This window comes from Bacillus cereus group sp. MYBK79-1 (genome assembly GCF_051915365.1).
Taxonomy (GTDB): Bacteria; Bacillota; Bacilli; order Bacillales; family Bacillaceae_G; genus Bacillus_A.
Genome location: NZ_JBQAEO010000009.1, coordinates 115,343 through 173,013, shown reverse-complemented (window position 1 = coordinate 173,013; position 57,671 = coordinate 115,343). Strand labels below are relative to the sequence as shown.

The window sequence follows — 57,671 nt, the reverse complement described above, 5'->3', positions numbered from 1 at the left end:
CATTAAAAGTACATTTAACATATAAGAAAAACCAATCCTATTCATCCTCTTTCCCCTCCTTATTTAAAACAAACACATCTTCCATCTTTAACTCGAATACATCGCAAATCGTAAGCGCTAATAGCAAGGAAGGAACATAATCCCCTTTTTCAATAGCGGCGATTGTTTGTCTCGTCACTCCAACCTTTTCTGCTAATACACTTTGCGAAAAATTAAAGCGAGCTCTTAATTCCTTCACTCTGTTTAAAATGGTCAAATTTACCACCTCTTAATTATATCGTATGCTATCCTTAACAAAATGTAAACTCAACTTAACATTGTTTTCATAAAAAAATCCAACTTTACGTATTGTAAAGTTGGATTACATGTTAGTTTAAAATTGTAACCTTAACATTTTTTCTGCCCCAATTACTAGACGAAGCTTTATCCGGCATTAAAACATCGATTTTGTGACCTTTAATTGCGCCACCAGTATCTGCTGCAATTGCAATTCCATAGCCTTCAACATTTACAGTAGATCCTAATGGAATAACAGATGGATCCACTGCGATTAATTTCATTCCTGGATTTGCAGTTAAATTATAAGGTTTATTACCTGGTCCCCATTTAGAATATACTTGTTGACCTGGTCCATAACCATTTTCAGCTGGATCTGCTGTATAAGCTGTTGCATGTACATAAAATTCTTTACCACCAGCAGTTGGTTTAGATGGTTGTACAGGTTCTACCTTTGAATTATTAGCAACAGGTTCAGCTGGTTTATTAGCTTTTTCTTGCTTTTGTTTTTCTGCAATTTCTGCCTGTGCCTTAGCTAATGCTTCTTTCTCAGCCTTTACAGCTGCTTCTGCTTTTGCACGCTCTTCTGCTGCAATTCTTGCTGCCTCTTGCTCACGAGCGATTGTTTCTTCAACTGCCTTCATATTTGACTCAATTTTAGCTTTTTCTTCTGCTGCTAAATTAAGTTGGCTCGCAATCGCATTATATTTAGCTTGAACTGTTTGTAAGTTATCTTGACGTTTTTTCAAGTTATCTTGCAACTCAGCTTGTGCTTTTGCTAATTTTTGTTTGTCTACTACTAAAGACGCTTCTTTCTCGTCAATTGTTTTCTTATCTTCTTCAATTTGACGAAGATCTTGTTCTTGTAGACGTAAAATTTCTTTATCAGCTTCTAGAATAGTAGAAACTGCGTTCATACGTTGTAAGAAATCAGCAAAGTTTTTTGACTCTACTACAACTTCTACTACTAAACTTGTATTTGAACTGTTTTGAACAGAAACCATACGTTTTCTCATAATATCCTTACGAGCAAGGACTTTATCCTCTAAAACGACAATTTCGCTCTTTTTTTGCTCAATCTGCTTATGTGTTTCATCGATTTTACGTTGAATAGCAGCTTGATCCTCTTTATTTTTTGCAATTGTATTATTTAAATTATGTAGTTCGCTTTCGATACCTTGAATTTCTTTATTAACAGCTTGCTTCTCTTGCTCTTTCTTTTGCATTTCTGCATCGTTTTGCTGCAATTGCTGTTGCATGTTGTTAAGTTTCTCGTCGTTTGACTCTGCTTTTACAGCGACTGTACTAGAAAGACCGATAATTCCTGCTAATACTAGACTACTGATTCGCTTAAAATAGTTCATAATCCGACTCCCTTCTTATACAGTTATACATGATTTATTTTACAGTTTGTTTACAATACCATTAAATACAGTTTATTTTTCATGACGAAAAAAAGGGAATTATGAATAAAATGTAATAGATTCTTAAATATTTAACAATTCCTATATTTAAAAATTATAAAAGATGCTAAAATCCAAATATAGAGAAAATATAACTTCCAAAGGCGGTTGAAATAAATATATGTTTACTCAAAAAAAATCACTCCAATATAAAATCGACCAATTAGAAAGTCGGATACAAGAACTAGAAGAAGAATTAAAACAAAAAGATCTCGAACAACAAGAGACTATTTCTTCTATCCACGCTCGTGTACAAAGCGTTGTTCAAGAACATAAACTTGTAAATAGCCAACACAATACGCTCCAAGGTTTAGTTCAACAATTAAGCTCATGTTTCGAAAATGTTTCAACTCGTACAACACATTCCAATGAGTTGAATAATGAGATGTTACAAAAAGAACAAAACTTAATTCAGTCAATTGAAGAAATTATTGACTGCTCTAATGAAGGAAAAGAATCTGTTCATCGTTTACTTATTGTAATTAATAAATTAGGTGAACAATCTCAGCGCACGTCTAATAGTATGAATCATTTAAGTGAACGCTCAAAAGAAATCGAGCAAATTGTAGAAGTCATTCAAAACATTGCAGCACAAACAAATTTACTTGCTTTAAATGCAAGTATTGAAGCTGCCCGTGCTGGAGAACACGGTAAAGGATTCGCTGTCGTTGCCAATGAAGTAAGAAAACTAGCTGAAAGTACAGCCGAAAGTACAAAAAATATCGGAAACTTAACGAAAAAAATTCAAGAAGAAATTGAAAAAGCATACGATAACACAAAAGACAATTTACATTTAGTCGATGAAGGTGTAGAGATGAGTGCCGATACGAACGCTAGAATTGAAAATATTTTAATTATGATTCAAACGTTACAAAATGGTGCTACAAACGTTATTAAAGCTATCGAAAACCAAAAATCTTGTAATGATGACATATTACGAGAATTCGCTAATACACAACAAATGTTCCAAAAGTTAAATAATACTATTATGGATCATATTCATGATGCTGAGAAAGTCGATGTCCAATTAACAGAAAGTCTTCAAGGAACAGTAGTTTCTCATTAATCACAAAAATCCCTTATACCGTTATAAGGGATTTTTATTATATTCCGAATATTTATTTCTTCTCAATATTCATCCGTATCTTTGTTATAATGGACAAGTTGTTTCTTTCGACTAATAAACAAGGAGGTTATTATGGAACAATTTTACTACATTTTAAAATATTTAATTCTTGGTCTGTTCCAAGGACTAACAGAACCTATTCCGATTTCTTCAAGCGGTCACCTCGTTTTAGCACAACATTTGCTAGGACTAAAAATAGAAGGGTTTAGCTTCGAACTACTTGTTAATTCAGCTTCATTATTAGCTGTATTACTTATTTATAGAAATGATTTAATTCGTCTAACGAAGAATGGTCTATCTTATATCTTTACAAGAGCAGAAGACGCAAAATCAGATTTCTTCTTCATCATTTACCTTGTTATTGCAACCATTCCAGCAGGTGTTATTGGTGTTTTATTTAAAGATTACATCGACCAGTACTTAAAAGGTGTGAAAATGGTTGGGATTTCCCTTCTTATTACCGCTGTTGGCCTTTGGATTATTAGAAACTTGCGTGGACGTAAAAATGATGGCGATCTTTCTATGAAAGATGCAATCATCGTTGGATTAGCACAAGCTTGTGCACTAATTCCTGGAATAAGCCGATCAGGTGCAACAATCGTAGCAGCGATGTTACTTGGTATGAAGCAAGAAACAGCTCTTCGTTTCTCATTTTTACTATACATTCCTGTTAGCTTAGGTGGTTTATTACTAAGTATTACAGACATTGCAAAAGATCCAAATCTAGACACACTATTCATACCATATATCGTTGCATTTATCGCAACATTTATCATGACGTATATTTCATTAAAATGGTTTATGAACATTATGGCGAAAGGAAATTTAAAATATTTCTCTTTCTATTGCATTATCGTAGGTGTACTAACTCTTATTTTCTTATAAAGTGAAACCTACAAAGCGAAAAGCGAGTCATTCTATTAAACTAGGAAGACTCGCTTTTTTTATACCTTTATAATGATAAAGCCCCTCTTACTTTTTTGTACATTAAGAGGGGCTCTTTTATGCGTATACTTTCTTTTCTTGACAATACAAACGAATAACATGTTTATTTTGTTGAAATACATCATGCGTTAGGCGGATAATAATAAAATTTCGTTTTGTTTGATCATTATGAACAAAAATCTGTTCTCCCTCTTGAAAACGCCATGCACTTTCAAAAGTTGTAATATGATCCCCACTTACAGAAAAAAGCTCATATCGCATATCTTGTACCCTCTCTCAACTTACAGTAATCATAATATCCTTATATTAAACTTATTATAACTTAATCCTGTATAAATTTGTAATTTTTTCTATTTCGAAATATTTTAATTTTGTTTTACGGTTCTTTTAACGTTATAATGATAAACGAATTTTCATTGAAAGGAGCTTCATTTTGACTGCATATTTATTTCCAATAAAAACAGCATTTATTTTATTTCCTATTTTAGCAATGTTTCTATTAATCCCTTTTTTAATATTTAATTACCGCAAATACGGGTATTTGAATAAATGGCGTTCATTTATTTTATATTCACTATTACTCTATGTATTAAATGCCTACTTTCTTGTTATCTTACCTTTGCCACAAACATATGATACATGTAGCCTACAACCGGCTAATACACAACATATGCAACTGTCACCATTTTATTTCATACAAGAGATTAGTAATCATACCTCGGCAATTTTAACGAAGCCATCTACCTACTTCTATTTATTAAAGGAGTCTGCGTTTTTACAAGTCGCTTTTAACGTTCTACTAACGGTTCCTTTTGGTATGTACTTGCGTTATTATTTCCGACGCAGCTTCTTACAAACAGTGTGCATTTCTTTTTGCCTTTCACTGTTCTTTGAATTAACACAAGTAACTGGATTATATGGTATTTATAATTGTGCCTATCGCTTATTTGATATTGACGATTTGTTTTTAAACACACTAGGCGGCGTAATTGGTTTTATCATTGCACCAATATTTACGTACTTCCTTCCGAAAACAAGCGAATTAGATATTCATATTGATTTAGAAACGAAACCAGTTGGATTTATTCGTCGTCTCATCGCTATGCAAATTGATTGGATTTTCCTATCTATCGTTGTACCTTTCATTAAAAACAAAGGAAATTCACTATTTATTGCTAACATCCAACCTTATACAAATGTATACGAACTCCTTTTCATTACCTGTTCAGTCTTCATTTACTTTATTATCATTCCATACTTTACAAATGGAAAGACAATTGGTAAAGCATTACTTCGCATTTACGTGAAAGGAAAATCAGATCGTATTACATTGAAGGAGCTATTTATCCGTTACGGTATATTCTATTTCATTTTAGGCGGAATCAATTATATTCTTTCGAGTAGCTCTATCTTAAATCTTAAAGAGCCTTTAGTATTAGTAGTTATATTATTATTCCAACTCGTAATTAACGGTCTATTTATTATTCATGTTTTATTACATGTATTTAGTCATGATAAGTTACTATTTTACGAGCACATTAGTCAAACAAGAAATGCGATCATACTAAAAAAAGCTGACAAGTAATACTTTGTCAGCTTTTTTTCATAATCGTAAATAATTTTTCTGTGTAAGGGTTTGAAAACATTTCTACTTCATCTAATAATTTCCTCACCTTTAGAAACGAATGCAATTCTGGATATATATTTTGTAATTTTTCGTACGTTAATGTATGCATTTTCCCCCAATGCGGCCGTCCCTCATACTTTAGAAAAATTTTCTCCACCTCACCAAAATAAGCAGCATACTTCATACCTTTATACATATGAACAGCAATGTACGCTGAATCCCTTCCGTACGCTGGACTGAGCCATATATCATCCCTTTTCACATACCGGCATTCAATTGGGAAGTGCACTTTATACTTTTTCTTTTCAATAAGGTTTGAAATTTCTTCTACAACGGCCCGCATATACTTTGAAGGAACACTATACTCCATTTCATAAAATGGAACCGCACGCGACGTAGCAAATACTTCATAACTCGAACCAATTATTTTTGTATTCGGTACAGCTTTAGCCGATAATCGACTTACTCCTTTACTTATAGAAGGAAACCATTTACATCCTTTAGATAACAAAGAAAACATCTTATTTTCAAGCAACTCTACCTTTAGTTTATGCCATTTCAAATCACTTTTTTTACCTGTTGTTTCATTTGTAAATTTCACTTGTACTTCATCTGAATAAGGAAAAACGAAAAATTCAAAATGACGATTCTTCTTATATTCTTCTAGCTTGTTCATTACAGTAGATAATGACTGTTTTTCACTTTCATACACAAGTGAATATGCCCTGATAACTTTCAATTTTATCTTTACAATGATACCTAGCATCCCAAGCGATAACTGAAAGGCTCTCCAATATTCCACATTCTCAGTTTCCGAACAAACTATACTCTCACCTGTAGATAAAACTGCGGTAATCTCTATAACTTGTGTTGATAAACTCCCAAAGGTAATACCCGTCCCATGAGTCCCTGTACTAATCGCTCCTGCGATAGATTGTGAATCAATATCCCCTAAATTTTCTTGTGCATAACCTTTTTCTTCAAGTAACCTCCCTAAATCATGTAGCTTTGTTCCTGCCCATACTTCAGCAACCATCTTCTCTGTATCAATATTCATAATACCTTTCAATTCATCTAAAGAAACTAAAATTTCTTCCGTTTGCACAAGTGGTGTAAACGAGTGCCCTGAACCGACAACACGAATTTTCTTTCCTTCTTTTCGTGCAAGTTCTACAACTTCTACTACATCTTGTATACTTTCTGGATACATCGTATAATCCGGTGTTCCTTCTACATTCCCTGTCCAATTTCTCCATTTTTGTCCCTTTATAGAAAGCATTGGCCATCCCCCCGATATGTTGCATACTCCCCAACAATCTCTCCTTCTTTCACACGATATAAAAAAGGAAAACGCTCACATAATTCTCCAGCTTTACTATGGCGAAACAAGATAGGATCTCCTATCTCTACTCGTTCCTCACCGTTATAAAAAATCGGTGTTTGTACCTCGCCAGCACCTTCTAGAGCTAATAATTCCGCACCATTTGGCCTCCAAATCTCAGGTTCTTTATCTTTACCAATTGCGCCTGAGGCAATATATCCACCACCTAAACAAGTGTAAATAAACGGGGCTGGTTTACGCACAACTGGTAAAGCAAATCCGACAGCTGGATGAAATTGCACCTCTTTATAATAATCAAATAGCTTCGGGGCATAAAAAGCAGAGCCTATTGTAATCTCTGAAACTGAGTTATCTTGCTCAGTTGTTTTTATACTTCCTGTGCCTCCCCCATTTACAAATCTTAGTTTAGTACCTAGGTTTTGTATTTCTTTTACGATATGTCCTCTTCTTTCTTTAACTTCCAACACCGATTTCTTCTTTAAATACGAAATCGCTTTACTTTTCACTCGTTGATTCGGTATGTGGTCTCCTACCCCAGCAATTTGGGCTTCATATCCCATGACACCATCTAGTATTAAACATGATGATTCTTTCACTCTTTTTACTATTTTCAAAGCACCTTGCACATCTTTTATCGGTGATCTTTTGACTCCAAAATGAAATTTTAAAAAACGACTACTCATATCAATATCCAAACAAATACGAAAACACCCTTTAGACTTCTCAGCAATTTTTTCTAAATAAACAATATGGTCTTCACAATCCACCATACAAGTTATAATGAGCCCTTGCTTTGTTAGCAAACTTATTTCATGTAACGCTCTTTCATCATAAGCAGGATATCCAAGCAATAAATCATTGAATCCTTGTTCAATTAAAAATAAAACTTCCCTAGGTGAAAAACACATAATACCTTGAAAACGATCATTTGCAGATAAAATCTTTTGCATAACCGAAACAGAACGTAACGATTTACTGGCTATACGAATCTTCTTATTTCCACTTAATTCTATAATCGATTGAATGTTTCTATCTAAAGCTACTTCATCCAAAAATGCACACGGTAATGGAACTTCTTTAAAAATTCCTCGATCCACATTTTTTCTCTCCTCTTCTCTATATGTCTTATACATATTGGAAAGAAAGTTGGAATCTCCTCTACAAAATAAAAAAGTTTCTTCCTATTTAAGAAGAAACTTTTTTAGGACTACTTCATAGAAATAGTTGCCTCTACTGGATAATGATCAGAATAATCATCATACGTATATTTTTTGAGCCATGATGTAACAGTCCACTGTGAAGATTTCGGTTGTAATACTTTATTCTCTATAAATGATGGATTCGCATGATCTTTACTTGCAATAATATAATCTAAATACTCGGCAGGGCTATCAGGGAAATTATATTTCGCAATACTGTTTGTCGTCGCATCCCAAGTTGCTGTATGTCCCGTATAAGATGGAACTGACGCATGCAATGTTTTAAACATGGATGCGTACTCTGAGTCACTATTGTTCTCTGCATTTATTTTATTCACGTTCATATCGCCACCAAATAAGACGTACTCGTCATTTGGTATATTCTTATTTTTTATAAAATCTTGAATTTCTTTTAGCTGATTTGTACGTACAGATGCAGGTGAAGTTTTTCCGCACATACTATCTTCAGCCTGCAAATGTGTCCCAATCACATGAACGAAACGATCATTTTTCTTAATTTTCGTGTATACAAATCCTTTATTTGATAAATTATCTGGCCCGCATCCTTTTGCAAATACATATTGAATCTTTTCAACGATTGGCCATTTGCTTACGATTGCAACGCCCCCATCTTCAGGAGTTGAAGATGAATAGCTACCTAACGTTTTATCCCATTCATTTCCGTTACTACGACCTAATACTGCTGTTTGATTTGGATATTCTGTCTTCAAATTTCCTAACAAGCGATTTGAAGCACTATTATCAAACACTTCATTCAATATAACAACATCTTGATTCTTTATATAATCTGCCGATCCAATTAGATCAGCACGCTCACTTTGTCCCCAGTTCGGATATAAGTTTGTTGATAGCATGTACACGTTATGTGTCATCACTTTTAATGTATCGTTTTTATTTGTAGACACTTCCGCTTGAGCCGAGGATCCACAATATAAAGCCGCTAGACCTATTCCAACGCTAAGTATACTTTTTAGCAATTTACTTTTCACGATTCATACCTCCATGTATTGTATAGTGATAAAAAAGGCCAAATACTCTATTGTGAGATTTGACCTTTTTTAAATACTTAACGATCTCCGTACGTATCAAACCAAAGCTGAATGTATCCAGCAGTTACACGTTGTGCATCCATTAATCGCTTACCTGTCATTGGTGTAACTTCAGCGCGCCATTTATCTGCATATTCTTGTGATACAGCCGCTTTTACGAACCAATCTTTCGTATTATCATTTACAATTCCAGAGTAATCTTGTTTCGCTGCTACTGCCGCCCCATGAATCCACTCTTCTGGATTTGTACCTTTCCAGTTCCAATATCCATTTCCATCCGTTACCTTATAATTATCTTTAATTGTATCTACAAAGTTTTCATATTTAGAATGGAATCCTTGTGGGTACGAAAGATTTGTAAAGTTTGCCGCATGCATCGGTTGGTTTACATCTCCTAAATAATGAAGGGATAATCCTAAATAGAAGAATGCTTGTTTCATATCTTTGTTTTTGTATGACTCACCAGCTAATTTAAAATATTTAGCTCCAGTTTCTTTTGCCTGCTTTGCAAATGGAATATATGTTTTTCCATTGTCTGGATCATAGAAATGTGAAGCAAATGTGCTATTATCATAATAAGGATTTTCATAGTCAGCAGCATAAATACCGTTCTCTAACTCCGTACGCCATTCATTTAATTGTGCAACTCGATCTTGTTTTACAAGTGTTGTATTGCGAGACATAATATCAATAGCACGGTTTACAATCCATAAATGAGAGTTTACGCCTTCTTTATGTTTATCTTCAGCAGACCAGCGATGAACTATTTTTATTTTACTTCCCCCATCATTTTCATGAGCAAATGCAACACTTTGTAACGGAGCTACTAATGTAATAGCTGCTGCTAAAGCAAGTACTTTCTTTTTCATCTGAAATCCTCCATTTTATAATTGAATTATTGTAAACTTTTTTGTTAGGATCCTATGATGTCGTCCGGTTAACCTATGACTAGAATATCCCACCTTTCATGAAAATTCTATCACTAAATTAAAATATGCAAATGTTCATATCATTATAACTTTATACATAGTGAATATAATGAATGAATGCTCTTATATTGTAATAAAGTATTGTTAATCTACTGCAAATGATTGTCTAAACTAATGTAAAAAAAGAGTAAAGCATCCACATGCTTTACTCTTTTTTTCGATTCGATAATATACTTGGCAGTTGTACATTAACTGCCAACTTATGAATAAATCCAAACACTAATCCAATCCCAATAAATATGTATAAGATTGTAAATATCTTTCCAAAATCAGTTTGTGGACTAAAATCCCCATCACCGACAGTCGTCAACGTGACCACACTAAAATATAAAGCGTCAAGAGGACGTAATCCTTCAACTGTACTATAAAAAATCGTACCAGATGTTAATGTTAAAAATGTTAATACGAATAACACTTGAAATTCTTTATCTTTCCACGCTCGCAAACAAGCTTTTAGCATCCGTTTCAATGTCAACATAAATGAAAGCATTAGACTTCCCCTTCCAAACAAAATACCTTTAGTTAAAGGAAAGTCTATCACCTTTCTGTATAGAAAAAAAGTAGCCCTCTTCTATTTCTAGAAAAGAGCTACTTTTTACTATTCTCTATTATTTAGGTGAAACAAGAATTTTCACTTGTGTTTTATCTTTTACAAGTGCTTCAAATCCTTCTTCAACAACTTGATCCACTGTGATTTTTTTCGTAATTAATTTCTCTGCTTGAATTTGGCCAGAGCTAATTAATTTAATAACAGCTGGGAAGATATGACGGTATCCAAGAATACCGATAACTTCTTTTTCTTTTAGTACAAGGTTGTTTGGCGTAATTGTTGCGTCTTTTTCCCATACACTCACAATTACAGTTTGACCTTCAAAGCTTGTACTTTCAATCGCTTGACGAAGTACTACTTCAACACCTGTTACTTCAAAGCTCACATTTACACCTAAACCATTTGTTAAGCTACGAATTTCTGCTAATACATCTTGAGTAGCTGGATTTAATACGTAATCCGCACCTGCTAATTTTGCTAACTCTTGACGTTCTTTAGAAAGTTCAACTGCAATAACAGGAGTTGCTCCTGCTGCTTTAGCCGCTTGAATAACAAGAAGTCCAATTGGACCACAACCAAATACTGCTACAGCTTCCCCTTCTTTTAATTTACTTTGACGTACTGCATGAACGGCTACTGCTGCTGGTTCTACAAGTGCACCTTGTTCATACGTCATTTCATCAGGAATATGGTGAACCATATCTTCTGGTACTACTGTATATTCAGAGAAACCGCCGCCTTCTCCGCCAAGACCGTGGAAAACAAGTTGTTCACAAACATTGTAATGTCCATGTTTACAAGCTTCACATTTACCACAAGAATAAATTGGTTCTACAACGACGCGATCTCCCACCTTATGAGAAGTAACGCCTTCACCGATTTCAACTACCTCACCACTAAACTCATGACCTAAAATAACCGGTGCTTTTACGTGTGTTAATGGGTGCTCTTCTGTTGGAATAAAAATAGGTCCTGCTAAATATTCATGCAAATCTGTTCCGCAGATACCACACCATTTCACTTTAATCTTAACTGCTCCTGGTCTTACAGTTGGTTCTGGTACTTCTTCTACTCGTACATCACGTTGATTATGCCAAAGTAGTGCTTTCATTTTATACATCCCTCTCTACGTATATACTTAACCTGGTGAAGTTTACAAATCTATTATAATACTTCCATCCATATATTTCAAAAAAACAATCTCTTTCCCACTAAATTTTAACAAATAATGTTCAATATTTTGTCACTTTGTACTTTTTTCCACATCTGTTAATTCAATTTCATTGCGGTTGAAATTAGCATTATGCCATAATAGCATAGGAGAGGTGAATATCGCTTGAAATATTTTATTTACTTTATTGTTATCGTAGCGTTTCTAGATACATTTTCACAATTACCTATTATGAGTACGTTCGCTCAAAGTCTTGGAGGATCTCCTCTTATCATTGGGCTAGTTGTCGGTATGTACTCATTCGCTAATATGATCGGTAATATAATTGCTGGCGCTGCCGTCGATAAATTTGGTGCAAAAAAAATACTTTATATAAGCATGGGACTTACGAGTTTCATAGTCTTGTTATACACCGTTGTTCAAAGTGGTGAACAACTATTAGTTGTGCGCTTTATGCACGGCTTTAGTGACGGATTTTTAATTCCTGCTGCCTTTACGTTTTTATCAAAACAAACAAATTCAGCAAGACAAGGTAAGGCAATGGCTCTATCTGGTGCTGCTGTTGGAACAGCGGCAATTGTAGGACCTGCTTTCAGTGGGGTTATGAAAGCTACTGCTGGTATAGAGTGGGTGTTCATTACCATTTCTATTTTAATGGTCCTTGGTACAATCGTATCTCTATTCTTCTTACCAAATAACGTATCAAGAACAGATACTTCAAGAACACAAATGATGAACAAAGAAGATATGATTGAACTATTGAAATCAGAACCGTTATTACAAGCATATATTGGTGCGTTCACACTAATGTTTTCACAAGGAATTGTCACTTATATGCTACCAGTGAAAGTTGAGGCATTAGCACTTAAAGCATCTACAACAGGTATGATGTTAAGTGTATTCGGAATTACCGCTATCCTCTTCTTCTTACTGCCAACAAACCGTATTTACGATCGATTTAATCGTTCAAAGCTCATGTTAATTGGGATTGTAGTAATGGCATTAGCTTTATCTTTACTTGGATTATTCGCAACAAAAGGCATGCTCTTTATCGTTATGATGATTTATGGCATTGGATTCGCTATCCTTTTCCCATCGATAAATGCATTACTTGTTGAAAATACGACAGATGATAAACGTGGAAAAGCATTTGGGTTGTTTTATGCTTTCTTCTCATTAGGAGTTGTTGCTGGATCCTTTACAGTTGGTGCAATCGGGGCATCCCCTAGCGTCAGCTTCGTTATCGGAACTGCATTCTTATTAACATTCGCTGGAATGATTTATGTAAGAAGCAAAATAAAAAGTAAAGCAAAAAGCAAAGTAAAAAAGACAATGATGGGTTAATTCCATCATTGTCTTTTTTAATGATAAGCTCCTATTCAACTTTTAACTTTCAATAAGCCGTATTTAATAAACAATATGGCATTATATTTTTCATAGAGATAATACAATGGATAACAAAATAAGAAGAAAATCAGTACAGTTGGGACATCGTCTATAATAGAAAAATATTTTACTAGTAATTCCTTAATACTCTCTCCAATTATAATAAACAGTGGAATGATACAAACTGCCGCTAATATTAAGCATGGTGTGATCCTCATTTCTTTTAGCTTCACCTTACAGTGTGGACACCTGAATGAAAAAGGATGCGGGAGATCCATAATATGTTGTGCAGTAATATTCCCTTCACACTGTGGACATTCAATTATTTCTTTCATTTCATTCACCCCTTTCTATCCATAAAAAAGAGCCCTATCGAATAGAGCTCTTTTTTTGCCAAATATATTACTTTTGTGTGTAGCTAAGTAACAATGTAAATAAATTGAATGGTAAAGGCAATACTACATTTCTTCCTTTACAAAAAAAGTGTATAAATACCGACGATACTTCGACAATTTCCTCGGAAATATTTCCTTCTCCAACATAATTTGATACACTACATATGAACAGACACTTGTATTACATAAACTAAAATAATAACTTACTGTACAAATAAAAAGCACACTCTTCATAGGAAGAATGTGCTTTTATATTATTAACGTTTAATCCAAACAGCACCTGCCGATTTATCATCTGCCTGTCCAACAACCTGGAATTTAAGTCCAAGGTTTGGAACTTTTCTACCTGCGTCTGCAATTTGTTTGTTACTATATACTTTTGAATCATCAAAAGTTGTAACACCTTGTAATCCAGAATAGTTAAACTGTCCACGTGTTAATGAATTTACACTCCATGCTGGTGTTTGATCAAATGAAAATGCAGCATCTGCAATTTGCATACCTGTATTGCCGTACGCTGGTTTCCCATTTAAATTACCAACAAGTGCTTCTGGATGCGAGTCTACAACACCAAGGAATCCTTCACCTGGATGTACCCCAACCCAGTTATCTTTAAAGCTATCATCTGCATACCAAACGACAAGACCTGTATTATACACTGGACCTTTTCCTGCTTTTAATCCATTATCTGACCCCGCATAGTTTCTCCACTCTAAGTAGTAATAAAGAGCTTTCTTCTCTGTTCCATCAGAAACAACAAAACCATTTACATTCATTTTAGACTGTCCTTCTGCATCATCAGAAAATACAATTTGTCCATCAACAGTTACATTTACATTATCCATCGCGAAACCTTTATATGTTACAGCTGGATCTGTAATATAATCGAATTGCAGTTTCACTTTCTTCCCTTTAAATTGACTTAAATCATATGATTTATCAATCCATTTTCCATCTGTTGTATCTTTATCTCCTTGGACTACTTTTTCTCCAAGTCTATCAATTAATGTTTTCGTTCCATCTTCTGTTACTGCATGTACTTCAACGAAATCGCACTCTGCTTCTAACTCATAATTTGCTTTATAATCGAACTTTGCATTTGTTCCTTTTATTAAATCAAAGAACGGTGTTTCTAATGTTGTATGCATATCATCGCCTCTTGTACTATAATATGCATGCTTTCCAAACTCCGGTTTAATTGTTTCTACACTTTTACCTGGTAAGTTAACACGTACAACGCCTGGACGATTAGATTTCGTAACACTTTGATCAATATATGTAGGAATGCCTACACCACGCTTAATTTTATCGTAATCTACTTCTAAAATTTTTGCCCAGTTGCCGCCCATATTCTTTTGTAAGAAGTCTTTATTTTGTGGCGAAAAACTAGTTGGCTCTGTTCCTGCAATTTTCCCTGTCCAACTACCTCCGCTCATTAATGACCAAGCTTCGACAGGTGAACCAGTTCCAGTATATTTCGTGTCATATTCATCTGGTAAGCCAAGGTCATGTCCAAATTCATGCGCAAATACACCTACTGCTCCATCTTCTGGTTCAATTGTGTAATCATGCGCTGCTACTTTTCCACCAAAGTAATCTACATTTGATTTTGTACCTTCAATCGCTACCGGATCTACCGCTAATTTTGAACGGTGTGACCAGATTGCATCATCACCTAATTTACCGCCACCTGCCTCTTGACCAACACCAGCATGGATTACCATTAAATGATCAATTACACCGTCAGGCTCATTTGGATTTCCATCACCATTTGTATCATATCTATCGAATTGATCAAATTGAGATAAATCTAACCCTTTCTCAGCAGCTGCATGTAAAGCTTCTTTCACTAAATCACGTGCACCTTTTGGACCTTTGTTATCATGACCACTACTACCATCAGCACCGTAGTCAGATGCTTTTCCTGGAACAGTTAGCCATTCTGTTACATATCCATCAGTCGTATAACTACCGCCAGACTGCTCTTCATAATATTGTTTAAATGTTTTTACTTTCGAACCATCAAATAATGTATAAGGCTCATTACCAAACAACATCTTTTGATAATGCTCTCTACTAAAGTCATTCGAATACATATACCCTGGCGTTTGATCGATATTATTATGTTTATAATCACTAAATTCAACGAGTAATACTAATACTTTATCAGCTCGAACAGATCCCTTATACGGCGCTTGCTTTGCTTTAGAAGTTGGGACTTGTCCATTCAATTGCTTTTTATTTGGTTCTGGCTTTTGCTCAGGGCTAACATTTTTTTCAGGTTTCTTTACCTTTTCCTTTTCTTCCATTTTTTTCTCTTTTACTTTTTTCACAAAATCAGATGCCTCTTTAGCAGTATCCGCTGGAAGAATTTCTTTATTTGCCTGATCGCCTTGTTTCTTTTCAATATACTTTTCTACAGCTTTTTTCGTTTCTTCTTTAGATGATGCTGGATTAATTGTTCCTCTTTCTTTCAACGCTTCCGCTAAACGATCTTCTTGAATTAAATTGTAATCAATTGGTGTTGTAGATACATTTTCTTTCTCTTTTGCTGGCGTTTCTGCGTATGCCAGCGGCGTACTCATTACAGATGTACATCCGATAATTGCCGCAATTGCTAATGATGACAACACTTTAAATGGTGCTTTTCTTCTCATTCTATCTCTCTCCTTTTATAAAACTTAAAATTCAGATAAATAAGTGCATTTTTGTCGCAACCTCTGTTTACTATCCTCCCTATATAAAAAGGCATAATTCTATAAACATTAAAACTTTCTGTTATAGAATCATGCCCTCCAGTTTTCTGGTCAGACCCTCTATCTTTTTATCCCGCTTTAACGGGCAGTAAGACTCCCACCTCAAAATTCGGTGAATGCGAGAAAGTTAGGTGGGAGATAACTGCCCGTTAAAGTCCGATTGGTGAAGGCTAATAATTAGTGGGGGGATGAACAAAACCCCCCACTAATTAAAGTTTCACTTTATATCAAAATATGAAAAATAAAGAGTGATTTGTATATATTAAATAGTTTATATAACAAATTTAAAAGACAATATGCAAAATTGCATGAAAATTCTTTTAAATAAAAAAGAATCCTAGTCAATTAAACTAGGATTCTTGATTTTCTATTATTTCTCTTGTGTTTTTTCCCAATCAGCTAAGAATTTCTCAATTCCTTGATCTGTTAATGGGTGCTTCACTAATGAAGCAATTACGTTTGCTGGGATTGTTGCGATATGTGAACCGTTTAATGCAGCCTCTGTTACGTGAACGCTGTGACGTACAGATGCTGCAATGATTTCTGTTTCAATGCCGTGAATTGCAAAGATTTCTGCGATTTGGCGAATTAAGTCCATACCGTTATGACCGATATCGTCTAAACGACCTAAGAATGGTGAAACGTATGTTGCACCAGCACGAGCTGCAAGTAATGCTTGAACTGCTGAGAATACTAATGTAACGTTTGTGCGAATTCCTAAGTCAGAGAATGCTTTTACTGCTTTTAAACCTTCTGTTGTCATTGGAACTTTTACAACAACGTTTGGAGCAATTTTCGCTAACTCTTTTCCTTCTTCGATCATTTTGTCAGCTTCTAAGCTAATTACTTCTGCACTTACAGGTCCTTCTACAACGTTGCAAATTTCACGAATACGCTCGTGGAAATCTACGCCTTCTTTTGCTACAAGTGATGGATTTGTCGTTACTCCAGCTAATACTCCTAATGCATTTGCCTCTTTAATTTCGTTAATGTTTGCTGTATCAATAAAGAATTTCATTTGTTATTCTTCCTTCCTAATTTTCATTTTATATTTATTTGTTTTTCTTAATAAGCTCTAATTCAATCGGAATAGATTTGTCCACTTTTTTACCTTGTGTTATCTCTTTTGCTGTTTGCATCGCCTTCTCCCCGATTAATTCCGGTTTTTGAGCAACTGTTGCAGCCATACGCCCATCTTTAACCGCTTTTACAGCATCTTCTGTTGCATCAAACCCAACAACGACTACATCCGTTTTTCCAGCAGACTTCAATGCTTCAAGTGCGCCTAATGCCATCTCGTCGTTATGCGCAAACACGGCTTTAATATCACCATTTGCTTGTAAAATGTTTTCCATAACAGATAATCCTTTTGCTCTGTCAAAATCAGCTGCTTGTTTGGCAACTACTTTTAAAAATTTATCCGCTACGTTATGGAATCCTTTCCCGCGCTCACGAGCAGCAGAAGAGCCAGGGAGTCCTTCTAATTCAGCAACGTTTGCTCCCTCTCCGACTAATTCACGAATGTAATCACTAGCCATTTGACCACCTTCAATGTTATTAGAGGCAATGTGAGAAACAACTTTACCTGAATTTGCAACGCGGTCTACTGTAATAACAGGGACATTCGCTGCATTTGCCGCACTTACTGCTGAGGCAACAGCATCTGAATCGGTTGGATTAATAACAACTACATCGACACCTTTTTGGATTAAATCTTCAACATCGTTCGTTTGCTTTGCTGCATCATTTTGCGCATCAACAGCAATCAATTCAATGCCGCTTTCTTTCGCTGTCTTTTCTGCCCCTTTTTTCAAAGTCACAAAAAATGGATTGTTTAAAGTTGAAACAGAGAATCCAACTTTAATAGTTTTATTTCGACCTTTATCGCCAGAATCCTTTGCCCATTCTGGTGGTTCCATTGAACAACCAGCAGTAATGACCATAATACATGCAACGAGTATAAGTAACCATTTCTTCATGAACTGTCCCTCCATTACGCTTCTTTTCGACGATCAATTAATACAGCTAGTAAGATTACAAGTCCTTTTACAACTTGTTGGAAGAAAGAAGATACGCCTAATAAATTTAAACCATTATTTAGTACACCGATAATAAGTACACCGATGAATGTACCAACAATCCATCCTCTTCCCCCAGAAAGACTTGTTCCACCTAATACAACTGCTGCAATTGCATCTAATTCGTAAGAAGTACCTGCAGTTGGCTGTGCAGAATCTAGTCGTGATGTTAAGACAATACCTGCAAGCGCTGCCAAAATTCCGGAAAGACCGTAAATCATTACTTTAATTCTCGTAACATTAATACCTGATAGTGCTGCTGCTTCTTCATTTCCACCAATTGCAAATGTACGGCGACCAAATGTCGTTTTCTTCAAAATGAAGTACAGTACTGCGAAAGCGATCATCATTGTAACAGCTGGTACCGGAATACCGAGAAAATAACCGCGGCCAAACATTTGGAACATTAAATGATCACCAAGACCAGTGATCGGACGTCCGTCCATATAAACAAGCGTCAACCCACGAAAAATAGTCATTGTTGCTAAAGTTGCAATAAATGGAGCTACTTTTCCCTTCGCTATGATGATACCGTTTACAATTCCCATTACAAGACCAGCTAATAATCCAACTGCCATTGCAAGGAACGGGTCCATGCCACTTGCCATCATTCCAGCAACAAGTGCACTTGCTAATGCTAAAATAGAACCTACCGATAAGTCAATACCCCCTGTTAAAATTACAAAGGTCATTCCGAATGCAATAAGCGCATTAATCGATACTTGACGCAGTATATTAAATAAATTTGGAATTTCAATAAATGCTGGATTTAAAGCTGTAATTACGACGATAATTAATACTAAACCGATTAAAGAACCGAGTTGTTGTAATACATTCCCCTTCTTAGCCATCCTTACTCTCCCCCTGTAGCTAGTGCCATAATAGACTCTTGTGACGCCTCATCTTTCTCTAAAATACCGCCAACTTTTCCTTCATGAATAACAAGAATGCGATCACTCATTCCTAAAACTTCTGGAAGCTCCGATGATACCATAATAACGGCATCCCCTTGCTCGGTAAGCTTATTCATAATAGAGTAAATTTCTTTTTTCGCTCCAACATCTACACCCCTTGTTGGCTCATCTAAAATGAGTAGCTGCGGGTGGATACCTAGCCATTTTGCAATAACAACCTTTTGCTGATTCCCACCAGAAAGAGATTTCACTGCTTGCTCTCCACTAGCTGCTTTCACATTAAGCAGCTTCATCATATCCGCTGTAAACTGTTGTTCTAGTTCGTTACTTAAGACACTTCCCTTTGAAAGACTTTCTAAATTCGGTAAAGCTAAATTTTCTCGAATTGAGAAATCTAACACTAATCCTTCAGATTTTCTATCCTCTGTAATGAAAGCTATTCTTTGTCTAATCGCATCTATCGGACTATCAATCTTTACTTCTTGTCCATTTATGAAAATTTGGCCAGAATCTAACGGTTCGTATCCAAATATCGCTTTCATAATATCTGTACGGCCAGCTCCCATCAGGCCAGCAACACCAAGGATTTCACCTTTTCTCACTTGAAACGATACATTTTCAAACTTCCCTTTTTTCGTTCCATTACGCATTTCAAAAATAACATCGCCAATTTGACTATTTCGTTCTGGGTAACGTTCACCAATGCTGCGCCCCACCATCATACTCACTACTTCATCAAACGATGTTTCCGGAATTAATCTCTTTCCGACGTATTCCCCATCACGTAAAATCGTAATCGCATCACATATTGAAAAAATCTCTTCCATTCGGTGTGAAATATAAACGAACGAAACGCCTTCTTTACGTAATTTATTAATGACAGTAAACAACGTTTCAATTTCACGATCTGTTAATGCAGCTGTAGGTTCATCCATAATAATAACGCTCGCATTTGTCATTAACGCTTTCGCAATTTCGATAATTTGCTGTTGTCCAACCGATAACTCTCCTGCCAACATAGCACCTTTTACATGTAACCCTAACTCTGCTAGTTGCTGCTGCGCAATCGCGTTCATTTGACGCGTACGCAAAATACCTGTCTTCCCATACATTAACTCTTTACCAAGAAACATATTTTCAGCTACTGTTAAGTTCGATAATATGTTCAATTCTTGATGTATAAATGCAATACCGTACTCTTCTGCTTCTTTCGCATTTTTAAAAGTTCGTTCTTGTCCATCAATCGTGATTGTTCCACTATCTCTTTTATATACACCTGTTAAAATCTTCATGAGCGTTGATTTCCCCGCTCCATTTTCCCCCATCAATGCATGGACTTCCCCTGTTTTAATCATAAATTGTGCACTCTTCAAAACAGGATTACCATTGAACGCCTTTGAAATATTTTTCATTTCAATACGCATTCTCATCACTTCCCTTTATTAAAAAATCACGCCTGCATGTAAAATTACATTGGCATAAGGAGTAGCCTCTCCTGTACGAATAATCGCCTTCGCTTTCTTCGTGTGCTCTTTAAATTGTTCATGCGATACATATTCAAATGCTGACTCTATTAATTTCAGCTCAATCTCTTTATTTACTTCCGCATTATTATTAATGACTTCTTCTGCTAACGTCACTTTTTCAATTGCCATATCATTAGCTACCACTTGCAATACGTCTAAAAAGCTAGGTTTTCCAATCTCAACGGCTAAATCAATTCGCTTTACTCCGTCAGGAATTGGTAACCCGCAGTCTGCAATTACAATCGTATCTGTATGCCCCAGTGAAGCAAGGACAGATGCAATCTCACTGTTTAATACACCGTGCTTTTTCATCCGACAATCACCTGCACTTCACGTACTTTATCTCTCGTTGGCATACCACCTTGCGCCCCAAGCTTCGTTACAGAAAGACCACCAGCAATATTTGCAAAACGAATTGCTTTTTGAAGTGTTTCTCCTTCAGAAAGTGCAACTGCTAATGCACCATTGAATGTATCACCAGCTCCAGTCGTATCTACTACATCAACAGCAATGCTAGGAACATGTACAATCTCCGTACCATTATGGAAACGAACACCGTTAGAACCTTCTGTCATCAATAGTTTATTTGGATATTTAGCCAGTAACTCTTCAATTGGTGATGTGAAATCATCTAATACGATGCGGCACTCATGTTCATTTGGCGTAATATAAGTTGCCTTTTCTAATATATCTTCTGATAACACTTGTGCTGGCGCTGGATTTAACATAACTGGGATTTTGTGTTCCTCACAAATAGCCAATACATATTTTACTGTTTCAAGTGGAATCTCTAGTTGAAGAACAACCATATCTGCTTTTATAAGAAGATCTTTTGAACGATCTACAATCGACTCATTTACAAGTGCATTCGCCCCTTGCACGACAACAATACTGTTATCCTCTTCTGCTAAAACGATATGAGCAATTCCTGTTGCCGCATCTGTAACCGGTACCACATAGTCGATAAAAACACGTTCGTTCTCTAAATTTTTCCTCACTACAGTTCCATAATTATCGTTTCCTACCGCTCCAACCATTGCTACATTTGCGCCTAATCTAGCTGCAGCAACCGCTTGGTTCGCTCCTTTTCCTCCTGGAATTGTATGAAATGCTTCACCAATTACTGTTTCTCCCGCTTTCGGACGTTTTTTTGAAACGGCCACTAAGTCCATTGAAATACTACCTACTACTGCAATATTTGGCATCTGTTTCATCTCCTTACTTCGTTGTATTTCGTTCTATAATTTCAATCGGTAAACGATAGTGTTTCTCTTCTAATACGTTTCCTTCCATCTGCTCTAATAACAGCTCTGTTGCAATTTTCCCCATCTCATAAATTGGCTGTGCAACAGTTGTAATAGATGGATACATCATTTCTGTTAAAGAAATTCCATCGAATCCGATAATTTGTAAATCATCTGGAATAGAAATCCCCTTTTGAAGTGCAGCCTTTACAATACCTATTGCAATTAAATCATTTCCAGCAACAATTCCATCAATATGTGGGTATTCTTCTAATAATTCTACCGCTACACGCTCACTATTAGCTGGATCAAATGTACTCTCTGCAATCATATAAGAAAGATTACTTTGCGTAATAACGTCTACAAAACCTTCAAAGCGTTCATTAGCCGTGCTTACGTCACGCGGTCCGCGAATATGCGCAATATATTTACAGCCTTTATCTATTAATAACTTTGTCGCTGCCTGACTCCCTGCATAGTTATCTGCATATACAGTAGGAATACGCTCATTAAACATACGGTCAATTGCAACAACTGGAACAGACAACTTCATGTAATTAACACTATTTTGTGGATTTGTTGCTACAATAAATCCATCTACATTATTTTGCCTAAGTACATCAATATATTGCTTTTCTTTCTCTAAACTCTCATCAGAGTTACAAAGGACAACTGTGTATCCTTGCTTATGCGCTACATCTTCTACGGCACGTGCAACTTCTGGAAAGAATGGATTCACGATATTTGGAACAACTAAGCCAATTAAACGAGATTTTTTATTATACAGTGAACGCGCTACTGTACTAGGTTTATAATCTAGCATCTCAATTGCTCGCTCTACTTTCTTTAATGTATCTTCATGAACATATCCATTTTTATTTAACACTCTGGAAACGGTCGCAACAGATACTCCCGCTAATTTTGCAACGTCTTTAATCGTACTCATTCTCTTTCCTCTCCATTTCATGTAACCGTTTACAGAAAATAATATAACGTATTTCTAGAAATACGTCAATCATTTCTCACGAAAAAGCTTTTCAGGTTATACTCAAAAAAAGCATCGCCATAAGGCGATGCTTTTTCATTACGAATATGATACAGTTTGTTCTTTTTCCTGTGCAGCAGGCTCTTCAGCGTCTTTTTTACGATCTGATAGTTTAATCTTCTGTAAGAAAATCGTAAAGATAGCACCCACTACAATGAATACTAATCCTGTTAGGAATACAGTATGAAGTGAGTCTACTAAGGAGTTTTTCAAAATTGGTACAATGCTGTTAGCGAATGCTTCTGGCATTTGTTTTAATGCTTCTGGACTAAATAGCATCGAATATAAACCTTGTGGATCTGTATGAATCATATCTTTAAATTTCGTTACCATTTGTCCCGCTTCTTTCGGGAATGTATCTAATACAGGTACTAAATTCTTTGTTAATGTTGTACCTGAAGTGTTATTCATGATTGACCCTAAAATTGTAATACCAAATGTTCCACCGATTTGACGGAAGAACTGACTTGATGATGTTACGACACCAAGATCTTTTTTCGGGAAACTTTCTTGTAACGCTAATGTTAATGTCGGCATAACAAGACCCATTCCTAAACCGATAATACTCATATAAAAAGTAGCAGTAAGTTTAGTCGTGTGCATATCCATCGTTGTTAATAACCAGAAACCACCAGCCATAATAAGCATCCCTGTAATAATTTGTGGTTTCACACCAACTTTTAATACGAGTTGCCCACCGATAATACTCATAACAATCATTGTAATCATCATCGGCGTCATGATTGTTCCTGATTCAGCAGCACTTACTCCTACAATTCCTTGCATGAAGAATGGTACGAACATAATCGCACCAAACATTCCGATACTCATAAAGAAACCAATCGCATTCAGTATTGTAAACGTGCGATTTTTAAAGAAATGCATCGGTAAAATTGGTTCTTCTGCTTTCGTTTCAACGATAACAAAGCTAACAATACCAATTAGAGCTAATGCAAATAAACCGATAATTTGCCAAGAATTCCATGGATAATCTTTTCCGCCAAACGTTAATGCAAGTAATAAACTTACAACACCGAGAATCATCGTAAAGATTCCAGCAATATCAATTTTGATCGGTCCTGTTTGTTTATGTGACTTTAATCCCATTGCAATAAAGATTGTTGCTAAAATACCAACTGGTAAGTTAATGTAGAATACCCATCTCCAGTTCACTGCGTCTACAATCCAGCCACCCACTTGTGGTCCAATTACAGAAGCAAGACCGTATAACGCACCAAAAATACCTTGCCATTTCGCACGTTCTTTTCCCGTGAACATATCTCCGATAATAATCATAGCCATTGGCATCATAATACCGCCACCAAGACCTTGAATACCACGGAAAATGATTAATTCTGTCATACCATTTGCCATACCACATAACGCCGAACCAACCATAAAGATAACTAGCCCTGTAATATATACGTTACGACGGCCAAGTAAATCCGCTAATTTACCTGCAATTGGTACAACTGTCGTTGATGTTAACATATAAGCTGTCGTTAACCACGTCATTAAACTTAATCCGCCTAGTTCACCGACGATACGTGGCATTGCTGTACCAACGATTGTTCCATCTAATGCAGCAAATAGCATCGCGATTATTAAACCGATTAACAGCAACTTTCTATTTATGTTTTCTTGTTGCTCCATGTAATCTCCTCAATTCCTCTTAGTTATTCTCTTTTTTCTCTTGTGTCCCGCAAATAATTGTTTCTAACTTCTCAAAGAGGCGTAACAAATCTTCTCTTTCTTGTAATTCTAAATGTGAGAAATATTTTGCAATATGCTCATTACGAGCGGTCATTGCCTCTTCTACTCTTGCTTTCCCCTTTTTTGTTAACTCAATGATGACAACACGGCGGTCATCTTTGTCGTGATAGCGTTCTACTAGCTCTTGGTCAATTAGGCGATCAATCATCACTGTAATTGCACTAGGCTTTACATACATCTTTTTTGCTAATTTTGTCGCTCTTGAAGCACCGTAATGATCTAAAATCTTTAAAATATAAAACTGCGGTGGTGTAAGTCCTGTTGCTTGCATTTGTTCTAATAACTCCGTCTGCATTTTCTTTCCAATCGAAAAGGCAAGAGCTTGAATTTTATCGATATGCGTCATATCATTTGGCATGTTATCCACCTCTTATTTAAGCAATAAAATATTTAACGTATTTAAATATTAATCCCACGAATAAAATCCGTCAACACTTTTTATTTATAAAAACGTTTACATTTCTGTCACAAAGTTGTATAATTTTCGACGAAGTTAATATTGACAGTCACGGAGAATCGGAGTATACGGCTATGAATCATAAAAAAGGAAACTTTTTTATATTTCATGGCCTTTTTATATTCTCTCTGACTTACAACATTTCGAATTCATTAGGGGAGGATTTTCATTTTATGTTTTTCACACAATTATTTAAACCTGCGCCCCACGCAGAACGCTTACCAGCTGATCGCGTTGATAGCGAATACCGTAAATTACGTTTACAAGTATTCTTAGGTATCTTCATCGGTTATGCAGGTTACTACTTTGTTCGAAAAAACTTTTCACTAGCAATGCCCTACTTAATCGAACAAGGCTTTAGTAAAGGGGAACTTGGGGTTATCCTTTCAGCAGTATCTATCGCTTACGGATTAAGTAAATTTCTTATGGGTATCGTATCCGATCGTTGTAATCCTCGCTATTTTTTAGCAGCTGGGCTATTTTTATCAGGTATCATTAATATTATTTTCGGCTCATTTTCTTTCATTACAACGAGCATCATACTTATGTTTGTCCTTCAGTTTTTAAATGGATGGGTACAAGGTATGGGCTGGCCTCCTTGTGGTCGTACGATGGTTCACTGGTTCTCTATTAGTGAACGTGGTACAAAAATGTCTATTTGGAACGTCGCTCATAATGTCGGTGGCGCACTTATGCCTTCTCTTGTAACATTAGGGTTATATTTCTTTGCAAATGACTGGCATAGTATTTTTTACTTCCCAGGTATTCTTTCAATTTTAGTTGGTATTTATGTGTTAATTACGATGAGAGATACACCTCAATCTTGTGGATTACCTTCTATTGAAGAACATACTGGAGAATATCCATCAGATGAAAAAGTAAAAGATCGAGAACGCGAACTTTCAGTAAAAGAAATTTTATTTACATACGTACTAAACAATAAATTTTTATGGTACATCGCTATCGCGAACGTTTTCGTTTATTTCGTACGTTACGGCGTTGTAGACTGGGCTCCTACTTATTTAGTAGAGGAAAAAAGTTTTACTCATAGTAGCTCTCGCACAGCTTATGCTCTATATGAATGGGCTGGTATTCCAGGTACACTTCTTTGCGGCTGGATGAGTGATAAACTGTTTAAAGGGCGCCGTGCACCTGCTGGTATTTTATTTATGGTTGGTGTATTTATCGCCGTTCTTGTTTACTGGCTAAATCCTCCTGGTAATCCAATGGTTGATAGTATCGCACTTGTCGCGATTGGATTTTTAATTTACGGACCTGTTATGTTAATTGGTCTACACGCACTAGACTTAGCACCAAAAAAAGCTGCTGGAACTGCTGCTGGTTTAACTGGGTTCTTCGGTTACCTAGGTGGAGCTACTTTTGCTAGCGCGGCTATGGGCTTTATCGTAGATGCATTCGGATGGGATGGCGGATTCATCTTATTACTTGTATCTTGTGTACTTGCAATGTTCTTCCTTGCTCTTACTTTAAAGACAGGATCTGCAAAACCAAAACAAGCTTAAGTACTAATATTATTCTTATCAAAAAAAAGAGAGGCTGTTCTTTCCAGAACACCTCTCTTTTTCTACATATAATACTTTTTTCTTACAAAAGATTCATTCTCCTCACCTATATATGTTAGCGTTTTCAAATCACTTCAACTACTAATACAACTGCATTCAATTTTTGTATAAAAAGATTTTTGAATATTTTATCAACTTTCCCTTGTCAAACATTGTCAATTTATATTAAAATAACAACAACATACAAAATATTTAGTCTTTTCTGAAAAGATGGAGGGATAGCCATGAAGAATCCACTTCTTCGCATTAAAAACTTACAGACTTCCTTTCGCATACAAGATCACTATCACGCCGCAGTTGATGATGTTTCGTTAACTGTCCATGAAAATGAAATTGTCGCGATAGTTGGTGAATCAGGTTGCGGAAAAAGTGCACTTGCCCTTTCTATTATGCGACTGCATAATGAAGCAAATACAAAATTACAAGGGGAGGTTAACTATAGAGATAAGGATTTACTAACTATGTCAGTCGCAGAGATGAATAAAGTACGCGGATCAAACATCGGTATGATTTTCCAAGAACCTCTTACAGCACTCAATCCACTCATGACGGTCGGCAAACAAATTGAAGAAAATTTAAATTACCACACAAATCTTTCAAAAACAGAAAAAAAAGAACGCACCTTAGAACTACTCCATCAAGTTGGTATTCCAAAACCAGAACTTACATACAAACAATACCCACACGAATTATCTGGCGGAATGAGACAAAGAATTGTTATCGCAATTGCAATTGCTTGTAAGCCAGGACTCATTATTGCAGATGAGCCGACAACTGCACTTGATGTAACCATTCAAGCACAAATTCTAGATCTATTAAAATCTATTCAAGAACAAACGAAAATGGGCGTCATTTTAATTACTCATGATTTAAGTGTTGTCGCAGAAACAGCTGATCGTATCGTCGTTATGTACGCTGGACAAGTTGTAGAAACAGGAAAAGTTGAAGAGATTTTCAATAACCCTCTTCACCCGTATACTCGTTCTCTATTAAACTCCATTCCATCTGCATATGCTGAAAAAGAAAAGTTGCATGTAATTCAAGGGGTAGTTCCTTCGTTAGCGAAGATGCCTCGCACAGGTTGCCGTTTCCAAGCTCGAATTCCATGGATTAGACCTGATCAACACGAGGAAAATCCAATTTTACATGAAGTAAAACCAGACCATTGGGTACGTTGTACTTGCTACAAGCATTTCAACTTCCAGGATAAGAAAGGAGCTGACGTAACTCATGGCACTGCTTAAAGTAGAAGATTTAAAAGTACATTTCCCAATTAAAGGTGGTTTCTTCGGCCGCACATTAGATTACGTGCGCGCTGTCGATGGTGTAAGTTTTGAATTACAACCGGGTGAAACATACGGGATCGTTGGTGAATCAGGAAGTGGCAAATCAACAACGGGTAAAGCAATTATGCATTTAACGAAAGCAACAGATGGCAGCATTCATTTTAATAATAAAGATTTAACAAAGTTAAGTCGTTCTGAACTACGTGAACAGCGAAAAGATATTCAAATGATTTTCCAAGATCCATATTCATCATTAAATCCGAAGAAACGTGTTCTCGACATTATTGCTGAGCCTCTTCGAAATTTTGAGAAGCTCTCACCTGACGAAGAACGTAGAGCAGTTCAAGAGTATCTTAGTATAGTTGGATTAAACCCAGAATCTGTTTATAAATATCCACATGAGTTTTCCGGTGGCCAAAGACAACGAATTGGTATTGCACGAGCTCTTACATTAAAACCGAAACTTATTATCGCTGATGAACCAGTATCTGCACTTGACGTTTCTGTACAAGCACAAGTATTAAACTTCTTGCAAGATTTACAAGCTGAATTTGGGCTAACATACTTATTCATTAGTCATGATTTAGGTGTAATTCGTCATATGTGTGATCGTATCGGTGTTATGTATCGCGGGCGTATTGTCGAAGAAGCAACTAGCACAGAAATTTATAATAATCCGCAACATATTTATACGAAACGCCTAATATCAGCTATTCCTGATATTCGCCCTGAAAACCGGGAACAGCAACGTAAATTACGTCGTGAGGTAAGTGCTGAGTACGAGAAATCATACGGGAATTTTTTCAATGAAGATGGTCGTGCTTACGATTTAAAACCAATCTCGCCAACACACCGAGTGGCATTACCATAAGGGAGTGATAAAACATGTGGAAATTTATACTACGTCGATTATTAGTTATGATACCGCAATTATTCGTATTAAGTATTCTCGTCTTCGCACTTGCGAAAGCGATGCCCGGTGATGCTTTAACCGGTAGAGCAATGGATCCAAGTGCCGATCCAAAAGTAATTGAAGAGCAAAGAGAACGACTCGGGTTAAATGATCCTATTACAACACAATATGTACGCTGGATTAAAAATGTTGCTCAAGGTGATTTTGGTGTTTCTACTACACATAAGCTTCAAGTTACAGATTTGTTAGGAGAACGTCTTGGAAACACAATTACATTATCGCTTGCTATTTTAATTCTTACGTATCTAATTGCTATCCCACTAGGTATTATAAGTGGTCGTTGGAATAACTCATGGATGGATCGAATTATTACACTATACAACTATCTTGGCTATGCAACACCATTATTTATTTTTGCACTAGTAATGCTCTTTATATTCGGTTTTCAACTTGCTATCTTCCCAACTGGAGGTAGTGTAGACCCACAAGTAACTGAAGGCACCTTCGCCTATTACATGAGCAAATTAAATCACCTCCTGCTACCTGCAATATGTGGTGCACTTATTGGAACTGTTAGTACAGTCCAATATTTAAGAAGTGAAATTATTGATACAAAAATTAAAGATTTTGTACGCACAGCTAGAGCAAAAGGTGTACCAGAGTCACGAATTTATTCTAAGCATATTTTACGTAACTCTTTCTTACCAATTGCAGCTTTCTTAGGTTATGAAATTACTGGTTTAATTGGTGGATCAATCTTTTTAGAAAGCATATTTAGTTATCCTGGACTCGGTCAACTCTTTATGCAATCTATCACGCAGCGTGACTTTAGCGTTATTACTTCTTTAGTAATGCTTACTGGTTTTGCAACGTTACTTGGAACACTCCTTTCTGACATTATTCTAAGCATCGTTGACCCACGAATTCGAATTGATTAATAGAAAGGAGCAGACGTTATGTTAGCAAATCCTGAAAAACAAACAAACACAATTCAATACGAAAAAAGCCCATCAGGTTTCTCTATTATGTGGAGAGAGTTTCGTAAAGATAAATTAGCAATGTTCTCACTTGTCTTTCTTACCCTTCTACTACTAAGTATCTACATCTCATCCTTTATTATGAAGCAGGAGGATATTGTACGAGTTGATTTATTCGCCATTTATTCTCCCCCTTCTGCTGAGCATTGGTTAGGAACAGATTATGGAGGACGCGACATTTTTGGACAACTTATGATCGGAACCCGCAATTCATTTACAATTGGACTAGTAATTACAGCAATTACTTGTTTTGTTGGGATGACTATCGGCCTAATTGCTGGTTACTTTGGTGGAAAAATTGACAATATGATTATGCGTATTATTGATTTCATTATCGTTCTACCATTTCTAATGCTAGTTATCGTATTTATTACGATTGTTCCAAAGTTTAATGTTCTTACATTCATTTTGATTATGAGTATGTTCTTATGGACTGGGAAAGCTCGTTTAATCAGATCTAAAACATTAGCTGAAAAAGAATTAGATTACGTATCAGCTTCAAAAACATTAGGAACACCACATTGGAAAATCATAACTTTCCAACTGTTACCTAATTTAAGTTCCATTATTATCGTAAGTGTCACATTAAACCTTGCTGGGAATATCGGCATCGAATCTGGTCTAACATTTTTAGGATTCGGTCTCCCAGAAAGTACACCGAGTCTAGGCACACTCGTTAGTTATGCCAGAAACCCTGATGTATTACAGGAAAAATGGTGGATTTGGTTACCCGCATCAATCATGATTTTAGTATTGATGTTGAGTATAAATTTTATCGGCCAAGCGCTACAACGTGCAGCTGATGCAAGACAAAGAAAAGGTTAAGGGGTGGAGAATCTATGAATAAACCAAAATTTTTCAAAGTATTAAGTACACTGGCTGTTTCAACTTTATTACTTTCCGCATGTGGCGGTAACGGTGAATCTAAAAACACGAGTAGTGAGAAAAAAGTAGAAACAAGTAAATTTGCTACTTTAACAAAAAATGATAAAAAAGAAATACAAGATGGCTCTCTTACATACGGTCTTGTATCAGATACGCCGTTCGGTGGTATTTTAAACCGTGTCGTATATGAAAAACAACCTGATTGGGAAATCATCTCAATCTTCGATGATTCATTACTATGGACAGATAAAAACTGGGAAATTAACAATGAAGGACCAGCTACATTTAAGATTTCAGAAGACGAAAAAACAATTACAATTTCAATTAAAGATAACGTAAAATGGCATGATGGTAACCCGGTTACGGCTGAAGATTTAGAATTTGCATACCTTACTATTGGTCATCCGAAATATGAAGGTGCTCGCTATTCAAAACAAATGCCTCTTATTGAAGGAATGGAAGATTACCATGCTGGAAAAGCTGACAAAATCTCTGGTGTAAAAGTAATTGATCCAAAAACAATTTCTATCACATATAAAGCACCAAATCCGTCTATGAAAACTGGAATTTGGGCAACACCTCTACACAAAAAGTATTTAGGTGACGTACCGGTTGAAAAATTAGCTGAATCTGATAAGGTTCGTAAAAATCCAATTGGATTTGGACCATTTAAAGTGAAAAAAATCGTTCCAGGTGAAGCTGTTGAATTCGAGCGCTTCGATGATTATTGGGGTGGAAAACCTAAATTAAAAAATATTACATTAAAAGTTGTTAACCCATCTGTTGTGAACGCTTCATTAAAGAATGGTGATATTGATATCGCTGAAGTTACTGCAGATCAATATCCGAATGTAAGTAAATTAAAAAATACACAATTAATTGGACAAACTGACTTATACTACAGCTATATCGGTTTTAAATTTGGACGCTTTGACAAAGACAAAAAAGAAAGTGTAATGGATAACGATAAATTTAAAGACGTAAAATTACGCCAAGCAATGGCATATGCAATCGATCGTCAAGAGATTGGTGATAAACTCTATCATGGACTTCGTTTCCCTGCCAACTCACCAATTCCACCATCTTTACCTAAGTTCCATAACAATAAAGTTGGTGCATACGACAAAGATTTAGAAAAAGCTAAAAAACTATTAGATGAAGCTGGATATAAAGACAAAAATGGCGATGGTTTCCGTGAAGACCCAACAGGAAAAGAGTTTAAAGTCAATTTCTTAGCAATGAGTGGTAGTGACACAAGTGAACCGCTCGCAAAACATTTTATTCAATCTTGGAAAGATATCGGCTTAAAAGCAGAACTTGTTGATGGCCGTTTACACGAATTTAACTCCTTCTACGACATGATTGAAAATGACGATCCAAAAGTTGATGTTTTCTCTGGTGCATGGGGTACAGGGTCTGACCCAGATCCTTCCGGAATTTGGGCAAAAGGTGCGAAATTTAACAATGGTCGCTGGGTAAATGATGAAAATACAAAATTATTAGAAGAAGGTATTTCCGCAAAAGCTATGGATGATAAATACCGTACAGATGTATACAATAAATGGCAGAAACTCATCCACGATGAAGTACCATTAATTCCACTTCATTACAAATTTGAATTAAAAGGTATTAACAACCGCGTGAAAAACTATGACATCGCTCCTGGTGCAAAATTAACATGGAAAGACGTTACAGTAACAAGCGATAAAGCAGAAACAGAGAAATAAAAATAAAAAATAGCTCCTGCACTGAGATACGTGCTAGGAGCTATTTTTTATTTACCATCCTTCTCTTGCTATTAATAACAACCAATTCCTTCCCTACTGTAAGATTAAAAGATTTGATGAATCATCTTTATTACAACAGCTAACGTAACAGATGCAGCAAAGCCACCTAAACAAATAAGACCGACACCTTGGCTATATGATAAATCTTGAAATGCTTTCATCTTTTTCATCCTCCCTCTCTCCCCTTCGTTATGTTTATTTTATCAATGGAATAATTTTCATAACATCGATTTCACTAACAACAAACTTACAAATTTGTAAGTTAATAATTTCCCTTTAAACTTATATATCTAGTATGTCCAAGCTCTCTCCCTTTATACGTCAAAAAAGACCTCGAATCCTATCAAGGTCTTGCTTACACTACAGAATATCTCACTCCATTTATTTTATAATCATCACCGGGCATTTCACTCGTTTTGCTATTTTATGACTCACACTACCAAGCACCATTTCTTGTAGTGTATTTAGCCCTCTACTCCCTGCAATAACAAGGTCTATATCTCCTGTATTTACATATTGAACGATCGTATCTCCAGGATCACCATGTAATATCGTAATTGTATAAGAAATATTCTCTTTCTTTAATAAACCTTCAATCTCTTTTAATTTATCTTTTCGACTAGCCGATATTGTTTCTAAATCTGTTTGGCCTTGTATAATATCTGATTTTGCTGTTCTATTATCTACTACGTACACAACTTCAACATTTGTTTCTTCGTTAAATTTTGCAATATGTGTCGCGTGCTCTGCCGCTCGAAGTGCATGTTCAGAACCGTCACATGCTAATATAATTTGTTTGTACATATGCTGAATCCCCTTTTCGTTATCCTACTCGTATTATATAGTAAAGCCCCCTAAAAAGGAGGCTTCTAACTAGCAATTCTTTTATTATAAGTAGCTAAATTTGTAACAAGTTTTGCACTACGTTCATTTAATCCCGTTATACTTACTTTCACACCACTTTGTTCATACTTCATAATAACTTTATCAATTGATGCCACTGCTGAATCATCCCATACGTGTGCGTGAGTAAAATTCAACTCAATTTCTTTTACATCTTCCTCAAATGAAAAAATATTTATAAAGTCCGCTGTAGATGCAAAGAAAAGTTGGCCATGAATTTCGTATATTTTCTTATTTTCAATATATAAATGTTTCACGTGAATCTTTGCCATATTGAATGCAAATAAAACCGCACTAATTACTGTTCCGATAATTACACCTAATGCTAAATTATGTGTAATTAAGACAACCACAACTGTTACGATCATAACAAACGCATTCCCTTTTGGTACTTTATGAATTGTTGTTACAGATTTCCAATCAAACGTTCCGATTGAAACCATAATCATAACCGCAACTAAAGCTGCCATCGGAATATGAACAACATAGTCACCTAAAACGAATAGTAACACGATTAAAAATCCGCCCGCTACAAACGTCGATAATCGTCCGCGTCCACCTGATTTAATATTAATAACAGATTGTCCAATCATTGCACATCCTGCCATTCCTCCGAAGAAACCAGCAACAATGTTTGCAATCCCTTGTCCACGTGCTTCCTTATGCTTATTACTTTCCGTATGCGTCATATCATCTAAAACTGAAGCTGTTAATAATGACTCTAGTAAACCGATAATTGCAAGCATAACTGCGTACGGTAAAATGATCCCTAATGTCTCAAGTGTAAAAGGCACGTCAGGCATGCTAAAGAACGGTAATTCTTTAGGCAGGCTTCCCATATCCCCTACTGTTTTCAACTGTAATCCACTCATAATTGCAATACTTGTCACAATAATAATGGAAATAAGTGTAGACGGTACAGCCGTCGTAATACGTGGAAATACATATATAATTACAAGTCCTAATGCGACAAGTGCATACATTTGCCAAGTTGTATTTTTAAAATGCGGCAATTGCGCTGTAAAAACTAAAATTCCAAGTGAATTTAAAAACCCACTCATAACGGATTTAGGTACAAACTTCATAAATGAGCTCAGTTTGAACACGCCAAAAATAATTTGGACAATACCGGTTAATATTGTTGTAGCAAATAAATACTGCAAACCGTGATCTTTCACGAGCGTCACCATTAATAATGCCATTGCACCTGTTGCAGCTGAAATCATCCCAGTTCTTCCGCCAACAAATGAAATGGTAACTGCAATACAAAAGGCTGCGTATAGTCCAACGGTCGGATCCACGCCTGCAATAACAGAGAAAGCGATCGCTTCAGGAATTAACGCTAAAGCGACAACAATTCCTGATAGCACATCTCCTTTCACGTTGGAGAACCAGTCATTTTTTATCGTTTGAAACAAAATACCACTCCTCTACTCTTTTATCATTTGATTTTCTCCATAAGAAAATCTAAGCCGACTGCACGAAGGCTATTATATAACGAGTAGAGAGATTTTTGCTATGTAAAAGTTTCCTAAAGAAAAAGGCACTACCTTCGCAGCGCCTTTGCTCATTTTATTAATGTCCACCGTGCCCTTGACCACTTTCCTGAACAATCTCTAACCTCTCATCCAATATACCTTGTGTTTCAAATGAAATATCACTCGTACTCCCTAATAAGAAACCGTGGTTATACGGTCCAAGTGTTGGGTCATCTTTAAACTTCGGTTGAATACTAGCAAGGAAGTCATACACTGGTTGTGAAGCTTTCCCTTCTTCTAACAATAAGACAGGTGCGTGTTTACCCATATGCGAAAAAGGTGCTCCTGCAACTGCTAAGTCTGGTGTTTTGCTTGAAACAAATGATAAACCGTGACCTGGTTTTGTGAACCCCCATCCAAATTTCGTTTTTTCATCTTTAAACTTCGCAAATGCAACGGAATTTTCTGTTGGAGTCTCCCCACTAATACGCGTTACTTTCCCATATTTACTTAACTCTTTTTCTACTTCTTTTGAAATGATTTTTTCAGGTCCTAATACATATATATTCGCTTTATCTTTTCTCATCTTTAATGCCTCTATCGTCGCTTCTGGTACCTTCTCTTTTTCTGTATATAAAAGCGGTTCTGGCATATGAGAAATCCAATTTACAGCTGGTGTTGTATACAAGCGTCCTTCTTTTTCCGATGAACCGATAATAACGCTATTTGGATAACTATCTGTTATATCGGCATATTCTTTATCTACATCTTTAGCAAATGTAGCTGGATCCGTTTCTTTTATTTGCTTTACTTTATATTCTTTTAATTGCTCAAGGATAGATGCATCTACATTCCCCATCACCATAATTTGTGTTCCGTCTTTCGTTCCGAGCGGATTTAATCGTTTTATTTCTTTTAACGTCATTTCGGGTACCTTTTCTTTTTCTATAAATAGAATTGGCCCGTTATTCGGATGATGAATAAGATCCGCACTCGCAATACCTAATTGCCACTCGTTTACTGGTACTAAAATAATAGCGCCTGGCTGATTCTCTTTATGCGTTGCTGGCCATATCGTTTGCGAAGTTAATACTGCCATTTGCAGCGGATCGTTTGTGTTTAATCTCGTTACATTTTTTAAACTTGTCGTTAATACATCATTCGATGCACCTTCGTTCATTTCTTGCGGCCCAGTTACCTCCTGATTCATTTTCTTCTGCTCTGTTTTTTTCTCTTCTTTAGATTCATGATTTTTATGATCCGTGTTCGTTTGTCCACATGCAGCCAGACCAACTGCTGTAATTATTGTTATCCCAAAGATTCGGGTCATCTTTTTCACTATACCGCCTCCGTATGAATCGTTTTCGAGTCAATATGATTACCTAAAATGGAATTTCAACTTTACAATAACAAGCAATTCTGAAGAAATTATGCAGATGCATGATAATCTGCACCATTTCTTCATGATTTTGACTTACAATTTAAGTAATAACAAAAATGCGGAGGTACTCTATGGTCGATATACTACTCGTAGATGATGAGCCGAGAATGCTTGAATTATTAACACTTTATCTTACTCCAATCGGATATAACTGCGTATGTGCGGTGTCCGGGGAAGAAGCTATTTCACATATAGAAAATCGAAACTTCAAATTTGTTTTACTTGATATTATGATGCCAAAGATGGATGGGTGGGAAACGTGCAAAAGAATTCGATCATTTAGTAACGTTCCTATCATTATAGTAACGGCTCGTGATCAAACGGTAGATGTCATCCAAGGGTTAAAACTCGGAGCGGATGATTACGTGACGAAACCTTTCCACGAAGAGGAGCTTTTCGCAAGAATTGAAGCTGTTTTAAGACGAACGAATCAACGTACGCAAATCCAATATCACGGCATTTTATGGGATGAGGCAAAGCATTTCGTTTCTTTCGATAATGAAGAACTTCTTCTCACTCCAATCGAATTCTCTTTACTGGGATTATTTTTACGTCATGTGAACTACGTATTAAGCCGCGATCAGCTCATTGAACGCATTTGGGGATTAAATACAAATACAGAAGATCGAACAGTCGATTCACATATTCGTAATTTGCGTGATAAATTACGAAAAGTACATTTCCCTATTGATCACCATTTAAAAACTGTTTACGGAGTCGGATATCGATGGGTTGATACTTTAGATTAAGGAGCAAAAAGATGAAGAGAATTTCTATTCAGCTCGGATTTTATTTTTTAATTGTTACACTTTTAATCGAAAGTGTTCTATTTGTCTTGCTTTATTATAGCCTTGTCAACAATAGAGTAAATGAAGAAATGACAGCTTTATTAAAGCGTGGGAATAGTCACCGAGATGTCCTTGAAAAGTATTTTGATAAGCAAACAATCTCCCATGTTGCACTAATGGAATCCGAAGCCGAAACCACTGTCGTTATTACAAATGCAAATAAGGATGTGCTAGCTCAATCCAATGAAATAAATACTACGATAAAAAAGCATATTGAAAAGATGCAAACACGGACAGATCATGACGGAGCAATTATAGAGAATCATTGGAAAACATCTAATTATATATGTACAGTTAGCCCCATTATAGTGGCAGGAAAAACGGAAGGCTATGTATATATGTTTCTCGGAACGGAATCAATTGAGGAAATGGTTAACGGGTTAACAAGACAATTCATTATTGCCGGAGTCATTACGTTTCTATTAACAGCCATCACCATCTTTCTCTTATCACGGTTGTTAACAAAACCATTGTTACACATGAAACATGCCACTGAAAAAATGAGTAAAGGCGATTTATCTGTTTCATTAACGACTAGTCGAAATGATGAAATTGGTGAACTAGCCTCATCTATTCAAACACTCGCAAATGATTTACATTATATGAAAACAGAGCGAAGTGAATTTCTAGCAAGTGTTGCTCACGAATTACGAACACCGTTAACATATGTAAGAGGTTACGCTGACATTGCTTTAAAAGAAAGCACAGCTCCTGAGCAACGTTTACGATATTTATCTATTATAAAAGATGAGTCTGATTACATTACAAACTTAGTTCAAGATTTATTTTCACTTGCACAAATGGAACAACATAACTTTTCTATTCAAGTAAAGGAAGTACATGTACACACCTTCCTCACTCGCATAGCCGAAAAAGTTAACGCTATGTATAGAGAAAGATACATTAAAGTTTCTTTCTCTTGTCCTCCTACTCTGCTAGTAAATTTAGATGAACAGCGATTTGAACAAGTTATAATAAACATTTTAAATAACGCTTATAGACATTCAAAAGAACATTCTCATATAAACATTTCTGTTATAGAAGAACATAAACATATTTCCATTACAATTGAAGATGAAGGCGAAGGTATTCCGCCTGAAGACCTCCCTCACATTTTCGATCGCTTTTATCGAGTTGATAAAGCAAGATCACGAGCTACAGGTGGAACTGGTTTAGGACTATCTATCGTAAAAGAAATTGTAGAACTACACGGCGGGAATATTACTGTAACGAGTGAAGTCGATCACGGATCTTGTTTTATCATTTCATTACCATCTATAAAAAAACACGACTATTGATGGTAGTCGTGTTTCTTTATCCCGCTATTTACCAGGCAGTAAGACCCCTACCTCAAAATTCAGCGGAAGCAAAGAAATTAGGTGGGGGATCAACTGCCCGTAAAAGCCCGATTGGTTCAACTAATAATCAGTGGGAGATGAACACCCCCCCACTGATTAAAGTTTCACTTTATCATTTTACGTTATAATATAAATTTACAAATTGCCCAAAACGTTTCGTATCCGTTAGAGTTAAATTAATTTCTGGATTCTTGTCTTGAAATAACGGAACTCCAGAACCTAATATATGTGGTGTAATCGTAACAACATATTCATCAATTAGATTATTCTTAAAGAACTCTCTCAGTAAACTTCCTCCACCGACCATCCATATTTTAGATCCTTCTTGTGCTTTTAACCTTTTAGTAAACTCCACTACATCTTCATTTACAAACTCCACGTTTCCGTCTGAACCTTTTTCTGAACGAGAAAAAACATAACATGCTTTATCTAAGTACGGAAATGTTTCTGTATGCTCTACTACATAATCGTACGTTCGTTTCCCCATAATTATTGTATCAATCGTTTCATACATTTCTGTATAACCGTTATCCCCTTCTCCTTCGGTTTCCATTAACCACTCTAAATCATCATTTTCTTTCGCAATATATCCATCCAAACTAGCGGCTATAAATAAAACAACTTCACGTGACATCTCTTTTCCTCCTTACTACGTATATTGATAAAATCATCTTATACGCACTATACTATCCTTAAAACATGACAATTCATGTCATATTAAAAAAGAAACGAGTGAGATAGTTGTCCAAAGCAAAACGTTTACTAGACATTCTTATATTCGCTTCTGCGAAAAGAACATTTACAGCTCAGGAAATAGCTGATGAATTTAATATTTCTGTTCGTACGGTTCATAGATACATTTTAGATTTAAGTGATATGGGATTACCTATTTATGCTGAACAAGGTCGCAACGGCGGCTATAAAGTATTAACAAATAAAGTAATTCCCCCTATTTTATTTACGGAAGAAGAAGCAGTCTCCATCTTTTTTGCTTTTCAATCTTTAAGTTACTATCGAGACTTGCCTTTTAATACAGAAATCAATTCCGTTACACACAAACTATATAGCTCCCTACAACATGATGCGAAAGCGAAAGTTGATAAAATACGTTCTTATATCGCTTTTTGGAATCCAAAGCGAACAATTGATACACCTCTTTTAAACGAAGTGCTAACCGCGGCTATTGAAAATAAAGATTTACACTTTCAATACGAATCTAAATCGGGGATAAAAACAAAACATGTTCATCCTATCGGTGTATACGCTCATGACGGGCTATGGTACTTACCATCCTATGACTTCAGCAGAAAAAAAGTATTACTGTATCGCGTTGATCGTATTCTTTCCATATTATCAACAGAAGAAAATAAAGATACGTTCATGAATTTAGAAGAATGGTTCGACTCGAGCTCTAACGTAGTACACATTCCTACTCAGTTACATGTCTCATTAACAGCAGAAGGCGTGCGCCAATGTAAAAGCGTTCCTTATCTCGAAGAATTCGTGGTAATACACGAAGACGGGACAGGATATATACATTCAACAATCGATAAAGGTGAAATTAAATTTATTACCCCTTTATTTTATAGACTTGGAAAAGATGCACGGGTTTTAGAACCGAAAGAATTAATAGATGGTTTACGTATACGTGCGAAAGAATTTTTACATATGTATGAAGACGAAAAAAACTGCTAAATATAAGCAGCTTTTTTCGTCCCATTGTTCCGACTGTTTTATTATTGACGAATGTCAAACCACCAACGATTTTTCTCATTCATATTCTCAGTTCCACTAGAACCACTGTAACGGAAAGCTTCAAGGAAAAGTGAACCTAATTTATCCTCATCTACAAAATAACCTAATTTAACATTTACCGTTTGTCCTGGTCGGATACTGCCAATATTGTAAAAGCTTTTTCCATCTCCGTGAGGTTCTAAATAATCGACTTCGCCTGTCATAATATTTTTTTCCGCAATTCCATCTCTTTCAGCGTAGTTCCATGCATTACCTTCAGATTTAAGTAACCTTATGGATGGATGCATATAGATTTCTTCTGTCGCCTGTTTACCTATATTTTTCACTGTTGTTGTTAAATAAACAAATTTAGGATTAACTAATTTTGTTTCTACTAATGTATCAATCGAATCTTTACCATTTCCGAGTTTATATTCATCCCGTCTGTATGGTAGCAATTCTCCCATCTGATTTAAAGCCTTATTCTCGCTTAGTATTCCTAAGCCAAGTTCATTAAAGTTTTCTTGTTTAAAATCTTTGATTGAATCAAAGACTTCAACTTTTTCTATCACATATTCAATTTTGCTGTTATCCATGATTATATTTACTGGAACCTTTTGTCCTATATGAAATAGTCGTTTGCTATCTTTTTTCAAAGGAATAACCTTAGTTTTTTTAGGTTCATCTGCTTTGCTAAAACGATTTTCATCATAATCTACTATTTGTGATGCCTTTTCTTTTGACGTAGGCTCAAGTGAAATGTTCCCTAACACATCTATCATTTGTTGTTCGCTTACATCAGATCCAATATAACTTTCTAGCATAATCCCTTCTTTCTCAAAAAAGAGTAAGACCTTTCTGTCAAACATTACATTGTTGTTTCCTGTTTCTTTATGGACAATTACTGCTTTCTTGCCACTTATCTCTTTTTCTTCGTAACTTTTCGAGTACAGCGTTTGAAAATCTGTATTCTCCCCTACTCTCCGAAGAGCGAATGAAAATCCTCCCTTTGCATAGTTATCTTTAAAGGAATATTTCATAGCAGAGTCATCAATTGCTTCCATATTTTCTGGTAATTTATCGATTTTCAACTTATACCACTTATCAGCCTTTTTCGAGTCCTTGTTTGTTACCGAAACATTTACTTCATAATTTTGTTTTTGGACAATCATATTATAAACTTTTACTGCACCAAAAACGGTTGTCGGCATGCCGATCAATAAGCAAGCAGCAGCGATTAACATACGATATTTTTTACGTTTTTTCTGCGGTTGTCCATCTTTCAACTTCATTTCCTCCATAAACAATTTCTTTTTGCGCGTATATGTATGTGAAAATTCATGTTGTTCTTCGAATTTATCAAAATCATCTAAAGCAATTTTTTCAGCAAGTTCATATATTTCTTTGGAGTTCTTTGAATTCGTCATGTTGTATACCTCCTATCATATTTTGGACTCGTTTTCGTGCGCGTTCAAACTGCTTGCGGACATTAACCTCTGTTATCCCCATAACATTTGAAATTTCTTGATACGTTAAATTATAGAAGACTTTGTACTTAAACACCTGTCTGTTAGATTCACTTAATTCTTTTAGCAATGTATCAATTTGAACCTCAGACATTTTACGTTTTTCCCACTCTTCAATATTTTCATCTACTGCTTCTATTGATTCTCTTTCATATTCTTCTAAAAATGTTTCATGTCGTTTATTTTTCCGGTAACTATCAATCGCCTTGTTTTTCGCGACCCTCAAAATGTAACGTTTAAGCTCTTCAGTGCTCAAGCTATGGAGCTTTTCCAAGTTCTTATAAAGAGTAATAAACGTCTCTTGAACTGCATCTTCTGCCTGCTGAATATTATTTAAAATAGAATAAGCTACATAATAAATTTTTTGCTCGTACAACTCGTATAGCTCTTCCATCTTTTCATAATCGTTGTTTGTAACTTTCATATAATTCCTCCTCTCACTCTATATAACGAATGAGCGATATGCTTTGTGACACTGTAAAATCTTTTTATAGATAAAACTTAATAACAGAATAAACAAAAGCCCAATTTCTCTATTTTAACTGAGAAATTGGGCTTTTGTTTGTTGAAATTTTCCTGACCGCTATGCCTTTTCAGTAAACAGCATTTGCTCTATCACTTCTTTTAACAAATGCTGCGCCTCTTCCAAGTTATGACTCTGCTTTTCTCCCGGTTGTACCGTATAAAACTCAGCAAACGAGCGTTCTTTATATCTTGGTACGATATGCATATGGTAATGCGTTAACTCGTTAAAGATTCCACCATTTTGGCAAATCGTAATTCCATCTGGTTTATATAATGATTTAATCGCTTTTGCAATCAGTTTAGAAGCATCCATAATTGATTTTGCTACAACATCATCTAATTCGTCTACTTCTACAACATGCTGCTTTGGCACAATTAAAGTATGTCCTGGATAAAAAGGTTCATGATCTAAAAAGCATGTTACATACTCATCTTCATATACTTTATATATTTTTTCCTCTCCGTTTGCTAAATTACACCCTAAACATTCCATCATATTTCCCCCTTTATTAACAACATAAAAACGTGAGAGCCGTATTCTCACGTTTTTATGTTTCACTTTATTAGTTCAATTGTTTCCGTAACTTTTATACTATCTTTTACCGATTGAACAATCGTACAATTTTTCACTGCTAGTTGCAGTGCCTTGTCCAACTGCTCTTCTGTAATGTTTTGAGCTTTAATTTTATAGTGCAAATGAACACTTTCAACTGGTTTTGATAAAGCTTCACTTCTACCAATTTCAGTCTCAATTGTAAACGTATCGTATGTAATACGTTTCTTTTCTAAAATTGTTCGAAAGACAATTGCACTACATCCTGCGATAGAAGAAACAAGTAATTGTAACGGTGAATACCCGTTTTCTTTTCCAATCGCTAATTGACCATACGATAAATCTGCCTCTATATCATCGTGTTTGATTGTTAGTTTCATTTGTTTTCTCCATCTCCACTTTCATCGGTTTCTTCCGTTTCTTACTCATATAATAATATATGTAGCAGAAAATGATAAATGGAATACCACAATATAACGCCATTCTTTGTTCTGGAATAAACGCTAAACTAATAACAACGATACTATTTGTAATTAAAGCTAAAATAGGAACGATTGGATATAACGGTGTTCTATACTTTAAGTCCTCTAACTTTCCCCCGCCTTTTATATACTGACTTCTAAAGCGAAGTTGCGATAGAGCAATAATGATCCAACTTGAAACAGCCGATAAACCAGCTATAGATAATAAGTACATGTATACTGTATCTTCTGCAAGGAAACTTGTAAATAAAGAAAGGCCAGCTACTGCAATCGTTACAACTAGTGCAGTAATTGGAATACCACGCTTATTTACTTTCTGGAACGATGTTGGTGCCATTCCTTCATTTGCAAGTGACCATAATATACGAGTTGCCGCATATAATCCTGAATTCGCTACAGATAGTAACGCTGTAATAATAACGAAGTTCATAATATCAGCTGCGTATGGAATACCGATTTTATCAAATACGACTACGAATGGACTTTCAATTACGCCAGCTTCTTTCCAAGAAATTAGTCCTACTAAAATCGTCATTGTTAAAATGAAGAATAACATAATGCGCCATACTGTATTACGAATTGCACGTGGAATTGTTTTTTCAGGGTCTTTACTTTCTCCTGCGGCAATCCCGATTAACTCTGTTCCTTGGAACGAGAAGTTAACTGTAATCATTGTAAGTAATACGGCAGCTAGTCCATTCGGGAATAATCCACCATCGCTTACAAAGTTAGAGAAAAGAGGTGCTGCTTCTTTTCCGTCATATGATATAAACCCTAATAATGCACTACCACCAAGAACAACAAATGCAAGAATTGTAACTACTTTAATACTAGAGAACCAAAATTCTAATTCAGCATAACTTTTTGCCGAAATTGCGTTTGAAGCATATAAAATAATACCGAATACGAGACACCATACCCAAACATCAACATTCGGAAACCATCTTTTCATCATTAAACCAATTGACGTTAACTCTAAACCTACTGTCACTGCCCAGCCAAGCCAATATAGCCAGCCGATCATAAAGCCCGTTCCTGGACCAATAAACTTCGTCGCATACTTTTGGAAAGAACCTGAAACTGGCATTGCTACCGTTAACTCTCCAAGACAAAGCATTGTTAAATACATAATAAATCCGCCCACTAAATATGAAAGGATAGCTCCCCCTGGTCCAGCCTGATTAATGGTGTAACCTGAACCTAAGAAAAAACCAGTCCCGATTACACCACCTAGTGCGATCATAAATAAATGTCTACTCTTCATCGTACGATGTAATTTCTCATTCGTTTGTTGCTGCATCTAAATCCTCCCCCTACCGATACCCCTATATCTTGTTAAAATTTTCTGATAATAAAAATATACACGAAAGCGGTTACAATTTCTATATAAAATTAAAACTTTTCTGATAAAATAATATAAAAAATCGAATTATCGCGAGATTTAGATTCTAATTAGAGGAAAATAAGGTTAAACAAGGAAAAACCTTTACATATATTGTAAAGGTTAACGAAGTTCTAATCTTCTCGATAAAATTGATAAACTATAGTTTACGATAAAGTACATACAAGCTACTACTATAAACGTTGGAATCATATAATTTACATTCTGTCCGCTAATAATTTGAGCATTATGCATAAGCTCTGGCAGTGATATAACAACTGCTAATGCTGTATCTTTCAGCAATGAAATAAACTGACTAACAAGCGGCGGAACCATTCTTCTTAATGCTTGTGGTAAAATGATATGCCAAAGTGCTTGAACATACGTTAATCCTGAAGATCTTGCGGCCTCAATCTGTCCTTTTTCAATAGATAATAAACCACTTCGAACAATTTCAGATATCATCGCTGCTTCAAATATTGTTAAAGCAACAATTACAGCTGTTATAATTTCTAATTTCAAACCTGCTTCTGGAAGTGCAAAATACGTGAAAAATATAATTAAAAGTAGTGGTAAGTTTCGAATTACTTCAACGATAATTCCTAATACTTGTGAGACGACGGGGATTCTCATATAGCGCAATATCCCTATTACACTACCAATAATAAAGCTAAGTACAATTGCTACGAGCGCTACCTCTAACGTTATAAGTAATCCTTTTAATAAAAATAGAATATGATCCCCTGTAATTGCTCCCTTAAAATCCATTTACACCGCCTCCTTTGCTAAGCGTTTTTCTAAATAACGCACTAGCATACTGAGCGGAATTGTTAATATTAAATAAAACATCCCGACAAATATATAGACATCGAACGTAACAAACGTCTTCGTTGAAATTAAGTCTCCTTGATACATTAAATCGGTACCAGCGATAATTCCGAGTATGGAAGAGTTTTTTACTAAATTGAGAAATTGATTTCCTAAAGGAGGGATTACGATTTTCATCGCTTGAGGTAAGACTACATAATACATTCCCTGTACATACGTTAATCCTGAAGACCGTGCTGCCTCCATTTGACCTTTTGCAATTGATAAAATACCAGCGCGAATAACTTCCGCAATAAACGCTGCCGTATATACAGTAAGCGTAACTGTTCCTGCTACAAAACCATTTAAAGTAATTCCTATTACAGGTAAAGCGAAATAAAATATAAATGCAATTAATACGAGCGGAATATTTCTTACAAACTCCACAAAAGCCGTTCCCAACCAATTTAAAATACGAATAGGTGCAATGCGCATTATAGCCAAAATTACTCCCAAAATAAAGCTGCCTATTAACGCAATTACACTAGACATAACTGTATACTTAAAGCCCTCTAAATACATATCAATGTTATTCGTTAATATAGAAAAATCAGGCACATATTCTCCCCTCTTTCTTTACAAGAAGAGGATGAGCATACCTCATCCTCTTGCTATTTATCAATGGGAATACAGCTCCACTAATTTAAATATCACTTTACTACTCTTGCTTTTGCCCAATCCATTTCTCATACAATTTGTCGTACTCCCCGTTCGCCTTCATATCTTTTAGCAAGCTATTAATCTCTTTCGTTAAATCATCTGCACCTTTTTGCACCGCAATCCCGTACGGCTCATCCGTGAAAATTTTCCCTACAACTTCATAGTTCGAATCTTGTTTTGCCATACCGTAAAGAATTGCGTTATCTGTCGTTAAAACATCGCCTTTCCCTGCTTTTAACGCCGTAAATGCCTCACTGTAATTTTCAAATTCTAATACAGTCGCTTCCGGTGACTTTTGACGAATATTATTTGTAGACGTTGAGCCTTTTACCGCTAACACTTTCACACCTTTTTTCACATCATCAATACTTTTAATATCGCTCCCTTTTTTCACAAGTAACGATTGCCCTGCTTTAAAATATACATCTGAAAAATCTACTTCTTTTTTACGCTCCTCCGTAATTGTCATTGTGGCGATAATTGCATCAATATCACCATTTTTCAGTAGTGGAATACGCGTTTTAGACGTTACTTCTTTTAATTCTAGTTTCTTTTCATCTCCAAGGATTTTTTTCGCAAGCGCCTTTGCGATGTCAACATCAAATCCTTCTACCTGCCCTGTCGAAGGATTTTTCAAGCCGAATAAGTTCGTATCATTCTTCACTCCAACTACTAGCTTCCCGCGCTTTTTAATTTGCTCAACGGCCCCGCCTTGCTTCGTATTCGTTTCTTTCGCCTCATCTTTTTTACTTCCGCATCCGGCCACGACAAGTACGAATAAACATGAGAATACGATTAACGTAAACAACTTTTTCATTTTAAGCATGAAATTCCTCCTTTAATGATTTAACACTCTTCTTAAAAATAGACGCGCTCTTTCTTGTTCAGGATTTGCAAAAAATTGCGCCGGCGTTGTATCCTCAATGATCTTTCCATCATCCATAAATAAAATCCGGTCTGCTACTTCGCGCGCAAATCCCATCTCATGCGTGACAACGACCATCGTCATCCCTTCTTTAGCTAGCGTTTTCATAACATCAAGTACTTCCCCGATCATCTCTGGATCAAGAGCAGAGGTAGGCTCATCAAATAGCATAATTTCTGGCTGCATTGCGAGCCCCCTAGCAATCGCTACCCTTTGCTGTTGTCCTCCGGATAATTGATGCGGATATACACTAGCCTTCTCCGGGATTCCTACTTTCTCTAAATAAAACATCGCTGTTTTCTCAGCTTCCTCTTTTGAAACTTTATTTACTTTAATCGGTGCTAGTGTAATATTTTGAAGAACCGTTTTATGTGGATATAAATAAAAATGTTGAAAGACCATTCCGATATTTCGGCGTAATTCATTCATATCTGTTTTAGCATTGTGTACCTCCGTATTTTGTACAATTAACTCTCCGTCTGTAATTGTCTCTAATTGATTTATACACCGAAGCAATGTGCTTTTTCCTGATCCTGAAGGCCCAACAACTACTACCACTTCACCTTTTTTCACTTGCACATTAATATCTTTCAAAACTTGAAAGTTGCCATAATATTTATTTACATTACGAAACTCTATCACCATACTCCCCCCTTCCCCTAACAAAGCATGTACATTCTTTTTATATTCAAAAACAGTCCCAAAAATAACTTCTCCCTTCATTTTTGCCCATAAAAAAAGCAAAGGGATTTCCCTTTGCTCCTTCATTTCTATTCCATTAAGATACTTCTTCTTTCTTATCTTTCCCGTATTCATGCTCCCAAAAGTCAGCGTTTTTAATTCCTAATGGCCCTGGATCAAATACTGGATCCTTTCCTTCTTTTTTCTGTTTTTCATAATCCTTTAATGCAACTAATGCTGGCTTTTGTAACAATAAAATCGCGATAATATTAACCCAAGCCATAATACCTACACCGATATCACCTAAAGCCCAAGCTGTTGCTGCTGTTTTTATACAGCCGTAGAATACAGCTCCTAAAAATACAAATTTTAGTGCCATAGACAGCCAAGGACGGTCTTTATCACGATTTAAGTACGCGATATTCGTTTCTGCAATGTAGTAATACGCCATAATTGTGGTAAATGCAAAGAATAGCAGTGAGATGGCAACGAAACCGTTTCCAAATCCAGGGAAAACAGATTCTACCGCTGCCTGTGTATATCCCGGTCCTGGTTGAGCACCATTTAATTTATTTACGATAAAGTTTTTTCCGCTTGCATCAAATACGTTATACATGCCTGTAATAATCATCATAAATGCTGTTGCTGAACAAACAAATAATGTATCAATGTAAACGGAAAATGCTTGCACTAAGCCTTGTTTAGCTGGATGTGATACTTCCGCAGCTGCTGCTGCATGTGGTCCAGTTCCTTGCCCTGCTTCATTGGAATAAATACCACGTTTTACTCCCCAAGAAATTGCTAAACCGATAATACCACCGAAAGCTGCTTCTAATGCAAACGCACTTCTTATAATTAACATAAATGCTTCTGGCAATTTTTCAATATTCATAGCAACAATAACGCAAGCTACTAAAATATAACCAACTGCCATAAACGGTACGACAACTTGTGCAACGTTAACGATTCGCTTTACTCCACCGAAGATGATAAGAGCTAATACAACAACTAATAAAGCCCCTGATACTGTAGTGTTAATTCCAAAAGCTGTTTCTAAACTTACGGCAATACTATTCGCTTGCACACCTGGCAGTAAAAGCCCCGTTGCAATAATTGTCGCTGCAACGAATACTAATGCATACCATTTCACACCTAAACCTTTTTCAATGTAATAAGCAGGTCCACCACGAAACTGTCCTTGATGTTTCGTCTTATATATTTGCGCGAGTGTTGATTCTACATAAGCTGATCCTGCTCCTAAAAAGGCTACTGCCCACATCCAAAATACAGCTCCTGGTCCACCGAAGGCAACCGCTGTTGCTACTCCAGCGATATTCCCTGTCCCAACGCGTCCTGATAACGAAAGCGCTAACGCTTGGAATGAAGAAACACCAGCCTCTGATTTTTCTCCTTTAAATGTCAGCTTCACCATTTCTCCTACGTGCCTTACTTGTAAAAACCTCGTTCGAATGGAAAAATATAAACCTACTCCTAAACATAAATAAACAAGTGCTGGACTCCAAACAATATTATTTATCCAATTGACGATAGCTTCCAATATTCCCCCTCCTTCTTTATAAAGAATTTTCAGAATATATAAAAATTATAAATGTATACCGAATCTATGACAATATTATTTTAATAAAACAAACATATTTTTGTATAAAAAAACAAAGTATACATTTATTTTGCATACTTTGTTTTGAGCAAAATGTATTATATATTCACAATTGCTTCTTTGCTTATAATTCTTTCATATAATTCTTCACATAATTTCCGGAAGTTATCCGGCATATCTTTCCCTTTAAACTTCTTTTGAAGCGTGCCATATAAACCTATATCACGTAAGCGTAAAAATAGCGGTAACGATTCATACCAACTATCCGCCAGCCTGTGCTCATACTCATACCCTTTTCGTAACAGTTGTAGCTGTTTACGAGCAAAATCTGTCTTCTCGTTCGCTGTCCACGGTGTAAATAGAACAGAGTAGTATAGAACCATCGCTAAATCATGTATAAAGTAATTATAAGCCGCATCATCAAAATCAAAGATTGTTAGCTCTTTTCCATCATAATGAAAATTACCTGGATGAATATCACCGTGCATAAGGCCGAACGTTTCTCTTTCAATCGGAAGAGCCTTTATTTCATCCATTAATACCGCTGCAATCTTTTTTACTTGGTTATCTTCTAATTCATTAACAATTCCACTTTCATCTTCTTCCCAAGTATCACGGTAATCTGTTTTAGGATAGTTCATTGTTAGGCGATGCAGTTGTCCAATTGCTTTTCCCCATGCTTCAAAGTAAACATCTCCCCAATAAGGTGATTCTTCTCCTTTTACTTGCTCACCTTTTGCGTATGCAAATAAAGAAGCAAAAAAGAAAGTGCCATCTTCCGCTCCTATTCCTTCTACAAGATTTTGAGAAGTTGAGTACAGAGGTCCTGCTACCTTTGCTCCATTCTCCGCAACATATCGTAAAAAATCTAGTTCAGCTTCGACTTCTTTTTTTGAACGATGAGAAGAGTGGGTTAAACGTAATACGTAATCTTCACCACGATCGCCCTTCGCCTGAAAAATATAATTTTCAAAATCTCCAAGTGGTTTCTCTTCCACTGTTACATGAAATGCCTTTGACGCTCTTCTTAAAATCTCTTTCGTAAAAACACGTTCTACAGCTATTTCCATATGTATCCCTCCTATATATCTTCTTAATTCGACACAAATGTGAGAAGTACTGCTATGAAATTAAATAGTGCATGGGCAATCATAGCTGATAAAATAGAATTTGTTTTCTCATATAACCACGCAAATACTACTCCACTCAAAAAATTCACTGGTAATGTGTTATATGTTGGAATATGAACAACAGTAAATATTATGGAACTTATAAACATACCGCCCCATATGCCATATCTATTACGAAAAAACGTATAAAAAACACCTCGATATAAAATCTCTTCATAGATTGGTGATATAACTGCTGCTCCAATTACCGCGATACAGAACGAATATATTGATTTATCATTTTGGATCGTCTCCGTTTTACTATTTTCAAAAGAAATACCCATTTTCTCCATTATCATTAATACAGCAATACTAACTACAATTAAGGTAATCAATGCTATAATTGTCCACAAAAAATCTTTCCATGAAAGCTTTCGAATTCCAATATCTTTCCAAGACATTTGATATCTTTTTATACAAAAAAGATAAACTACAGTAATAAATATCACCGCCATTATAAATCCCATTAATACTCCAGCATATAATGAGTTCCCTATTATTTTTAAAGCATATTCATAAAAAAGAGATTCAACTGTTATTGGAACAATAAGAAATACGAAAACTAATAAATATAAAATTTCTTTCCATCCCCACATATGCCTCAAAGTCATCTATATCATCCCCTATATCCTATTTTCTACAGTATAAAAGATGACGTAACGTAACTTTCAAGCTACTTTTTTTAAAATAATCCAAGCATAAATTTCTCACAAAAAGCAAAAATTAACAGAAGTAACTTTATTCTAAAAGAGGTGGAAATTATGACAGAGCAAAAAGAACAACAAGAGAGTAAAAACCAAAAGCATATGTTTCCATCACTTCCGGAAAACATGAATTACATTGAAAATAAGCTCTGTCACTCAGATGATATAAAAAAATTAGATATCCCTTTTCAAAATGGAAAAGGGACAATCTTATATATCGAATCTTTAGCAGATCCAAATTTAATTCATCAATTAGCTATTGAGCCATTGTTAACGCGATCAGATTTGTCTTTAGATAAAGCTTTTTCCACGTTAAATATGAAGAAAGAAACAAATTTAAATTATGGCGTACAGCTTTTATTACAAGGTAAATCATTGTATTTCCATGAACATGTCGACAGTTTTTGTATTTTCGAAACAGCTTTATCTTTAAAGAGAGATATAACCGAACCTGATAATGAGGGAGTTGTCCGTGGACCGCATAACGGTTTTGTAGAAGATTTAGCAACCAATTTAGCTTCTATTCGTAAACTCATAAAAAGCCCAAATTTCGTCGTTAAATATTTCACACTTGGTGAAGAAATGCACACGAAAGTAGCTATTGCTTATATGCAAAACATAGCTAATGACGATTTAGTTGCAGAAGTGCAAAGAAGGTTAGAAAAGATTAAGACAGATACACTTATGCCTCCAGGATACATACAAGAATTTATAGAAGATACGTCTTTCTCACCCTTTCCGCAACAATTAAATACCGAACGTCCTGATAGAGTCGCAGCAAATTTAATGGAGGGGCGAGTTGCTATTTTTTCTGATGGTGATCCAACAGCTCTTATCGTACCTGTTACGTTATTCGCTTTCTATCAATCACCAGATGATTATAATAACCGCTGGATTGTCGGTTCTTTCATCCGAATGATTCGCTTAGTAAGTTTTTTAATTGCCTTTCTCTTACCAGCTTTATATATCGCAACCGTTGCTTTTCATCCTGATGTGTTACCACTCGAACTTGTATACACAATTAAAGCTTCATTAGAGAAAGTACCGCTCCCTCCCATTTTTGAGGCTCTCTTAATGGAGTTAATTTTCGAGTTATTACGGGAAGCTGGTATTCGTCTGCCGAGCCGCGTTGGACAAACAATCGGTATTGTAGGTGGTTTAGTAATTGGTGATGCGATTGTAAAAGCCGGACTTGTTTCATATACAATGATTATCGTTGTAGCTTTAACTGCGATCTCATCTTTTCTCGTTCCATCAAACGATATGAGTTCAGCAGTTCGGATTCTTCGTTTTCCATTAATGCTACTTGCTGCTATATTCGGATATGTAGGAATTTCCTTTGGCTTGATTATAACTTTTGTTCATTTATGCCAACTTCATTCTTTTCATACACCATATCTTTCTCCTATTGCACCCATGCGGATAAAAGATATGAAAGATTCTTTCGTAAGACTCCCAATTTGGTCATTTTGGGAACGGCCACATGATCCAAAGCCGAAAGAAATGCAGCGACAACATGTAACGAGAGAGGATGAGAACGGTGACAAACACGCAAAGTAAAATCTCGCTAGTTCAATTTACCTTTTTCGTTATTCAATGCCAAATCGGAGTGGGTATACTTTCTCTACCAAACCGTCTTCACCCAATAGCGAAAGGTGGTGGATGGATTTCTGCTCTCATCGCTGGACTTGCAATTCAACTTATTATTTTACTTATGTGGCTTTTTTTAAAACGATTTCCCGATGCAAATATGTATGAAAGTGTTTCTATGCTATTTGGTAATAAGTTCGGGAAACTAATAGGTTTTTTTTATATTTTTTATTTTACTCTTATCGGTATGACGGTTATGTTAAATGCTTGTAACGTCATTAAAGTATGGGTGTTACAAGCCACTCCATGGTCTGCTATTCTCATACTATTTACAGTATCTTGTTGCTATATAGCATATAATACATTTAAGGTAATTGTGCGATTTTATGTCATGGCTTCTATTCTTATCCTTCCAATGGCATTTTTAATTGCCCTAGGATTCACGCGAGCTGATTATTCTTATATTTTTCCACTTACAGAAGCCGGGTGGTGGAATATAATCCAAGCATCAAAGGAAACAATTACAGCCATGTATGGTTTTGAAATTATTCTGATTGCATTCCCAAAAGTAAATGGAAATGCTGTGGCAAAGCTAAAAGCAATTTCTATCGCTAATGGATGTGTAACTCTTTTTTATACTTTTACTGTTTGGATTTGCTTTATCGTATTTAGTCCAAAACAAATTGAGCTTATTCCAGAGCCAGTTGCTTACTTATTACGCTCCTTGCATATCGGGATTATAGATCGGACTGATTTATTATTCATTCCAATATGGATGATAACAGTTGTGGCTTCTATTGCTAGTTATTATTGCGCTGCCTCAATCGGAGTTGGGCACATATTCAACCTTGGTAATCATAAAAAAGCTGTTCCAATCGTTGGTATTATTGCTTTTAGTGTAGCCTTATTTATAGATACACCTGAAGAATTAAAAGTAATTGCAACTTTCACTGATAAGTTCACCTATATTTTCATAGTTGTCCTCCCTCTTTTATTTCTACTTTATTCCATAATAAGAAATAAGAAAGGAGAACAGTATGTTCAAAAAAAAAGTTAAATTACTTTTTATATTATGTTCTAGTTCATTCCTTTCTGGCTGTTGGGATCAAGAGCCATTAAGAGAAGCGAGATTAGCTTATAGTATTGGATATGATATTACAGAAGAGAATAAGCTCCAGCAAACAGTCGAACTCGTAAAAAGTTCAAGCGGAGAGCAAACTTCATTCGAGAATGAAGTACATTCAGCAACCGGAAAAAACATAAGGGATACAAGCGATGCACTGAAAAAAAATGTAACTGGTAACATTCGATATTTTAAATATGGTGTTCAATTATTAGGAACAAAGATTCAAAAAAAAGGTATACTACCCTATTTAGATGTCAGCTTTCGAGACCCAACAAATCCGACTGCTTTAGTAAAACTTATTTCAGTAGAAGGTGACACATCCGAAATACTCGAAAAAAAGAAAGTAGGAAACTTACTGATTGGAGATTTCCTAAAGAAAAAAGTGAAAAGCTTAGAAGATATGAGTGTGTTTCCAAAAGAAACTTTAGAAACTGCTGCTACAAAAATGTTAGATCCGGGTAAAGATTTCACCCTCCCTTCTATAAAAATAAAAGGAAAAGAAGTTATTACAAACGGATTGGCTTTATTTGATAAAGACAAATTGACAGGACATTTACCCCTGAAACAAGCTGTTTTATTCGTGCTATTAACCGAAAAAATGGGAACAAGTGCCCGTATAACCCAAAAACTTACTAACGATGAATCAAAGAAGACATCTGACTATTTAACAATGGAAGTAAGCAATCGGAAATTAAAACGAGATTTAAAAATAACAACAGATAAAAAAGGGAATGTTTATGCTCACATTAAGCTCCAAATAAAAGTAATAGCACTCGAAGCCCCAAGAGATAATATTTATAAAATGGAAGCCAGAAAAAAACTAAATAAGGACCTATCAAAACAACTTACGAAAGAAGCGAAAAAAATAACAAACAAACTACAAAAAGCAAATTGTGATGCTTTTGGTATCGGAAGACATCTTATCGCATATCATCCTGACTTATGGAAGAAAAAAAATTGGAATAAAGATTATGCAAAAGTAAAATTCAAACCTGAGGTAGAGGTAAAGATTTTGTATAGTGGTGTCTTAAAATAAAAGGTTGTATGCCGCGCGGGCATACAACCTTTTATTTCGTATATCGATATACAATTGATTCATATGGTCTTAAGTTAAGCTTTGTAATATCTTTGCTTACATCTTTATAGTTTGACAATAACACTTCTTGTTTCATTTCATCTAATTGAACGTGCACTGGTACCGAATACGTTATTTCTTCTCCGTAGAAGTTATTTATAACGAGTAGCACTTCATTCTCTGTAGTACGGGTATATGCCCAAACCTTAGGATGATTTCCATCTAAAATAGCGTATTTTCCTTCTGTAAGAACATCATACGTTTTTCTAAGTTCAATTAGCTTTTTATAATGATAAAATACAGATTCCTTATCTTCTAATGCCTTTTCTACATTAATCTCTTTATAATTATCAGCAACTGTAATCCACGGTGTACTTGTTGTAAAACCACTGTTCACCTCTTCATTCCACTGCATTGGAGTACGGGAGTTGTCACGAGATTTTTGTTTTAAAATCCCGATAACCTCTTCTTTTGACAATCCTTCTTCTCGCTTTATATCGTATATATTTAACGATTCTACATCGCGATATTGCTCGATGGACTCGAATTTAGGATTCGTCATACCAATTTCTTCACCTTGATAAATGTAAGGTGTGCCCTGTAACATATGCATAGCTGTGGCTAACATTTTTGCAGATTCATTTCGGTACTTTCTATCATCACCAAAGCGTGACACAATACGAGGCTGGTCATGATTACACCAGAATAACGCATTCCATCCTCCGCCCTTTTGCATTTCAATTTGCCAATTAGACATAATCTCTTTTAATTTAATGAAATCAAAATCCGCTTTCGTCCACTTATCTCCATTCGGGTAATCTACTTTTAAATGATGAAAACTAAACGTCATACTTAATTCATTGCGCTCAGGGTTTGAATATTTAATACAATTATCAATTGTTGTAGATGACATCTCTCCAACTGTAATTACATCTTTCCCTTCAAAAACATTTCGGTTCATCTCTTGTAAATATTCATGAACGCGCGGGCCATCTGTATAATATTTACGACCATCGCTTGTCGCCGTGCTTCCGTCATCGTTTAAAAACTGTTGATCTTTTGAAATTAAATTAATAACATCTAATCGGAATCCAGTTACCCCTTTATCAAGCCAAAAACGCATCATATCATATACTTCTTCACGAAGTTTTTCATTTTCCCAATTTAAATCAGCTTGCGTCTCATCAAATAGATGTAAAAAATATTGCTCTGTCTTCTCATCATATTTCCAAGCAGACCCGCCAAACTTAGATTGCCAATTATTTTTTTCATCACGCCAAATATAGTAATTACGATATGGACTATTTTTATCTTCCTTCGCTTCCTTAAACCACTTATGCTCTGTCGAACTATGATTTACAACGATATCAAGCATAATTTCAATATTACGTGCCTTTGCTTCTTCTAAAAGCTCTTCAAACTCTTCCATCGTTCCGTAAGATGGATCAATGCTGTAGTAATCACTTACATCGTATCCATTATCATTTTGTGGTGATTGGTATATCGGTGTTAACCAAATATAATCTACTCCGAGTTCTTTTAAATAATCTAGTTTCTCTGTAACCCCTTTTATATCACCGGTTTCTTTATTGTAATAGCTATTAAAGCTCTTCGGATAAATTTGATAAACTACACTTTTATGCCAATCCTTCATGTTTAACTTCCTCCTACTTCTGTTTTACTCGTTTTACAAATAACCATGTTAACGTAAATGGGATTACAACCGCGATAATCATTCCGACAATAAACATTGGAATCGATTTCGGAATGATAGAAATAAATGCTGGTAATCCGCCAATTCCTATAGCAGGTGCTAATACACCATTTAACGTAATAAATATCGCTGCAGTAGCTGATCCTATAATCGCTGCATAGAACGGAAATTTATTTCGTAAGTTTACACCAAACATAGCTGGCTCTGTAATACCGAAATATGCTGAGATTGCTGATGTAGATGCCATACTTTTATCATTTTGATTTTTAGAAATCCAGAACATTGCAAGTGCCGCACTACCTTGTGCAATATTAGAAAGGGCAATCATTGGCCAAATGAATGTACCACCGTGCTGTGCAATTAATTGTAAGTCAATAGCAATAAACATATGATGCATACCTGTAATGACAAGCGGTGCATATAATGCTCCAAATAATATTGCTCCAACTACTGGTACTGTTTCATATACACCTACTAATCCAGCTGTTAA

At 35.7% G+C, this 57,671-nt stretch carries 55 protein-coding genes and 1 pseudogene (2 of these 56 running past the window's edge); 16 read left to right on the top strand and 40 right to left on the bottom strand.

Annotated elements, in window-relative coordinates; genetic code table 11:
- The 3 genes from ACTFOB_RS16305 to ACTFOB_RS16295 form a co-directional block, all read right to left on the bottom strand.
- Nucleotides 1-45: the 5' portion of a DUF2178 domain-containing protein gene (locus ACTFOB_RS16305; protein ID WP_440026979.1), read on the bottom strand. It extends 429 nt beyond the left edge of the window; the window shows 45 of its 474 coding nt (coding positions 1-45); its start codon is at nt 43-45; its stop codon lies off the left edge, out of view.
- The gene (locus ACTFOB_RS16300; protein WP_000154010.1) at nt 38-256 is read right to left on the bottom strand and encodes a helix-turn-helix transcriptional regulator; all 219 of its coding nucleotides are present in this window, start codon (nt 254-256) and stop codon (nt 38-40) included. The genes ACTFOB_RS16305 and ACTFOB_RS16300 overlap by 8 nt, the downstream gene beginning before the upstream one ends.
- Nucleotides 257-368: 112 nt before the next feature.
- Nucleotides 369-1,640 carry a 3D domain-containing protein gene (locus ACTFOB_RS16295; protein WP_440026977.1) on the bottom strand — a complete coding sequence of 424 codons (1,272 nt, stop codon included), beginning with the start codon at nt 1,638-1,640 and terminating at the stop codon, nt 369-371.
- Nucleotides 1,641-2,286: 646 nt separating this feature from the next.
- On the opposite strand from ACTFOB_RS16295, the pseudogene ACTFOB_RS16290 reads away from it, so the two are divergent.
- Nucleotides 2,287-2,805 (top strand): annotated as a pseudogene (locus tag ACTFOB_RS16290) (methyl-accepting chemotaxis protein); the annotation flags it as partial.
- Nucleotides 2,806-2,937: 132 nt separating this feature from the next.
- Nucleotides 2,938-3,750 (top strand): undecaprenyl-diphosphate phosphatase, encoded by an 813-nt coding sequence (locus ACTFOB_RS16285; protein ID WP_212956485.1) that lies wholly within the window; start codon nt 2,938-2,940, stop codon nt 3,748-3,750.
- Nucleotides 3,751-3,867: 117 nt separating this feature from the next.
- On the opposite strand, the gene ACTFOB_RS16280 is transcribed toward ACTFOB_RS16285, so the two are convergent.
- Entirely contained in the window at nt 3,868-4,071 is a 204-nt protein-coding gene (locus ACTFOB_RS16280) for a hypothetical protein (protein WP_065229760.1), read from the bottom strand.
- Between the two features lie 172 nt (nt 4,072-4,243).
- Between ACTFOB_RS16280 and ACTFOB_RS16275 the strand changes: the two genes are divergently transcribed.
- The gene (locus ACTFOB_RS16275; protein WP_440026973.1) at nt 4,244-5,395 is read left to right on the top strand and encodes a VanZ family protein; all 1,152 of its coding nucleotides are present in this window, start codon (nt 4,244-4,246) and stop codon (nt 5,393-5,395) included.
- A 7-nt stretch (nt 5,396-5,402) separates the two neighbouring features.
- On the opposite strand, the gene ACTFOB_RS16270 is transcribed toward ACTFOB_RS16275, so the two are convergent.
- The 6 genes from ACTFOB_RS16270 to bdhA form a co-directional block, all read right to left on the bottom strand.
- On the bottom strand, nt 5,403-6,716 hold the full coding sequence (locus ACTFOB_RS16270; protein WP_440026971.1) for a D-arabinono-1,4-lactone oxidase: 1,314 nt from the start codon (nt 6,714-6,716) through the stop codon (nt 5,403-5,405).
- On the bottom strand, nt 6,704-7,876 hold the full coding sequence (locus ACTFOB_RS16265) for an amino acid deaminase/aldolase (protein ID WP_440026969.1): 1,173 nt from the start codon (nt 7,874-7,876) through the stop codon (nt 6,704-6,706). Before ACTFOB_RS16265 ends, ACTFOB_RS16270 begins: the two co-directional genes overlap by 13 nt.
- Before the next feature lie 110 nt (nt 7,877-7,986).
- A complete protein-coding gene (sph, locus tag ACTFOB_RS16260; protein WP_440026967.1) occupies nt 7,987-8,988 on the bottom strand; it encodes a sphingomyelinase C in 1,002 nt (333 codons plus the stop codon).
- 77 nt (nt 8,989-9,065) lie between these two features.
- Nucleotides 9,066-9,917, bottom strand: coding sequence for a phospholipase CerA (cerA, locus tag ACTFOB_RS16255; RefSeq protein WP_000731009.1), 852 nt, complete (start codon nt 9,915-9,917; stop codon nt 9,066-9,068).
- 265 nt (nt 9,918-10,182) lie between these two features.
- On the bottom strand, nt 10,183-10,527 hold the full coding sequence (locus tag ACTFOB_RS16250; RefSeq protein ID WP_000948235.1) for a potassium channel family protein: 345 nt from the start codon (nt 10,525-10,527) through the stop codon (nt 10,183-10,185).
- Nucleotides 10,528-10,645: 118 nt separating this feature from the next.
- Nucleotides 10,646-11,698, bottom strand: coding sequence for a (R,R)-butanediol dehydrogenase (gene bdhA / locus ACTFOB_RS16245; protein WP_151635743.1), 1,053 nt, complete (start codon nt 11,696-11,698; stop codon nt 10,646-10,648).
- 225 nt (nt 11,699-11,923) lie between these two features.
- On the opposite strand from bdhA, the gene ACTFOB_RS16240 reads away from it, so the two are divergent.
- Nucleotides 11,924-13,102 carry an MFS transporter gene (locus ACTFOB_RS16240; protein WP_440026964.1) on the top strand — a complete coding sequence of 393 codons (1,179 nt, stop codon included), beginning with the start codon at nt 11,924-11,926 and terminating at the stop codon, nt 13,100-13,102.
- Between the two features lie 35 nt (nt 13,103-13,137).
- Here the strand turns inward: ACTFOB_RS16240 and ACTFOB_RS16235 are convergent, their stop codons facing one another.
- From ACTFOB_RS16235 to ACTFOB_RS16185, 11 genes are all read right to left on the bottom strand, one after another.
- Nucleotides 13,138-13,479 (bottom strand): hypothetical protein, encoded by a 342-nt coding sequence (locus ACTFOB_RS16235; RefSeq protein ID WP_440026962.1) that lies wholly within the window; start codon nt 13,477-13,479, stop codon nt 13,138-13,140.
- Between the two features lie 317 nt (nt 13,480-13,796).
- The gene (gene inhA2 / locus ACTFOB_RS16230; RefSeq protein WP_440026960.1) at nt 13,797-16,196 is read right to left on the bottom strand and encodes a M6 family metalloprotease immune inhibitor InhA2; all 2,400 of its coding nucleotides are present in this window, start codon (nt 16,194-16,196) and stop codon (nt 13,797-13,799) included.
- 469 nt (nt 16,197-16,665) lie between these two features.
- Nucleotides 16,666-17,313, bottom strand: a complete 648-nt coding sequence (gene fsa, locus ACTFOB_RS16225) for a fructose-6-phosphate aldolase (RefSeq protein WP_000667662.1) — start codon at nt 17,311-17,313, stop codon at nt 16,666-16,668.
- A 34-nt stretch (nt 17,314-17,347) separates the two neighbouring features.
- Nucleotides 17,348-18,274 (bottom strand): ribose ABC transporter substrate-binding protein RbsB, encoded by a 927-nt coding sequence (gene rbsB, locus ACTFOB_RS16220; RefSeq protein ID WP_440026958.1) that lies wholly within the window; start codon nt 18,272-18,274, stop codon nt 17,348-17,350.
- Nucleotides 18,275-18,288: 14 nt separating this feature from the next.
- Nucleotides 18,289-19,224 carry an ABC transporter permease subunit gene (locus ACTFOB_RS16215; protein WP_001074638.1) on the bottom strand — a complete coding sequence of 312 codons (936 nt, stop codon included), beginning with the start codon at nt 19,222-19,224 and terminating at the stop codon, nt 18,289-18,291.
- 2 nt (nt 19,225-19,226) lie between these two features.
- Complete coding sequence (rbsA, locus tag ACTFOB_RS16210) at nt 19,227-20,711, bottom strand: ribose ABC transporter ATP-binding protein RbsA (protein ID WP_440027036.1); 1,485 nt, start codon at nt 20,709-20,711, stop codon at nt 19,227-19,229.
- 18 nt (nt 20,712-20,729) lie between these two features.
- Complete coding sequence (gene rbsD, locus ACTFOB_RS16205) at nt 20,730-21,125, bottom strand: D-ribose pyranase (protein ID WP_440026955.1); 396 nt, start codon at nt 21,123-21,125, stop codon at nt 20,730-20,732.
- Nucleotides 21,122-22,018 (bottom strand): ribokinase, encoded by an 897-nt coding sequence (gene rbsK / locus ACTFOB_RS16200; RefSeq protein WP_440026954.1) that lies wholly within the window; start codon nt 22,016-22,018, stop codon nt 21,122-21,124. Before rbsK ends, rbsD begins: the two co-directional genes overlap by 4 nt.
- A gap of 13 nt (nt 22,019-22,031) precedes the next feature.
- A complete protein-coding gene (gene rbsR, locus ACTFOB_RS16195; RefSeq protein ID WP_440026952.1) occupies nt 22,032-23,003 on the bottom strand; it encodes a ribose operon transcriptional repressor RbsR in 972 nt (323 codons plus the stop codon).
- 138 nt (nt 23,004-23,141) lie between these two features.
- Nucleotides 23,142-24,755 (bottom strand): MDR family MFS transporter, encoded by a 1,614-nt coding sequence (locus tag ACTFOB_RS16190; protein WP_440026950.1) that lies wholly within the window; start codon nt 24,753-24,755, stop codon nt 23,142-23,144.
- Between the two features lie 19 nt (nt 24,756-24,774).
- Nucleotides 24,775-25,233: a MarR family winged helix-turn-helix transcriptional regulator gene (locus tag ACTFOB_RS16185; RefSeq protein WP_001132358.1), complete on the bottom strand. Its 459-nt coding sequence runs from the start codon at nt 25,231-25,233 to the stop codon at nt 24,775-24,777.
- A 272-nt stretch (nt 25,234-25,505) separates the two neighbouring features.
- On the opposite strand from ACTFOB_RS16185, the gene glpT reads away from it, so the two are divergent.
- From glpT to opp4A, 6 genes are all read left to right on the top strand, one after another.
- Nucleotides 25,506-26,855: a glycerol-3-phosphate transporter gene (glpT, locus tag ACTFOB_RS16180; RefSeq protein WP_283884158.1), complete on the top strand. Its 1,350-nt coding sequence runs from the start codon at nt 25,506-25,508 to the stop codon at nt 26,853-26,855.
- 284 nt (nt 26,856-27,139) lie between these two features.
- Nucleotides 27,140-28,159: an ABC transporter ATP-binding protein gene (locus ACTFOB_RS16175; RefSeq protein ID WP_440026949.1), complete on the top strand. Its 1,020-nt coding sequence runs from the start codon at nt 27,140-27,142 to the stop codon at nt 28,157-28,159.
- Complete coding sequence (locus ACTFOB_RS16170) at nt 28,146-29,072, top strand: ABC transporter ATP-binding protein (RefSeq protein ID WP_440026948.1); 927 nt, start codon at nt 28,146-28,148, stop codon at nt 29,070-29,072. Before ACTFOB_RS16175 ends, ACTFOB_RS16170 begins: the two co-directional genes overlap by 14 nt.
- A 14-nt stretch (nt 29,073-29,086) precedes the next feature.
- Nucleotides 29,087-30,052, top strand: coding sequence for an oligopeptide ABC transporter permease (gene opp4B, locus ACTFOB_RS16165; RefSeq protein ID WP_440026946.1), 966 nt, complete (start codon nt 29,087-29,089; stop codon nt 30,050-30,052).
- 18 nt (nt 30,053-30,070) lie between these two features.
- Nucleotides 30,071-30,976 (top strand): ABC transporter permease, encoded by a 906-nt coding sequence (locus tag ACTFOB_RS16160; protein ID WP_212957513.1) that lies wholly within the window; start codon nt 30,071-30,073, stop codon nt 30,974-30,976.
- Nucleotides 30,977-30,990: 14 nt separating this feature from the next.
- Nucleotides 30,991-32,763: an oligopeptide ABC transporter substrate-binding protein gene (gene opp4A, locus ACTFOB_RS16155; RefSeq protein WP_440026944.1), complete on the top strand. Its 1,773-nt coding sequence runs from the start codon at nt 30,991-30,993 to the stop codon at nt 32,761-32,763.
- A 104-nt stretch (nt 32,764-32,867) separates the two neighbouring features.
- On the opposite strand, the gene ACTFOB_RS16150 is transcribed toward opp4A, so the two are convergent.
- From ACTFOB_RS16150 to ACTFOB_RS16135, 4 genes are all read right to left on the bottom strand, one after another.
- Nucleotides 32,868-32,993, bottom strand: a complete 126-nt coding sequence (locus ACTFOB_RS16150) for a DUF4027 family protein (RefSeq protein WP_080776439.1) — start codon at nt 32,991-32,993, stop codon at nt 32,868-32,870.
- Between the two features lie 211 nt (nt 32,994-33,204).
- Complete coding sequence (locus ACTFOB_RS16145) at nt 33,205-33,627, bottom strand: universal stress protein (protein WP_196471193.1); 423 nt, start codon at nt 33,625-33,627, stop codon at nt 33,205-33,207.
- A 65-nt stretch (nt 33,628-33,692) separates the two neighbouring features.
- Complete coding sequence (locus tag ACTFOB_RS16140) at nt 33,693-35,144, bottom strand: SulP family inorganic anion transporter (RefSeq protein ID WP_440026941.1); 1,452 nt, start codon at nt 35,142-35,144, stop codon at nt 33,693-33,695.
- Nucleotides 35,145-35,301: 157 nt separating this feature from the next.
- Complete coding sequence (locus ACTFOB_RS16135) at nt 35,302-36,543, bottom strand: cell wall-binding repeat-containing protein (RefSeq protein ID WP_440026939.1); 1,242 nt, start codon at nt 36,541-36,543, stop codon at nt 35,302-35,304.
- A 173-nt stretch (nt 36,544-36,716) separates the two neighbouring features.
- On the opposite strand from ACTFOB_RS16135, the gene ACTFOB_RS16130 reads away from it, so the two are divergent.
- On the top strand, nt 36,717-37,394 hold the full coding sequence (locus tag ACTFOB_RS16130) for a response regulator transcription factor (protein WP_151635717.1): 678 nt from the start codon (nt 36,717-36,719) through the stop codon (nt 37,392-37,394).
- An 11-nt stretch (nt 37,395-37,405) separates the two neighbouring features.
- Nucleotides 37,406-38,791, top strand: a complete 1,386-nt coding sequence (locus ACTFOB_RS16125) for an ATP-binding protein (RefSeq protein ID WP_440026937.1) — start codon at nt 37,406-37,408, stop codon at nt 38,789-38,791.
- Between the two features lie 172 nt (nt 38,792-38,963).
- Here ACTFOB_RS16125 and ACTFOB_RS16120 read toward each other — a convergent pair whose 3' ends face one another.
- Nucleotides 38,964-39,485, bottom strand: a complete 522-nt coding sequence (locus ACTFOB_RS16120; protein WP_440026935.1) for a dihydrofolate reductase family protein — start codon at nt 39,483-39,485, stop codon at nt 38,964-38,966.
- Between the two features lie 107 nt (nt 39,486-39,592).
- Between ACTFOB_RS16120 and ACTFOB_RS16115 the strand changes: the two genes are divergently transcribed.
- Nucleotides 39,593-40,546 carry a helix-turn-helix transcriptional regulator gene (locus tag ACTFOB_RS16115; RefSeq protein ID WP_440026933.1) on the top strand — a complete coding sequence of 318 codons (954 nt, stop codon included), beginning with the start codon at nt 39,593-39,595 and terminating at the stop codon, nt 40,544-40,546.
- Between the two features lie 41 nt (nt 40,547-40,587).
- Here the strand turns inward: ACTFOB_RS16115 and ACTFOB_RS16110 are convergent, their stop codons facing one another.
- From ACTFOB_RS16110 to ACTFOB_RS16055, 12 genes are all read right to left on the bottom strand, one after another.
- Nucleotides 40,588-42,012 carry a DUF4367 domain-containing protein gene (locus tag ACTFOB_RS16110; RefSeq protein ID WP_440026931.1) on the bottom strand — a complete coding sequence of 475 codons (1,425 nt, stop codon included), beginning with the start codon at nt 42,010-42,012 and terminating at the stop codon, nt 40,588-40,590.
- The gene (locus tag ACTFOB_RS16105) at nt 41,978-42,535 is read right to left on the bottom strand and encodes an RNA polymerase sigma factor (RefSeq protein WP_440026930.1); all 558 of its coding nucleotides are present in this window, start codon (nt 42,533-42,535) and stop codon (nt 41,978-41,980) included. Before ACTFOB_RS16105 ends, ACTFOB_RS16110 begins: the two co-directional genes overlap by 35 nt.
- Nucleotides 42,536-42,694: 159 nt before the next feature.
- Nucleotides 42,695-43,180 (bottom strand): HIT family protein, encoded by a 486-nt coding sequence (locus tag ACTFOB_RS16100; protein WP_440026928.1) that lies wholly within the window; start codon nt 43,178-43,180, stop codon nt 42,695-42,697.
- Nucleotides 43,181-43,191: 11 nt separating this feature from the next.
- Entirely contained in the window at nt 43,192-43,569 is a 378-nt protein-coding gene (locus tag ACTFOB_RS16095) for an OsmC family protein (protein ID WP_000778841.1), read from the bottom strand.
- On the bottom strand, nt 43,544-44,971 hold the full coding sequence (locus ACTFOB_RS16090; protein WP_440026925.1) for an amino acid permease: 1,428 nt from the start codon (nt 44,969-44,971) through the stop codon (nt 43,544-43,546). The genes ACTFOB_RS16095 and ACTFOB_RS16090 overlap by 26 nt, the downstream gene beginning before the upstream one ends.
- Nucleotides 44,972-45,175: 204 nt before the next feature.
- A complete protein-coding gene (locus ACTFOB_RS16085) occupies nt 45,176-45,820 on the bottom strand; it encodes an amino acid ABC transporter permease (RefSeq protein WP_440026923.1) in 645 nt (214 codons plus the stop codon).
- Complete coding sequence (locus tag ACTFOB_RS16080; RefSeq protein WP_440026921.1) at nt 45,821-46,477, bottom strand: amino acid ABC transporter permease; 657 nt, start codon at nt 46,475-46,477, stop codon at nt 45,821-45,823.
- Nucleotides 46,478-46,577: 100 nt separating this feature from the next.
- Nucleotides 46,578-47,405, bottom strand: coding sequence for a glutamine ABC transporter substrate-binding protein GlnH (glnH, locus tag ACTFOB_RS16075; RefSeq protein ID WP_440026919.1), 828 nt, complete (start codon nt 47,403-47,405; stop codon nt 46,578-46,580).
- A 12-nt stretch (nt 47,406-47,417) separates the two neighbouring features.
- Nucleotides 47,418-48,146, bottom strand: coding sequence for an amino acid ABC transporter ATP-binding protein (locus tag ACTFOB_RS16070; protein ID WP_440026917.1), 729 nt, complete (start codon nt 48,144-48,146; stop codon nt 47,418-47,420).
- A 136-nt stretch (nt 48,147-48,282) separates the two neighbouring features.
- Nucleotides 48,283-49,743 (bottom strand): alanine/glycine:cation symporter family protein, encoded by a 1,461-nt coding sequence (locus ACTFOB_RS16065; protein ID WP_440026915.1) that lies wholly within the window; start codon nt 49,741-49,743, stop codon nt 48,283-48,285.
- A 158-nt stretch (nt 49,744-49,901) separates the two neighbouring features.
- Nucleotides 49,902-50,873, bottom strand: a complete 972-nt coding sequence (locus ACTFOB_RS16060) for a phosphotransferase enzyme family protein (protein ID WP_440026913.1) — start codon at nt 50,871-50,873, stop codon at nt 49,902-49,904.
- Nucleotides 50,874-50,896: 23 nt separating this feature from the next.
- Nucleotides 50,897-51,583 (bottom strand): lysostaphin resistance A-like protein, encoded by a 687-nt coding sequence (locus tag ACTFOB_RS16055; protein ID WP_440026912.1) that lies wholly within the window; start codon nt 51,581-51,583, stop codon nt 50,897-50,899.
- A gap of 150 nt (nt 51,584-51,733) precedes the next feature.
- Here ACTFOB_RS16055 and gerKA point away from each other — a divergent pair, with 150 nt between their 5' ends.
- Genes gerKA through ACTFOB_RS16040 form a run of 3 tightly spaced genes read left to right on the top strand, consistent with a single transcriptional unit; the run spans nt 51,734 to nt 55,428 of the window.
- On the top strand, nt 51,734-53,236 hold the full coding sequence (gene gerKA / locus ACTFOB_RS16050; protein WP_440026910.1) for a spore germination protein GerKA: 1,503 nt from the start codon (nt 51,734-51,736) through the stop codon (nt 53,234-53,236).
- A complete protein-coding gene (locus tag ACTFOB_RS16045; RefSeq protein ID WP_440026908.1) occupies nt 53,217-54,323 on the top strand; it encodes a GerAB/ArcD/ProY family transporter in 1,107 nt (368 codons plus the stop codon). Before gerKA ends, ACTFOB_RS16045 begins: the two co-directional genes overlap by 20 nt.
- On the top strand, nt 54,304-55,428 hold the full coding sequence (locus tag ACTFOB_RS16040; protein ID WP_440026906.1) for a Ger(x)C family spore germination protein: 1,125 nt from the start codon (nt 54,304-54,306) through the stop codon (nt 55,426-55,428). The genes ACTFOB_RS16045 and ACTFOB_RS16040 overlap by 20 nt, the downstream gene beginning before the upstream one ends.
- A 31-nt stretch (nt 55,429-55,459) precedes the next feature.
- Here ACTFOB_RS16040 and treC read toward each other — a convergent pair whose 3' ends face one another.
- Together treC and treP are read right to left on the bottom strand one after the other, a co-directional pair.
- The gene (gene treC / locus ACTFOB_RS16035; RefSeq protein WP_440026903.1) at nt 55,460-57,121 is read right to left on the bottom strand and encodes an alpha,alpha-phosphotrehalase; all 1,662 of its coding nucleotides are present in this window, start codon (nt 57,119-57,121) and stop codon (nt 55,460-55,462) included.
- 13 nt (nt 57,122-57,134) lie between these two features.
- Nucleotides 57,135-57,671 carry the end of a PTS system trehalose-specific EIIBC component gene (gene treP / locus ACTFOB_RS16030; RefSeq protein WP_440026902.1) on the bottom strand. Its footprint extends 891 nt past the window's final position, so only the last 537 of its 1,428 coding nucleotides appear in the window; the start codon falls outside the window, past its right edge; the stop codon is at nt 57,135-57,137.

Bases quoted from the DNA above. Each gene is read 5' to 3' on its own strand.
- rbsD (WP_440026955.1), bottom strand. From the start codon at position 21,125: ATGAAAAAGCACGGTGTATTAAACAGTGAGATTGCATCTGTCCTTGCT.
- ACTFOB_RS16145 (WP_196471193.1), bottom strand. From the start codon at position 33,627: ATGTACAAACAAATTATATTAGCATGTGACGGTTCTGAACATGCACTT.
- ACTFOB_RS16110 (WP_440026931.1), bottom strand. From the start codon at position 42,012: ATGACGAATTCAAAGAACTCCAAAGAAATATATGAACTTGCTGAAAAA.
- glpT (WP_283884158.1), top strand. From the start codon at position 25,506: ATGTTTTTCACACAATTATTTAAACCTGCGCCCCACGCAGAACGCTTA.
- ACTFOB_RS16250 (WP_000948235.1), bottom strand. From the start codon at position 10,527: ATGCTTTCATTTATGTTGACATTGAAACGGATGCTAAAAGCTTGTTTG.
- opp4A (WP_440026944.1), top strand. From the start codon at position 30,991: ATGAATAAACCAAAATTTTTCAAAGTATTAAGTACACTGGCTGTTTCA.
- opp4B (WP_440026946.1), top strand. From the start codon at position 29,087: ATGTGGAAATTTATACTACGTCGATTATTAGTTATGATACCGCAATTA.
- rbsR (WP_440026952.1), bottom strand. From the start codon at position 23,003: ATGAGTACGATTAAAGACGTTGCAAAATTAGCGGGAGTATCTGTTGCG.
- ACTFOB_RS16095 (WP_000778841.1), bottom strand. From the start codon at position 43,569: ATGAAACTAACAATCAAACACGATGATATAGAGGCAGATTTATCGTAT.
- ACTFOB_RS16295 (WP_440026977.1), bottom strand. From the start codon at position 1,640: ATGAACTATTTTAAGCGAATCAGTAGTCTAGTATTAGCAGGAATTATC.
- ACTFOB_RS16055 (WP_440026912.1), bottom strand. From the start codon at position 51,583: ATGACTTTGAGGCATATGTGGGGATGGAAAGAAATTTTATATTTATTA.
- rbsA (WP_440027036.1), bottom strand. From the start codon at position 20,711: ATGCGTATTGAAATGAAAAATATTTCAAAGGCGTTCAATGGTAATCCT.
- ACTFOB_RS16150 (WP_080776439.1), bottom strand. From the start codon at position 32,993: ATGAAAAAGATGAAAGCATTTCAAGATTTATCATATAGCCAAGGTGTC.
- ACTFOB_RS16280 (WP_065229760.1), bottom strand. From the start codon at position 4,071: ATGCGATATGAGCTTTTTTCTGTAAGTGGGGATCATATTACAACTTTT.
- ACTFOB_RS16090 (WP_440026925.1), bottom strand. From the start codon at position 44,971: ATGCAGCAACAAACGAATGAGAAATTACATCGTACGATGAAGAGTAGA.
- fsa (WP_000667662.1), bottom strand. From the start codon at position 17,313: ATGAAATTCTTTATTGATACAGCAAACATTAACGAAATTAAAGAGGCA.
- ACTFOB_RS16185 (WP_001132358.1), bottom strand. From the start codon at position 25,233: ATGCCAAATGATATGACGCATATCGATAAAATTCAAGCTCTTGCCTTT.
- ACTFOB_RS16130 (WP_151635717.1), top strand. From the start codon at position 36,717: ATGGTCGATATACTACTCGTAGATGATGAGCCGAGAATGCTTGAATTA.
- ACTFOB_RS16060 (WP_440026913.1), bottom strand. From the start codon at position 50,873: ATGGAAATAGCTGTAGAACGTGTTTTTACGAAAGAGATTTTAAGAAGA.
- ACTFOB_RS16040 (WP_440026906.1), top strand. From the start codon at position 54,304: ATGTTCAAAAAAAAAGTTAAATTACTTTTTATATTATGTTCTAGTTCA.
- cerA (WP_000731009.1), bottom strand. From the start codon at position 9,917: ATGAAAAAGAAAGTACTTGCTTTAGCAGCAGCTATTACATTAGTAGCT.
- ACTFOB_RS16160 (WP_212957513.1), top strand. From the start codon at position 30,071: ATGTTAGCAAATCCTGAAAAACAAACAAACACAATTCAATACGAAAAA.
- inhA2 (WP_440026960.1), bottom strand. From the start codon at position 16,196: ATGAGAAGAAAAGCACCATTTAAAGTGTTGTCATCATTAGCAATTGCG.
- ACTFOB_RS16285 (WP_212956485.1), top strand. From the start codon at position 2,938: ATGGAACAATTTTACTACATTTTAAAATATTTAATTCTTGGTCTGTTC.
- ACTFOB_RS16215 (WP_001074638.1), bottom strand. From the start codon at position 19,224: ATGGCTAAGAAGGGGAATGTATTACAACAACTCGGTTCTTTAATCGGT.
- ACTFOB_RS16190 (WP_440026950.1), bottom strand. From the start codon at position 24,755: ATGGAGCAACAAGAAAACATAAATAGAAAGTTGCTGTTAATCGGTTTA.
- rbsB (WP_440026958.1), bottom strand. From the start codon at position 18,274: ATGAAGAAATGGTTACTTATACTCGTTGCATGTATTATGGTCATTACT.
- bdhA (WP_151635743.1), bottom strand. From the start codon at position 11,698: ATGAAAGCACTACTTTGGCATAATCAACGTGATGTACGAGTAGAAGAA.
- ACTFOB_RS16105 (WP_440026930.1), bottom strand. From the start codon at position 42,535: ATGAAAGTTACAAACAACGATTATGAAAAGATGGAAGAGCTATACGAG.
- ACTFOB_RS16125 (WP_440026937.1), top strand. From the start codon at position 37,406: ATGAAGAGAATTTCTATTCAGCTCGGATTTTATTTTTTAATTGTTACA.
- rbsK (WP_440026954.1), bottom strand. From the start codon at position 22,018: ATGCCAAATATTGCAGTAGTAGGTAGTATTTCAATGGACTTAGTGGCC.
- ACTFOB_RS16235 (WP_440026962.1), bottom strand. From the start codon at position 13,479: ATGAAAGAAATAATTGAATGTCCACAGTGTGAAGGGAATATTACTGCA.
- ACTFOB_RS16175 (WP_440026949.1), top strand. From the start codon at position 27,140: ATGAAGAATCCACTTCTTCGCATTAAAAACTTACAGACTTCCTTTCGC.
- ACTFOB_RS16270 (WP_440026971.1), bottom strand. From the start codon at position 6,716: ATGCTTTCTATAAAGGGACAAAAATGGAGAAATTGGACAGGGAATGTA.
- ACTFOB_RS16120 (WP_440026935.1), bottom strand. From the start codon at position 39,485: ATGTCACGTGAAGTTGTTTTATTTATAGCCGCTAGTTTGGATGGATAT.
- ACTFOB_RS16085 (WP_440026923.1), bottom strand. From the start codon at position 45,820: ATGGATTTTAAGGGAGCAATTACAGGGGATCATATTCTATTTTTATTA.
- treC (WP_440026903.1), bottom strand. From the start codon at position 57,121: ATGAAGGATTGGCATAAAAGTGTAGTTTATCAAATTTATCCGAAGAGC.
- ACTFOB_RS16170 (WP_440026948.1), top strand. From the start codon at position 28,146: ATGGCACTGCTTAAAGTAGAAGATTTAAAAGTACATTTCCCAATTAAA.
- glnH (WP_440026919.1), bottom strand. From the start codon at position 47,405: ATGCTTAAAATGAAAAAGTTGTTTACGTTAATCGTATTCTCATGTTTA.
- gerKA (WP_440026910.1), top strand. From the start codon at position 51,734: ATGACAGAGCAAAAAGAACAACAAGAGAGTAAAAACCAAAAGCATATG.